Source organism: Vibrio xiamenensis, from assembly GCF_900100015.1.
GTDB classification, from domain to species: domain Bacteria; phylum Pseudomonadota; class Gammaproteobacteria; order Enterobacterales; family Vibrionaceae; genus Vibrio; species Vibrio xiamenensis.
This window is the reverse complement of the sequence record NZ_FNDD01000038.1, coordinates 1-45215: the sequence shown is the minus strand read 5'-3', so window position 1 is coordinate 45215 and position 45215 is coordinate 1. Positions and strand designations below refer to the sequence as shown.

Sequence of the window (45215 nt, the reverse complement as noted above, 5' to 3'; positions counted from 1 at the left end):
AGAGCCAGAGCCAGAGCCAGAGCCAGAGCCAGAGCCAGACAAGTCTGCGCCCCATACCGCTTCATCGCAAGCGCCAAGCGTTAAATTGGAGCCGGTGACATCGACTGCGGCAAAGTTAAGCGCCGCCAGCGCAGCACCCGCAACGTTAGCACCCAAAGCGCCGCGTATCGTCAACGGCTCAAGCTGCAATCTGTGCGGCGACCCACTCTGTACGCGAAAAAAAGGCGAGCCTAAACAGCGTTGTTTGCATTTTAAAAAGGTGAAGTAGAGTGAATATCGGACAAGTAAAACAAGCGGTGAACAAAGTCATCAGCGAAATGCGTGAGCGCCCTATTCCGGTGGGAATTTCTAACCATCATGTGCATTTGTGTGAGGGCGATTATCAGACTCTGTTTCCCAATCAGCCAATTAGCGTGCGCAAAATGTTAAAGCAGCCCGGGCAATATGCGGCCGAGCAAACGGTGACTTTAGTCGGCCCAAAAGGCGCACTAAAAAAAGTACGCATTTTAGGTCCACTGCGCAGCCAAACTCAGGTCGAAATTTCGCAAACCGATGCCAGAGCATTAGGCATCAGCGCGCCGCTGCGCCTTTCAGGACATTTGAGCCAAACGCCGGGATTGAAACTGGTCAGTGAACACGGCGAACTCGAACTGCCGCACGGCGTGATTGTCGCGCTGCGTCATATTCATATGTCACCACTGGATGCGCTGATTTATGGCGTCAGTCAGGGCGATTACATAAAAGTTGCGATTGAAGGCTCGGCGCGGCGCACCGTGTTTGACCAAGTTGCGGTGCGCGTTGCGCCCAATATGGCGCTTGAGATGCACCTTGATACCGACGAAGCCAACGCCGCCGATCTGACTAATCCCGACGCTTATGCGCGGTTACTGCCGACCGGCCCATGCCGATTCGCGAGTAAACGTTAACGGGTTATTGCTATGAATCAAGCCACAGCCCCCATCGAACCCATCGTCGACCGCATTGTTGCACTGCTTATCGAACGTCAACAGGCGGTGTATCACCTGCCCGCTTGCGCGCTTGATAAACCGCTGCCACTGAGTATCGCAGCGCGCCATCAACATATTGTCATTGACGATGTTGGTTTGGACTTGGTGTGCGAGCTTGCTCGCTGTGATGGGCAAAGTGCGCGGGCGCTGCATCTTTTCGCTCTGATTCAACTTGGCCTTGATGTGCACCTGAGTGTGGCGACTACCCTGTGCTTAGCGCTGCCCGTGAAAGCGCTACAACACTTACCTTTTCACTGGCAAAGCGAGTGCGGTGAGGCACTGCATCTTTACGCGCAATCGGTGCTCGCTTATCGCGACATCAGTCAAGTTGAACATGGCATTGCGGTGGTGGCACGCGGCACCATTATCACCCTAATGGCCAAAGAAACCTTCATCGCGCGGCATATTCCCTGGGTATATGCGGAGAACAGATTATGCAATTAGTCAAAGTCATGGGCTCGATTGTTTCGACCCAAAAATCTCATTCATTGACTGGCAAAAAACTGTTGCTAGTTCAAGCCGCTCACCCGAGCGGCGAGGTCAACGCCAATTGCCGTTTGGAAGTGGCCATCGATTCGGTGGGCGCTGGAGATGGCGAATTGGTGCTGGTCACGCGCGGCTCTTCGGCGCGCATGGTGTTGGATGATTCCCACTCGGCGGCAGATTTATGCATTGTCGCCATTGTCGATTCGATTTCTTGCAGCGAAATGCCTGCAAACCAGTAACTCGGAGGCGTTATGGGGATTTACACCAAAACTGGCGACAAAGGCACCACCGCTTTAGTCGGAGGGTCGCGAGTCGAGAAAATCGCGCCGCAGGTGGAAACCTACGGCACCGTCGATGAACTCAACGCCGCGATCAGTTTGGCGCAAAAAGCGCTGCAAGTGACTCGCCACCAAGAGCTGCTCGATCGAATTCAATTTCAGCTGTTTTACTTGGGCGCTGAACTGGCGGCGCCCAATGCACACATTCGTGATGAGATGCAAAAACGCATCACCGATACCGACATCAGCGCTTTAGAGCGTGCGATTGATAACGCGATGGCGCAAGTGCCGCCAGTACACAGTTTTGTGCTGCCTGGACGATGCGAAGCCGCCAGTCGTTTGCATCTGGCGCGCGCCATTGCTCGCCGCGCCGAACGGCGCGTGATTGCGTTAAGCCACGAGCTAAACTTGCGCCCCGAGCTGATTCGCTATCTCAATCGCCTGTCTGATGCGCTATACGCACTGGCAAGACGCGAAGATATCGAAGCCCAGTTGCAAGGTTTGGTCACCACCATCAGCGCGCGTTATCAAGCCGCGATGAGTCAGGCGAATCAGGCCACTACAAGCGTGCAAACCGACACAACACCGGCCACCTGCGCACAACAAAGCACAGCAAGCAATGCATTACCCAGCGCCACACAGCAAACATTAAAGCTGCTTAATTTGGCCGTAGCGAAAGCGCAGCAAATTGGCATACCGATTGTGTTCGCGCTGGTAGACCGCCACGGCAACACCATTATTCACTATCGCATGCCCGGCGCACTGCTGGTCAGCACTCACTTAGCGCTGCAAAAAGCCTACAGTGCGGCAGCGCTGAAAATGCCGACCCATGAACTGCATCAGGCCGTACAGCCAGGGCAGGATTTGTATCAATTGGAAGCCAGCTGCAGCGGCAAGATCGTCTCTTTTGGCGGCGGCTATCCGATTTTCAACCAGCAACAATTAATCGGCGCAATTGGCATCAGCGGCGGCAGCGTTGAACAGGACATGCAAATTGCCCAAGCGGCATTACAAGGAATTTAGGGGAATACCATTATGAGTGATCAATCATCAACCATCAGCAGCGAACAACTCGAAGGTTTAATTCGTTCAATCCTAAGTGAGAAACTCACCGCACCCGCGCAAAGCCAAACAGCGGCAAGCGGCGATGTGGCGATTTTTGCCGATGTCGACAGCGCAATCCGCGCCGCGCGCCAAGCTTATTTGCAATACCACCAGCTACCACTGAAATGTCGCAGCGCGATCATCACCGCGATTCGTGAGCAACTGGCCGACGATGTGACGCAACTGGCCGAACAGGCGGTCGAAGAAACGGGCATGGGCAATGTCGGCGATAAAATCTTAAAAAATCGTCTCGCGCTGGAAAAAACACCGGGCGTGGAAGATCTCAAAACCACCGCGCTCACTGGCGATGATGGCATGGTGCTGTTTGAGTATTCGCCATTTGGCGTCATTGGCTCAATCACTCCTAGCACTAACCCCACTGAGACCATTATTAACAATAGCATCAGCATGTTGGCGGCCGGTAACGCGATTTATTTCAGCCCTCACCCTGGCGCGAAAAACCTTTCAATCTGGTTGATTGAAAAAATCGAAGCACTGATTTACAAAACCTGCGGCGTGCGTAATTTGGTGGTCACCGTTGCCGAACCGAGCTTTGACAACACCCAGAAAATGATGGCTCACCCAGACATTGCGGTGCTCGCAGTCACTGGCGGCCCAGCCATTGTCACCATGGCGCTGAAAAGCGGCAAAAAAACCATTGGCGCTGGCGCTGGCAATCCACCGTGTTTAGTCGATGAAACCGCAGAAATCGTCAAAGCGGCGCAAGATATCGTTTCTGGTGCCTCACTGGACAATAACCTGCCCTGCATCGCCGAAAAAGCCGTGGTGGTGGTCGATGCCGTCGCCGATCAACTGATTGCGCAAATGCGAGAATATGGCGCACTGTTGATTAGCGAGCCGCAACAAGTGAGCGCGCTTAAAGCCGCGTGCGTGGTGGATGGCAAAATCAACCGCAAGCTCATTGGTAAAGACCCACAAGTTATATTGCAAACCGCGGGGCTGCACTGTCCGGCTAAAGCGCCAAAACTGTTGATTGTCGAAACCCCAGCCGATGACCCGTTGATGATGCTCGAACAACTGATGCCAGTGTTGCCAATTGCGCGCGTCGCCGATTTCGAACAAGGATTGGCGCTGGCACTTAAGGTCGAAGGCGGTCTGCACCACACCGCAACCATGCATTCGCAAAACGTATCACGGCTTAACAAAGTTGCCCAGTTGATGCAGACCTCGATTTTCGTCAAAAACGGGCCATCTTATGCCGGTATCGGCTATGGCGCAGAGGGCTTTAATACCTTCACCATTGCCACACCAACCGGGGAAGGCACCACGTCAGCGAAAACCTTCTGCCGCCTAAGACGCTGCACTCTGACCAACGGTTTTTCGATTCGCTAAGGAGTGAAGCATGAAACGTTTTGCTCTGCCAACCGCCATCTACAGTGGGGCGGACAGCCTGGAATATTTGCGCCGTTTTCAAGGCAAAACGGTGTGGATTGTGTGCGACCCATTTTTGGCAAACGGCGCGGCGATCGAACGGCTTAAAGCGCCGTTAGTCGGTAACCATGTCAGCGTCTACAGTGACATTCAGCCCGATCCCAACATCAAAACTGTCGTGGCGGGCATTGAAGTGCTGCTGCGCATCAAACCCGATGTGGTGATTGGCTTTGGCGGCGGTTCTGCCATTGATGCCGCTAAGGCGATGGTGTTTTTCGCCAGCCATTTGGGAGTCAACATTGACGCTTGCATTGCAATTCCAACCACCAGTGGCACGGGTTCCGAGGTGACCAGCGCGTCGGTTATCACCGACTCAGAAAGAGGCATCAAATATCCGCTGTTTGAGCGCAGTATCTACCCGGATATCGCCCTGCTCGACCCTGAGTTTGTGGTCACCGTACCGCCGAAGGTCACCGCCAACACCGGCATGGATGTACTCACCCACGCCCTTGAAGCCTATGTGGCGACCAACAGCACCGACTTTAGCGACGCCTTAGCCGAAAAAGCCATTCATATTGTGTTTCGCTATCTTCCGGTGGCGTATGAAAATGGCGCCTGCTTGGCAATTCGGGAGAAACTGCATAACGCTTCTTGCTTGGCGGGAACGGCGTTTGGTCAATCCGGGCTTGGGCTGAATCACGCTATCGCTCATCAACTTGGCGGTCAGTTCCATATTGCCCACGGGCTGGCGAACGCGATTTTGCTCACTCATGTGGTGCGCTTTAACGCGCGATTTTCACCGCGCGCCGCCAAACGCTATGCGCGGCTGGCGAAACATTTGCGCTTTTGTCAGCCTCAGGCGACGCCAGAAACCGGTGTCAATCAGCTCATATTTCATATTCAAAAACTGCAAAAACAGCTGCAAATCACCGCTTCGCTGCGCGCGCTGGACGTCAACCGCGCACAAGCTATGGAACATATGTCGGCGATGATCAACGCCGCATTAAACGATTCAACGTTGGCAACCTCGCCCTACCAGCCAAGCGCCGCCCAAGTTCGAACCATCATTGAGGCACTGCTATGAATACTGCAAGCTTAGACAGCCCGCTGAAACCGCTCAGCTCAGAACACATCGTCGATATCGCTCAGCAAAGCGGCATCGTTGGTGCAGGCGGCGCTGGGTTTCCCACCTATGTGAAATTGCAATCTAAGGCGGAGATCGTGCTGGTCAACGCCGCTGAATGCGAGCCGATGCTAAAAGTCGATCAGCAATTGATGGTCAGCGAAAGTGATGCACTGCTGCGCGGGTTAGGCTATTCGATGCAAGCAACCGGCGCCAAACAAGGCATCATTGCGTTAAAAGCCAAATATCAAGCGGCAATCGATACCCTTACTCCCAAATTACCCGCCAATGTAAAACTGCATATTTTGCCCGATGTCTATCCGGCGGGCGATGAAGTGATCACCATCTGGTTGGCCACCGGGCGTCGTGTGCCTCCGGCGCAGATTCCAATCAGTATTGGCGTGGTGGTCAATAATGTTCAGACCCTGATTAACCTTGCTCATGCCATCGACGATCAAACTCCCGTCACGCATCGCGTGCTGACCTTAAACGGCGCCATCGCCAAACCGATGACCGTGAATGTGCCGATTGGCACCAAAATCTCGCAGTTGATTGAACTGGCAGGCGGCGCGACCGTTAGCAATCCGGCCTACATTAACGGCGGACCGATGATGGGCAAATACTTGGCCGATATTGATTCCCCCGTCACCAAAACCACCGGCGGCATACTGGCGTTTCCAGACGATCATCTGCTGATCAATCGGCGGCTGCGCAGCGATGAGCAAATCATGGCGATGGCCAAAACCGTCTGTGAGCAGTGTCGGCTGTGTACTGACTTATGCCCGCGCCATTTGATTGGCCATGAACTCTCGCCTCATGAGCTGGTAAAGTCGATGAGTTATAAGCAATTTGCCAAACCGTCTACCCTGCTTTCAGCGCTCACTTGCTCAGAATGCAGCGTGTGTGAAAGTTACGCCTGCCCGGTCGAAATTTCGCCGATGCGCATCAATCAAATACTCAAAAAAGAGCTGCGTGCAAGCGGCGCCAAATACAGCGAACCGATTGAGCAGCAAGACCCAATGGCCGAGCATCGCTTAGTACCGATCAATCGCTTGATCGCGCGTTTAAAACTTGAGCCTTTCTATCATCAAGCGCCGCTGACCACGCTCGATTGGCAACCGCAACAAGTCACCATTTTACTCAGTCAGCACATCGGCGCGACCGCCACGCCATGCGTGGAAGTCGGAGAACGCGTGCAAGTGGGTGACTGCATCGCCACGGCTGCGCCAAACGCACTGAGCGTTGCCCAGCACGCCAGTATTAATGGCATCGTCAGCGCGATAAGCGACAGCGCCATCATTTTAAGTCGAGGATAAGCTTATGCATCATGCAATTGGATTAGTCGAACTCAACAGCATTGCCAAAGGCATTGAAGTGTGTGACGTGATGCTAAAAAGCGCCAATGTCACTTTGCTATCGGCCAAAACCATCTGTCCGGGTAAATACATCGTGATGGTCGGCGGCGAAATCGCTGCGGTCAAACAGTCGGTGCAAAACGGTGAGCAACAAGGCGGTCATATGGCGATCGACAGCTTCGTGCTCGCCAATGTCCACGCCAGCGTATTGCCTGCGCTGAGCGGTGTAACCCAACCCGATACCAAACAATCAATTGGTGTTGTGGAAACCTACAGCGTCGCAACCTGCGTTGACGCTGCCGATGCCGCAGTGAAAGCCGCCAACGTCACCTTGCTGCGTATTCATATGGCGTTTGGCATTGGCGGAAAATGCTATTTGGTGGTCAATGGCGATGTTTCCGATGTGAGCTCGGCGGTGCAAGTTGCCAGCCTTAAAGCTGGCGAAAAAGGTCTGCTGGTGCATGCCAGCGTGATTGCCAAACCTCACGCCGATCTTTGGCAACAACTGCTGTAGCAAGAGTTAGGAGGCCGATATGTTTGACCCACAAAGCCAAATCGATGACCGCGAGGCAAGCAAAACGCGCATTATTCAAGAATATGTGCCAGGTAAGCAGGTGACTCTCGCCCATCTTATCGCCAACCCCAATCAAGCTATCTACAAAAAATTGGGGTTGAACGAGCAAGCCAGCGCGATTGGAATTTTGACCATCACTCCCAGTGAAGGCGCGATCATCGCCAGCGACATCACCACCAAATCTGGCAATGTCGAAATCGGCTTTATCGACCGTTTTACGGGCGCTGTGGTGATAACCGGCGATGTGTCGGCAGTGGAGTATGCCTTAAAACAGGTGATTCATATTCTCAGCCAGCAGCTCAAATTCACCCCTTGCGACATTACTAGGACTTAAGCCATGCAACGTTTGATGCTTATCGGCCAAACCCAATGCGGCAAAACCACCCTGCTACAAAAATTGCGCGGTGCGCCGCTCAAATATCATAAAACTCAAGCGCTCGAGTGCGAAGCCAACTCAATCGATACGCCGGGTGAGTATTTAGAAAACCGCCGCCTGAATAGCGCGCTAATCACCACCTCCTACGATGCCGATGTGATTGGTCTGGTGCACAGCGCCACCACCGAACAAGACGTGTTCGCGCCACTGTTTGCCAGTGTGTTCAATAAACCGGTGATCGGCATTGTCACTAAAGCGGATGACAGCAGTGCCAATTTAGCGTTCGCCACTGAGCATCTGAGCGGCGCAGGTGCTGCGCCCATTTTTGTTACCTCATCGTACAGCGGCCAAGGTATTGAGCCACTCATCGATTATCTGTCTGGTCTCGGCCCACCGCAGACCACAATTTAACGTTGATTCACGACCACAAGGAGAGGCCAATGCAAACTAAAATTCTCGCCATCAATGCGGGTAGCTCATCGCTTAAGTTTCAGCTGTTTGCGATGCCGCAAGAAACCACACTATGCCAAGGCATTGTTGAGCGAATTGGTCTAAGTGACGCACGCTTTACCCTCAAATATTCCAACCAATACATCGAACATATCCTGTCGGTCGACAATCACCAACAAGCCGTCGAACTGATTGTTCATCACCTGCTTGAAGTTGGCGTCGTCAGCCAACTGGACGAAATCAGCGGTGTCGGCCATCGCGTGGCCCATGGCGGCGAAGTTTTTCACGACTCAGCGCTTATCGACGAGCGCGCATTAACCCAAATAGAGCAACTGTGCGAACTTGCGCCGCTGCACAACCCAGTCAACTTGGTTGGCATTCGCGCGTTTATGAATACGCTTCCGCTCGCCAAGGCCGTTGCGGTATTTGATACCTCATTTCACCACACCTTAGCGGCGAAAGATTATCTCTATCCGATTCCTTATGAGTATTATCAGCGCTACCACATCCGGCGTTATGGCTTTCACGGCACCAGCCATAAATACGTTAGCCAGGCTTACGCCAACGCCTGCAATACCCCCCTTGAGCAGCTGAATTTGATTACTTGCCACTTAGGAAACGGTTCGAGTCTGTGCGCGATAGAGCATGGACGCTCAATACAGACATCGATGGGATTCACGCCGCTCGCTGGCGTAATGATGGGGACTCGCTGCGGCGATATTGATCCATCGATTTTGCCATTTCTCGCCGAAAAAGAGTCCTTAAGCGCAAGCGATCTCAACACGATGATCAATCAGCAAAGTGGTTTGTTTGGCGTATCCGGTCTCTCTCATGACTGCCGCGACTTACAACAAGCCGCCGAGCAAGGCAATCAACGTGCGGCATTGGCGCTAGAGATGTTTATTGAGCGAGTGCGCGCGTTTATCGGTCAGTATTTGGTCAAACTCGGCCATGTGGATGCGATCATTTTTACCGGTGGCATTGGTGAACATGCTGCGGCGATTCGCGTGAAAATCTGCACATCGCTACAACCATTAAATATTCTGATAGATGTGGAGAAAAACCGCGCTACATCAATGATTATTTCTCGTGATGAGAGTCCAATAACCCTTGCGGTCATCGCCACCAATGAAGAATTAATGATCGCCAAAGACGTAATGAGGATTGGATTATGAACGGAAAAGTCTGGCTAGTGGGCGCCGGCCCTGGCGACCCGACACTGTTAACCGTTAAGGCGTTGCATTTGATTCGCAGCGCGGATGTCTTGGTGTTTGATCGTCTGGTCAGCGCGGAAATTTTGCGTGAAGCGCCAAGTGGCTGCGAAAAAATTAACGTCGGCAAATTGCCAAACTTCCACCCGATTCCACAGCACGAAATCAACCAAACTCTGGTTCACTACGCACAGCAAGGTAAACGGGTGATTCGCCTTAAAGGCGGCGATCCGTATGTGTTTGGTCGCGGCGGTGAAGAGGCGGAAGCCTTGGTCGAAAATGGTGTGGAATTTGAAGTGGTGCCGGGAATCAGCTCGGCGATTGGCGGTCTGGCTTATGCCGGTATTCCGGTCACTCATCGTGACTGCGCCTCCGCGTTTCATGTCGTTACCGGGCATTTAAAACAAGGCAAAGAACCACAAGATTGGTCGCTGTACGCCAAACTCGATGGCACCTTAGTGATTTTGATGGGCATGAGCCAACTTGACTCGATCTGCGAGCAATTGATCGCCGGCGGAAAAAGTGCCAACACGCCCGCGGCCGTGGTGCACTGCGCCAGTCGCGATAATCAGCAAGTGGTGTGTGCAAACCTTAGCGAACTGCCAAGCAAAGTTGCACAGGCGAAAGTCGGCGCTCCAGCACTGATTGTGATTGGCGATGTTGCCGCCAAACATTCGCTGCTGTCGTTTAACGCCAGTTTGCGCCATATTGAAGAGCTCTACAATCTGGAACGTCTGTTTGCTTAATACCGAAACAACTCTGTGCCCAAACAACTCTGATTCCAAACAAACCTGTGCCGCAGCAGCTTTGTGACGAAACTACTCTGGCCCGTAAGCCTTAGCCTCACGCACATTGCCAAAGTCGATATCGGTTAGGGATAAAAAAACAGCGCCTAAGCGCTGTTTTTGTTTGTCGAATCCAATCAACCAGAAACCCAATCGGCAAATTAACTTAAACGAAAACGCAGGGTTTCGTTGCCATGGGCCGGTTGGCGCGGAATGTTCAATGCCAGCAGCAATGAAACCGCCGCCATCGCCGCGCCGATATAAAACACCCACGCCGGAGAGACCAACCAGATCAAACCAAACGTCACCGGAATCACCACCGCCGCAATGTGGTTGATGGTAAACGACACGCCAGCGGTCGATGCCATATCCGCAGGATCCGCAATTTTCTGGAAATAGGTTTTGATCGCCAAAGCCAAAGCAAAGAACAGATGGTCAACCACATACAGCGCCGCCGCCCACTCTGAGGTGGTGACAATGGCATAACCCACAAACACCAAAATCAAACCGACGTATTCAAACGCCAAGGCGCTGCGCTCGCCAATCACGCCAATAAAGCGGCCAATACGTTTAGCAAACAAGAAGTTAAATACATAGTTAATCATAAACAGCATGGTGATGTCGCCCGCCGAATAACCAAACTTTTCCACCATCAAAAAGCCCGCAAACACGGTAAAAATCTGACGTCTTGCGCCGCTCATGAACGTCAACGCGTAATAGAGCCAATAACGTTTGCGCAGCACTAACTTCTTGTTTTGTGGTGTGTGGGATTGAAACTCTGGAAAAATCAGCGCAGCGACAATCACCAGTACCAAACCTAAACCGCCAGTGCTGAGATACACTGTGGTGTAATCAAGTTTGAGCACTTCCAGCATCACCCACAGCACGCCATAAGTCAGCAGTGAGGCTAATGCGCCAATGGATATCATCTTACCCAGCATCTCAGGCGCTTCATCTTTATTTAGCCACTGCAGAGACAGTGACTGCTTAAGCGTTTCGAAATAATGAAATCCGGTCGACATCACCAGCGTTGTAAACAGCAATCCAAACAGGGAAGGAAAAAAGCCAGTGATTGCAGTTCCAAGCGTCAGCAGTGCCAGAGAGATCAACATAAAGCGTTGTTCGCGAATAAACAGCAGCACAAACACCGCAGTAAAGGCGAGAAAGCCTGGAATTTCACGCACGCTCTGCAGTAAACCGATATCTGCGCCATCGAAATGGGCTTTTTCCACCACAAAGTTATTGAGTAGCGCCATCCAGCTTGAAAAAGCGATCGGCACGATGATAGAAACAAAAATTAAAAAGTGCTGGGGAGTTTGCCAGCGTTTAAGAGCGGTCATGACTCACGTCCTTACAAAAGAAAGCATAGTAACTGGCGGCGGTTATTTTACCAACACTTGATTAACATGCTTAATGCTTTTCTTTACTAAATTTTCGTTATAAGGTGCTGTTTCTCATATCAAATAAAGGAAAATTGCATGGAGATTTTGATTCGCCCGACGCAAGTCAGCGATGCTGCCGCTGTCGCCAACATCTATTCGCAGCCCAAAGCACAAGCGGGTACGCTGCAACTGCCAAAACCTTCGATTGATATGTGGACCAAACGACTCGAATCCATGCCCGTTGGCGTGTACTCATTTGTTGCTGAAGTGGATGGCAAAGTGGTCGGTAATATCGGCTTTGAGCATTCACAACGCCCAAGAACCGCCCATTGCGCGAGTTTTGGTATTGGCGTACACGATGATTATCACAACCGCGGCATTGGCTCGAAGATGATCGAAACCGTACTTGAGCTTGCCGATAACTGGCTGCAAATCAAACGCGTTCAAATTGAAGTCAACTGCGATAACGAAGGCGCCATCGCTTGCTACAAAAAGTTTGGCTTTGAAATTGAAGGCCAAGCCAAAGGTTCAGTGTTTCGCCAAGGTGAATACATAGACACTTACTACATGGCGCGAGTCAAACTGTAATCACGCTTCTCTGCTCAGTACTTGACGGGTTATTTTGTCGCTCAAGTACTGCCCCCCCCCCCAGCACACTTACCTTTCATTGCTTACACCAACAATCCAAACTTTCAATATCGCAACAAAAACCATTCTCAAAAACTATCAACAATCAACGAATTCTCATTTTTGAGTACACATAAGTTCAGTTTTGATAACTAGATCAAATAAATTACCGAACCTCGTATTTGAACTAAAGTCACGCCACACATAATATGTGGTTGTATTAGGGGATGGACATATAAAGGCACAGCTCGCAACGCAACGCTTTTATAACAGCTTCACAAACAAAATAATAAGTAATCAACAGTGATAAAAAAAACACATTCAACGCTAAATAGTACGGACGCTTTAGCGATGATCGAACACGGTGGTGAAATGACGATTGGCATTACCACCCCGGTTGGAACTTCCTTTCGCGCGACAACCACTTTTATTGGTAAACATTCTGAAAATGTCGCGCTGATTGAGCTTCCCAAGATCAATGACGACGACCTTGAGTACTTCTTCCAAGAAGGATTTTGGTTAGTGGTACGCGCAATTTCCCAGCGCGGCGAAGGCGCTTTGGTGCATTTTCGCAGCCAAATCGTTCATCTCTACCAGCACCCGATTCCTATGGTGGCGATTTCAGTACCGCGCACCATGGAAGTGGCACAACTGCGTAAAGAGCCACGTTACGAGCTAAATTTGGGCGCGCGGATCTGCGCTGATGACCGCAAAGTCGAGTGTGAAATTCGCGATTTGTCCAAAGGGGGTTGCCGTTTTGTCACCACCCCACTGGCGCGCAGCTTTCAAGTAGGGGATTTGATTCGCCTTGAAGTGGTGGTACGCAATAAAAACGATGCCAGCCTCGCACCACTGAATGGCAAAGTGTGTAATTTGCAACGTTCGCTACACTACGCCAGATACGGGGTCGAATTTGATGAACTCGGCCAAGAAGCGGCGAAAAAACTGCTCAGCCACCTCAAATTTGATGGCACTCGCCTGACCTTAAGGGCATAAAAAAACGCGCTCAACTTCGAGCGCGTTTTTTGTCTATCTACAGCGTTTCTTTATTCTACAACCCTTGTGATCCATCCATATTTGTTCAAACCAATATGCTTAACCCATAAAGGTAATAAAGCCTTGCAAAATGATCAGGTTAACGATGTCGATAAAGAAAGCCCCCACAATAGGCACCACCATAAAAGCTTGTGGAGATGGGCCAAATTTGGTCACTAGCGATCCCATGTTCATCACCGCGGTCGGTGTGGCGCCAAGGCCAAACCCACAGTGACCACCAGAGATAACCGCGGCGTCATAGTTTGAGCCCATCACTTTGAACGTCACAAAGTAGGCAAATAAGCCCAGCACTACCGACTGGACGCCAAGAATCACCAAAAACGGCAGCGCCAAGTCAAAGATGTTCCATAAACGCAGACTCATCAGTGCCATGGCCAAAAACAGCGCCAATGACACCGTACCGAGCACATCCACCGTATCAGTATCGAGCTTTCGCATCTTAGTAACTTCAAGTACGTTGGTGATAAACACCCCGATAAATAGCGCATAGACGAAATCAGGAATCATCAACCAACTGATTTCAAAGGTGCTTACCCACTGCTCTAAATATTTGGCGCCGGTGACACAAATCAACAAAATGAACAGCACTTCGATGACCTTTTTCGGCGTAATTTTCTCTTCTTCGTACTCGTTATAGGTCACGACTTCCGGGTGAGTATCATGAACATGACCTTTTTCGCCATAGTCGGACTTCAAATCGTTCTTAGTGACTAGCTTATCCGCCACTGGGCTGCCAATGATACCGCCGATGATCAAACCAAATGTGGCCGATGCCATCGCAATTTCAAGGGTATTGGTCAAACCGTAATTATCTTGAAAGGTTTGCGCCCAAGCCGCGCCCGTACCATGACCGCCAGATAGCGTAATCGAACCGGCAATCAGCCCCATCAGTGGGTCTAGCCCCAGCAGACTGGCAAGGCCTACCCCAACGGTGTTTTGCAGCACAATGTAAAACGATGCCACCGCGAGAAACACAAACACTTTCATGCCGCCTTTCATTAACTGGGTGTAGTTGGCCGCCAAGCCGACCGTGCTAAAAAACATCAACATAAAAGTGTTTTGCAGCGGCAGTGAAAATTCCATATCAACGCCACGAAAATGAAGAATAGTGATGATACACGCGACGATCAAACCGCCCACAATGGGCTCTGGAATATTAAACCGTTTCAACAGCGGAAGTTTAGAGTTAACAAAATGACCAACGAAAAGCACGCCAATCGCGATAAGGAAAGATTCTAGCGTACCGATAGAAATGACTTGATTCATACAACCTCTTTACTGTTTGGTCTCATCTTCCTTAACGAGCTACGAGCAATTCATTTGCTCCGAGCGCAATCCACGCTCTGGAATACTGACTTACATGACTGGAATTTTTCATAGCCACCTGCCAAGCAGGCACTGTCAACAAGCCGTAAGCAGCACAGCAAAATATTGTCAGCGCAAACCGCGTAGCAAGTCTGGGACAGGCAAAGGGGTACTTGTAGGAAACAGAGTAAAGAGAATGGTGTTCTTATTCGTAAGACGACCAAATCAGTAAATTGAGGATAAAAAAAAGCCAACCGAAATATTCTTCGATTGGCTACATAAGTTGTGAACAAATGATATTCACTAACAACGTCAGTTGGCTAGGTGACCCTCGGCTTAATAAGGGTCATATCTATATAAGCACAAGACGTGCCAACTTTATTTAGTCCTATTTTGTGCCTTTATGAGCGTAAATGCCTAATAAATGACCAGTTCATTTGCATTATGCGAATGCAATTTGCAATTAAACGCAAAACGATATGCACCAACACCCTTATCAATAAGTTTATCAATTCAATAATTTCGTACTTTTTTTACAATCTTGGAAATAGAAATCGGTATACTTCCACAATCCTAATCACAATCATTAATTAATAAATGAACTACATAACGACCTTCTTAAAAGGAATGGCCATGGGCGCAGCGGATGTCGTCCCCGGCGTCTCTGGCGGTACCATTGCATTTATCACCGGTATTTACGATACCCTGCTTGAAAGCATTCGACGTGTGAATCCATCCCTACTTGGAATTTGGAAACGCGACGGTTTTAAAGCAGCCTTCGCTCATATCAACGGCTTTTTTCTGATCGCACTGTTTGGTGGTATTTTGGCCAGCATCGCGACATTGGCGAAACTCATTTCTTGGCTACTCGCCACCCACCCGGTACCTTTGTGGTCATTCTTTTTTGGCCTGATTTTGGTGTCGGTTTACCACATGCTCAAACAGGTGGAGAAAAAGACCGCGCTGAGTTTTGTGTTCCTGCTTGTTGGGATTGGCGTCGCCTACAGCATTACCGTGCTCAAACCGCTGCATCTTGAGCCCACTTCTATCAACATTTTGATTGCCGGTGCGATTGCTATCTGCGCCATGATTCTACCGGGTGTATCTGGCAGTTTTATTTTGCTGATGATTGGCATGTACGCGCCCATTCTTGCGGCGGTAAAAAATGCTGAGTTCTCAATCTTAGTGATGTTTTTGTGTGGCTGCGTGATTGGCTTACTGAGCTTCTCACACTTATTGTCGTGGCTGCTTAAACGTTACCGCGACCAAACATTCCTATTCTTGATCGGCTTAATGCTCGGCACACTGCCAAAGATCTGGCCTTGGAAAGAGACCATTTCATGGCGTACTAACTCTAAAGGTGAGATGGTACCGCTGCTACAAAACAACTTATCGCCGTTTAATTTTGAATCGGTGACATCACAACCAGCTCAGCTCGGTTTAGCGGTATTTCTGATGCTGTGCGCGATCGGCATCGTGTTAGCGCTAGAAAAATTTGGTAACAATGAATAATCGCACTGAGTTACCATAACGCAGTTATGACCGACTACTTTCTTAGCGTGCTTCGCAAAATCTACTGACGTAGAGATAAACCGATAGACTACTGCAATAGCTATCGGTTTTTTACTTTTTACAAACTTAGAAATAATTTTGCAGCTCATACGATTAAGTAAAAGCACTATTTTTGATTACTATTTTGCATACACAGCATTGCCGTTATATGTCTGTGATTTTCTGCCAATAAGACGTCCTTTGCTGTGTGTTACTCTCACCCGTTCAGGTTAATCAAATACAGGATTTATATGTTACGGGTTACTTTCCTTGCTGCAACTGCTTTAACTGCAGGTTTGTTGGTGCCGCCTCAAACATCGGCTGCAGGCTTTGACTGCGGTAAAGCCACCACCGCCACTGAAAAAACAATTTGTGCTGATAAAACACTCGACCAAATGGATACACTACTCAGCGTAATGTACCGCCGAGCTTATCAGTCTACTGATGATAAGGCTGAGCTAAAAAAAACTCAGTTGAAATGGCTGAAATCACGTAACAGTGCTTGCTCTTCATCCAGCAACAATGGACTGTGTGAACAGAGCTATCTCAATGCGTATAAACGCCTTAAAGAGGATTATTATAAGACTACTGAAGCACAAAATTCTTCCCACAGCGGTAAGAATACGCCCGCAGTCGCAGCACTGTTATCGGGAATGTCGATGCCTAATGGCGATGATCTCAGTATACTGTCTGCAAATGCCGTGAACTCTGACCCTGCATCCTACAAACCGTGGCCACGTAAAGAACTAGCACATTTTGAGGAAGGTTACCCCCAGATCATGGGAGTTGCAGCGGGAGTACATGATAACGTCATCTATCTGTATGTTGCGCTGAAAAAAAGCGAGCAATACGAAGTTTATGAAATCAACAGTAGCACCGGAGTGCAAAGACGGCTGAATGTCAGTCAAGACTGGAATTATCAAACTTCTCTGCTGGATGTAAAACAAGGGTATTTATTTATCACCCGCGATGGTGGTGAAGCTCGCCCATCAGGTCCGACCCAAAACTTACTGATCTATCCTGTCGGCAGTGGCGAGACTCCTCGCCTAATTACCGAAAAAGAGTACGCTACTTACCGTTCATTGCTTGGCCCTAAACATACATATGCAGTGTCGGACAGCGGGCGTTGGATGGCTGCATATGGTTGGTACATACATAAAGAAAACTATAAAGGAAACGATGCGTTTGGTAATTTAAACACTATGCGGGATTACTCCCAGAGCAATCTGGAGATCTTCGCCGAAGCGTCCACATTCTATATTTATGATCGTGAAAACAAACAAGGTTATAACCCTGAAATTGGCATACGCCCAGAAGATTGGGGCATTGAATCTTTTACGCTGCACCCAACCAAACCAATCATTTATTTTGACAACTCAGGTGCTAGGGCCTGTATCTGGGAATATCATATAAAAACCCACGAATTGTATAAGATTGTCCCTGAGCATAAGGCTCATTATCCCTACATAGTGACTCTAGACGGCCAGGATTTTATGGCGTTCGCGATGGAAAACAAGGATTACTCGCAGATATCTATTTACCTTGCGGCGAAACCCTAACATCACGCGATCCCATAACCAAAATCATTTGTAGACATACAAAATAACACCGTTCATATCAAATGAACGGTGTTATTTTTTACTGACTGCGCTTTTTCCGATAAAGCTAGCAATGCTCGGCTAATTGACAATTAAGCGCTGCGTACCAATTGACGGACTTCACTTGGCGTGAGAACCACTGCAATCGACTTCGAGGTTGGCGTATCACTGAAATCACCTTTGCTTTCCAGTGGAATCAGCGGGTTCGCCTCTGGGAAGTAGGCAGCAATATTACCTTGTGGAATCTGGTAAGGAATCACTTTGAAACCGTGAATTTTACGTACTTTGTCGTCGGTCCACAGCGTTTCGATATCCACCAAGTCTTCCGCTTTTAGGCCAAGCGCTTCAATGTCTTGTGGGTTAACAAACACGACGTTGCGCTCACCAAACACGCCACGATAACGGTCATCATAGCCATACACTGTGGTGTTGTATTGGTCATGCGAGCGCATGGTTTGCAAGACAAACACTGGGCGTTTGGGGGTGCTTTTTACATCGTGGATGAGCAAGCTCTCTGGCAACACATTATTGCTGATCTGCGCTTTCGACTGCGGCGTATTCCACACCAAACTGCGCGCACTGTTGCCAAGGTAAAAACCGCCAGGGTTATCCAAGCGTTGATTAAACTGGGTAAAGCCCGGAATGGTCTTTTCAATGTAATCACGAATATTGTTGTAATTGTCCGCCAACGACTGCCAGTCGACCGGATTCATCGCGCCAAGGGTGGCTTTTGCCATGCCGACAATGATCGCCACTTCAGAGCGCATCAGCTCGCCGCTAACATCTACACGACCGGATGATGAGTGCACCATAGAAAATGAATCTTCGACGGTGACTTTCTGTTCGCCACTGGCTTGAATATCGATATCAGTACGGCCATAACAAGGCAGAATGATCGAATCTTTACCTGGGTTAACGTGGCTGCGGTTAAGTTTGGTTGCTATGTTCACCGTTAGGTTACATTGCGCCATTGCCGCCATCACACGCTCGGTATCCGGCGCGGCCGCCACCAAATTACCACCCAAGCCAATAAACACTTTACTCTCGCCACGGCTCATTGCTTGCAGCGCATTAACCACGTTGTGGCCGTGCTCTTTTGGCGGCTCAAAGCCAAATACCGACTCGATATTTTGCAATAAAGTGGCTGGCGGTTTTTCGTTGATCCCCACAGTGCGGTCGCCCTGCACATTGGAGTGACCACGCACTGGGCAAAGCCCTGCACCCGGTTTACCAACTTGACCAAACAGCAGTTGCAAGTTAACCAATTCTTGAATGGTTGCGACCGAATGTTTGTGCTGCGTAACACCCATTGCCCATGTGACAATGCGAGTTTTCGCGTTGGCGTAAATATCCGCGGCTTGAACGATCTCATCTTGTGACAGACCAGACTGGGCGAAAATTTGCTCCCAAGGTGTTGCCGAAACCGTTGCCAGATATTCATCCATACCTTCGGTATGCTCTGCGATGAACTCAAGATCAAACACGCTTTCACCCTGCTGCTGAGCTTGAATATGACGCTCAAGTAATACTTTTACGATGCCGCGCACCACGGCCATATCCCCGCCGAGCTTTGGCATAAAGTAATGACTGGTGGTTGGCGTTGAGCCGTTGCTCAACATCTCTAGAGGATGCTGCGGGTTAGTAAAACGCTCAAGCCCACGCTCTTTAAGGTTATTGAACGCCACCACTTGCGCGCCACGTTTATTGGCAGAGGCAAGTGTTTCTAGCATGCGCGGATGGTTTGTACCTGGATTTTGACCGAAAAGGAAAATCGCATCGGCGATTTCAAAGTCTTCGATGGTCACCGTACCTTTACCGATGCCGATAGTTTTAGACAGCGCGACACTGGTCGCTTCGTGGCACATGTTAGAGCAGTCTGGAAAATTGTTGGTGCCAAAGCGGCGCGCAAACAACTGATAAACGAATGCCGCTTCGTTGCTAGCACGGCCTGAAGTATAAAATTCGGCTTGATTTGGTGACTCAAGCGCGTTGAGATGCTCCGCAATCACCGCAAACGCCTCATCCCATGAGATTGGCTCATAGTGGTCGGTGTCTGGGTTGTAGCGCATCGGCTCGTTAAGACGACCTTGATATTCAAGGTAGTAGTCGGTTTGTTTGTTGAGCCAGCTCACCGAGTATTTAGCAAAGAAATCGCGGTCAACGCGGCGCGTGGTTGCTTCCCAGTTTACTGCTTTGGCGCCGTTCTCACAGAAACGGAATCGACCGGGTACGCCTTTTTCGCCCCAAGCACAACCCGGACAGTCGAAGCCGTGGTCTTGGTTAGTGCGCAGTAAGTTGGAAATGTTTTTCGCGACATTCTCACTCTTAAACAGATGCTGAGTGGTGGCTTTTAACGCGCCCCAACCACCAGCAGATCCAGAATATTGTTTATAACTCATGAGCTTCTCTTCTTATTCTTGCTCTGGCATCAACCGCCAGTGTCCGTTGTAAAGGTTAAAGTGCTCGGCCTTGGTAAACCCGATTAAGGTCATATCAAACTGGCGAGCGATATCCACCGCGACTTGCGATGGCGCGCCGACCGACACGATGACGGCCACCCCTGCAATGACCGCTTTTTGCATTAATTCAAAACTGACGCGGCTGCTAAGTACCAGCACACCTTGTGGGTGCCAAGCTTCGCTGCGCGCTAAATAACCAAACAGCTTATCAACCGCGTTATGGCGACCAATATCTTCCGCCACAGCGATCACATCGCCATTCACAATGTAAGCCGCGCCATGCACAGAACCAGTTTGGTGAAAAATTTGCTGATTCTGATTGAGTAAATGCGGCATAGTCAGCACTTGCTCTGGCGCCAGCCAATGATGAGATTCATCCATCACTTGGCGCTGTGACAACTGCAGCGCTTTGACCGAGGTTGCACCGCAAACACCGCAGCTTGACGTGCTGACAAAGCGCCGACTCGAAGGCGCCAAACGTGGTTCTACCCCTTGCTTTAACGTGACCAAAACATGGTTCATCGCATGGCTCACGTGTTCGTCAAAGCAGCGTACCGATTGAATATCCAACCACGAGTCCACGACGTTTTGACTGAGCAGCAAGCCGTACACCAAATTGACGTCATCGCCGGGGGTACGCATCGTCATACTCCACATCTCACACTGCGACGCTCCACTCGTTTGCCATTCAATGCTAATTTGCAACGGCTCTTCAACAGCGAGGAGGTCGCTGGCAAAACTGTAGCCTTGCTGGCGGCTGTAGCGCTTGCGGTTAACACGTTTTAAACACACGGGTTGGCCTTCGCGCGATGAGCTGACTTTATCTAATTGCATGAAACCATCTTGAATATATTTGAGCTGGGACGACACGAAATCGCTGTTGATGCTGGCAACCGACTAGGCAATTCAAAACAAGTAGACCTAAGCTGTCGGTCACGTGAGAATCTGAGTACTCAAGCAAATTTTATGAGCAAGTTTCGTGCGGAATCTAGACCAGATTCCCATTGTGAAATTAAGGTTAAATTACTCCTTGCTATGACGAGCGTCAATAAATCAATAAGCCATCAAAATAGCTGCTTTTCACTTAATTAATCTTACATATCACTGCAATTAGCAGGATTAAGCAGACGTTTAACGTAGATAGATGCAAAAAATGCTAATGTAAAACCAGCGCAATCATAGTTTTCATAAATGATACACAATTAATTATTCACATTTGCGCAACTATGCCGCCTTAGCATCGAACTAACGATACGATACCACGCACACGCAAGGCTTCTGACGGCCACTTCATTAGAATGAGCTTTGCATCATGCCCATTACTACCAATGCGTGAGCCAGATCATAGTGATTTGGATTGAGCGATAGAATTCCGTTTACCAAGTCCGTCAATGTAATATTAGTTTCATATCTTTGACGTAATTTGTCCGCCAAAAGGAATTGGATGCGGTAGAAATATAATGGATGTTCTGGTTGCCAAGCTATGGTCACAGCAGCAAATTCGCTTGGCATGTCATGTGTTTATCAGCCTATTGTTTGGCGCAGGGCTTGTTTGGCTCAGCGCGCCTACGGCTCAGACTCCAAAGCCTAAACACGTGGCGTTTAACCAGCTTAGCTGTGCCGACACCGAGCGGTTTACCAGCCTTTCCTCCAAACCCACGCTGACAATTTTGATTCCAGCCCATACCATGGCGAAAAAGGCGCTGAGTGTGCTTTGTGTCGACTCGACCATTTTAGCCCACTACGCCAATGTCAAAGTGGTGTGGCAAACTCGTCAGGCGCTATCACCGAAAATGCTTTTTCAGCACCGTTTCGATGTGATGTGGGAACGTGACTATCGTCTTTCCGGTTTGATTCCCAATTATCAAGACCACTATCGCAACCTGATTCAGTTACCAACTTATAGCGCATATTGGTACTCAAACCAGCACGATTTCACGCCGACAACAGATTATTTCCAGCACCACAAAATAGGCCTTCTTGCAGACCGTTACAGCCTTTCTGGTTATCAAATACCACTTAAGCAACTGGCGAAATTTGGTCTTGATGAACAGGCGCAGCAAGTCAGGTTGTATCCATCACGCAGCGCACTGATTACAGCGCTTAAAAACGGCGATGTCGACGTGATAGCCGACAGCAACTTCAGCCCAATCAACCAAACCGGCGGCGCGATGACTCACGCAATCATTGCCGACAACCTGCCTCTGGGCGCTTGGTTTATCAGCAGACAAATTACTGGTGATGCTCTCACTCGCGCAATTCACGATCGCTTGGTGCGCTTAACCGCTTCTTAGCTTCTTGGCTTCTTGGCTTCTGAAGACAAGCGTCACTGCAGCCAATCCGTTTACGCCATTCATCTTGTAATCACGAGACATTTAAATGCTAACCAACTTAATCAAACCGAAATTGCTGATCTGCACTGGTGTATTTGCCTGCATCGCTTACCTGCTGAGTGCGCAGCAAATTGCCCGCACCTACCAAGATTACTTTAACCACCAGCTTACGCCTAAGCTCAACCAAGCCTGGCACGATGCTGCAGATATGGGTCAATCCCCACAGACCAGCCAACTGATTGAGCTGCAAACGGTTAAACAGCTCAACCAAATTGAATGGCAAAATCCGCTGCAGATTTTTGACTATTGCCTCGCCTCGCCAAGCTCAAATACTCGACGTCTAAGCTGGTTACCTACCTCAACTCTCGACCTACAAATTCCATTGCATTCACCGCAACTCCTTGACCAATTTTTTCGCGTCGATTGCCAACTTAAACCGCTGCCTTGGCTTAGCTTAACGGCATTGTTTTTTGTCTTTGTTACCTTGCTAAAACGCACTTCGTCATTTGCTTTCAGCCATCAAGACCAAACGCTTGTGCAACACTTACAATCGCTCGCCAAAGACCAAGTTTTGGCGAAAAGGCAGCTAAAATTGTGGCTCAAGCAGCTTAAAGCCTTTCGCATTCAACACCCAGCAGCCAAGTTGAATCTACTCTATTTGCAGCGCTACTTTGATCCACGGTCAGATGACCAACGGCTTGAGTTAACCAAAGTCGATTTTACCCAGTTACTTGAGCGCGCCAGTCAACCGCTCACACTGGAATTCCTTTGCTGTGATGGCAACCTGCAAGCACGGATTTCTGATATTGATATTCCGCTTTCTATCACGCCGACCCTCTATTGGTACTGGTACGCACAATTTCGCAAGCAAGAAGAGCACGGCTGGGTGGTCAATCCGCCCACTAATCGCCCCAGCCATGAGATGGCAAAACCACTGCTTAAACTGATGGAACAATTTGGCGGCCATGGCCGAGCCAAAAAAGAGCTTGAAGATAACGGCATACGCGCCAAAACCCTCGATCAAAACCGCAATAAGATTAAAGAGGCGCTGATAAAAGCGCTTGGCGAGCCACTTGCAGATGAGTGCGGCTTTGAAAGTCATAAACAAGAGGGGCAACCGCAAGCCAAGTACCGTTTAAAGATGTCTCCAAAGCAGATTTCATCGTTGAAACAAGCCAATTAAGCAACTGTTTTTAAAAGGTTATTTTTTTGGGATATCTTTGACCCAACCACTTTAGATGTGTGTAACCAAAGCGTCATATTTTTTGGCAAAAGTAGAGCCATTCGAAAGCGCAGCCTTGCCATTTCGAACTTCTTTTCGCCCAAAATGGACACTCAAATGAAAACTCTAAAATCAGTTTGCTTAGGTATGAGCGTTGCCAGCGCTTTTGTTTTGTCACCAGCAGCCATGGCGCTCAATATCGTATTGACTAACGATGATGGCTGGGAAACCACCAACATTCAAACGCTTAAAGATACGCTCGAAGCCGCAGGCCACGATGTGATTATGGCTGCTCCGTGTACAGGGCAAAGTGGTAAAGGCGGCGCAATGAACTTCATCAAGCCAGTGAATGTCGATGAAAGCCAAGCTGGCACTCAGGAATACTGCGTCGGCGACACAGACACCAGCGTGGCGTTTAGCAAATTTACCGAAGGCACACCGGTGATGGCCGCGATGTATGGTTTGGATGTCGCCGCGCAAGAGGTCTGGGGCCAAGACCCGGATCTTCTGATTTCAGGCCCAAATGAAGGCAATAACCTCGGCTATATGAATAACAACTCAGGCACACTTGGCGCAGCCATGATTGCACTGAGTCGCGGCGTTCCATCTATCGCCGTAAGTGCAGGCTCAAGTTCCGCCTCTGATCCTGAGCAATCTCAATTAGTTGCAAATACTGTGGTTGATATCGTGGCTCAGCTTGAAGCGCAGCGCCCACAGGGACAACCTCTGCTACCGGCTTACACCGGGCTCAACGTCAACACACCAGAAGATATGAATAACAACCTCGGTTACAAATTTACCGATGTCGGCTGGAACAGCGGCGGTATTGAACTTGCGTTCTCAGGCGATCTGTCGAGCAACGAAACCGCGGTCTACTACACCACTCAAGCGTTAATTGCAGCCGGTATGAGCGAAGATGAAGCGAATGCGCTTGCACTAAGCTCTCTAACAGGCAAAAAAGGGTTGCTGTTTAAAGAAGGTGATGCTGGCGACAGCAACGAAAACTCCGAAGGGGTAGCGGTTGCCAACGGTTATATCGCGATCAGTACCATTGATGGCAACGTTCAAGCGGCGCGTGCGAAGGTGGCCTTAATTGAGCAACGTCTTATCGGCCTTGAGTAGGAGTGAGTATGTCTAACTTAGCCAAATCTCTGCTGGTGGTTGTTGGCGCGGTGACCATTGCCGGCTGTAACGAAGCCGAGGCGCACAAAAGCATCTCCGGCGTTTACCAAGGCATCGCGTGGAGTGAAGAGCAGATTCCTCAGCAGATCGACGTCACGGTCAGCGATGATGCGAAACCCCTACTGACAATCTGGGATGAGCGCGAACATCAAAGCTCGTATTTGGGCACCCATCACGGCTCGAAAATTGAATTTTCTGCCATCAACATTGAGTGTAAGTACAAATCCAGCGATTTAAACTGTGAAACGCCTATGGGCAGCGTCGCCATGACGACAGTGAATGAGCTTGCTACGCCAGTCGCCGAGTTTGCCGGCACTTACCAAGCGCGAGTCGACAACGCCTTGTATCAGATGCAGGTACTAAGCTCCGGAGAATTCACCATCTTTGGTGAGAGCTGCCAAACCCAAGGCCAGTTACTTGAACTTGCTAGCGGCGCGGCAATACAGCTCAAACTCAATGATTCACAGTGTTTTGAGGCGAGCAGCGTTAACTACGCCACCTTGCAAATCGACAACGACAGCTTGTTTAGTATTGACGTACGAACCAGTAGCGACAACTTTGCCGAGGTTTGGGTTCGAGCACAATAATCCTTAATCAATGAATGTGGTGATGATAAAAAGCCCTGCTTACGTAGGGCTTTAAATTTTGCTTGGCAACGCCATTTACTAACGCGAAAAGCGGTTAATAATAAATGCCAGTAACGTACAGGCTAAAATCATCCCGCACATCGGAAGTGACGTGCCGTTATGTAACGCGCCAACTAATGCGCTCACCGCTCCCGCCATCGCAAACTGAGTGACGCCGATAAGTGAAGAGGCCGTCCCGGCACCGCTGCCACTTTGCGACATCGCGATTGCCATTGAGTTGGCGCACACCATAGGCACCATCGACACGCAGATCGCCAATGGAATCATAAACAGCCACAGTGATTCGGTGTTGCGCAGCAACACTAACGCCACACTCGCGACCAGAGAAATCACAATCGATGCTTGGAACAAAGAGCCTGCGGTAAAGCGTTTTAGTAACATGCGATTGGCTTGACTGGTGACAACCATCCCTAGCGCTGTGGCGCTAAACATCCAACCATACGCTTGTTGGCTGAGACCAAAGAGTTGCATCAGCACAAACGGTGAACCGCTGATAAAACAAAACATCACCGCATTGGACATCGCTCCGGCAAGGGTTGGCGCAATAAAGCGGCGATTGAGGATAAACCCTTTGAACACGCCAAGCTGCTCACCTATTCCTTGTTTTTGGCGAGCCTCAACGGGCAGTGACTCCGGTACTTTGTGAGTTGTCAGCAGTGCGCACACCAAACCAAATCCGATCAGAAAATAGAATACCGCTTGCCAGCCGCCCAACACTAACAAATATGCCCCAACTACAGGAGCGGTAATTGGCCCGACAGTTTGGACTACCATCATAAGCGACAGCGCTTTGGCCGCTTCGCGCTCGTGATACAAGTCTTGAATGATCGCTCGGCTGATGATCATGCCCGAGCAACCACCGATCGCTTGCAGTAAACGCAAACCAATAAATACTTCTATATTTGGCGCCCAGACAATCAGTATCGAACTGACAACAAACAAAGCGATACCAAAGAGTAATGGTTTTTTACGCCCGTATCGGTCAATGATTGGACCATAAAATAGCTGCCCTACCGCAAGACCAAAAAAGAAGGTTGATAAGGTCAGCTGCACGCTAGCGATATCGGTATCAAAATCATGAGCGATATCGACAAATCCCGACAAGTACATATCGGTTGAAAATGGAGCGAACACCGACAGTGCACCAAGCACCCAAGTTAAAATGGCACTCGGGCTCGATTGGCGCAGTGTCGATGTAACGATAGATGGTTGAGACATAAACCCTCGACTGTATTGCGTTCGATGCGAAAAGATCGCCAGTTTGGTCAAGCCAACAACAAACCAGCGCTAAGTCACAGTTTATGAATTTGAAATGATTTATACCAATATATATATAAACGGTTATTGATATAAAAAAGAATATCGATATATCGACTTAGTCAATATATCGAAGTAAGCACGTAATAGAAGAAAACACTTTATAGATGCAAAAAATGGATCTACGCCACTTTCGTTATTTTGTCGCTGTCGCCGAAGAACTGCATTTTGGCCGCGCCGCCGAAAATCTGCATATCGCTCAGCCAGCTCTGAGTATTCAAATCAAAAAGATGGAGCAACAGCTCGGTACCGCGCTGTTTGAGCGCACCAGTCGCAGCGTTGCACTCACCGAAGCAGGACAACTGTTTCGCGACCAAGTTGAAAAAGCACTGTATTATGCAGAACAGGCCGAGCGTGTGGTGAAAGAAGCCCAGCAAGGCAACGTCGGCAAACTTATGATTGCTTATACCGGCAGTGTGACCTATTCGGGGCTGCTTGCGACTTACCTGCAAAGCTTTCGCCACCAAAAGCCGAATATAGAATTGCAGTTACAAGAGATGGATCCGTTTAGCCAATTGGAAAGCCTGCAAAGTGGCGATTTGGATCTTGGCTTTCTGACCACCTTTTCGCTCAATGTTCCAAGCTCCATCAACACAATCAAGCTCAAAGCTTGGCCGCCATGTGTGGCGCTGCCGGAGCAACATCCACTCAGCCAACAACAGAGTGTCGATATCGAAGAGCTTAGACATCAACCGTTTATCACCTATTCCGGTTCACCGCACAACGATGGCGCGGAAGCGATTCGCTTGCTGGCCAGTTTCGAACCGCAAATTCTCAGTAAACAAAGCAACATTATGTCGGTGCTCGCTCTGGTCAGTAGTGGATTAGGTGTCTCCATTATGCCTGCCGCACTTAAACACACCTTGCATCAGCCCGGCCTAGTGTTTAAGCCGCTAACGCCAAGGCGTCACTCTATCGATATCTCAATCGCGTATGCCAACAGACCGCTCAAGCCGGCGCTAAATAAATTGATTGAACACATCAAAGCGCTGTCTGCTGCCCAAGCCGAAAATTGATCAACTGGCATAAAAAAACGCCCAATCAAAGGGCGTTTTTTCACAAGTTTTATCTTAAAGAGCCATGCTTATAAGCCGCGTTTGGGCAAAAAGACTTCGCCTAGCATGCAACGTACACTGCCGCCACCAATGTTTTCAATGGTTGAAACATCAAACGCCAGTAACTTACCGTGGCTTGCCAATTGCGCGCGTTGAGCGCTTGAAAACGCATCGTAAGCCGATTGTGACATAGCAATCACGCGTTCACCACTGGCGGTTTCAAGTTGTAAAATATTGCCGCAGAACTGGTTCATCTGTTCAATCGAAATGGAGATGATTTGTTTGTCTTTCGCCAAAGATTTGAGTACAAAACGGCGCTCAAACTCAGGAATCACTTCATCACAAATCACGCAAAAACGCTCACCAATCGCCATCATCACGTTGGTGTGGTAAATCGGATTCCCCGATGGCAGCGCAGTTTGAAACGACACCACTTTTTGATAGCCAATTCGCTCGGCATAATCTTCCAACACTTCACGGTCACAACGCTGTGACAGCGCCGCATAAATGGTTTGATTGATATGATCAATCACCATTACGCCGGTGCTTTCTAAGTGCGCGTTAACATCAAGGTAAGACTCCAAAGAGTCTTGTTTCGCCACTGTTCGACCTGCTGCGGTTAACGCTTCCACCAGCGCTGCCGGGCGCACTTCTTGGCGGCGGTTTTCACATGCCATAGGAAACGTGAAAAACTCTCCGTTTGCGGTGGTGCTAAACCAGTTGTTGGGGAACACAGCGTCTGGGGTTTCACACTTAGATTCTGGATAATCAAACACCACTACTTGCACACCTTCCGCGCGCAGCGTCGCAACCATGGCATCGAATTCCGTCATCGCCTGCAGGCGTACTATGCTGTCCGTCAAGCTGACCTGATTTTGGAACTCATTATCCGCCGCAGTTTCGGCATTAAACTTAAATTCTTTCGGCGGTACCATGACCACACAATTGGCGTTTTGCACCGATGCGACCTCTTTGTTCGCCAAGTAAGAAGGTTCTCGTAACATCTGCAACACACTCATTTCCGATCCATCAATATCCGCAATTGTAAGCATAATGTTGCGAGTATTTTTGCTGAATTACACAGCGAATTGCAGGGCAAAAAGGAAAATTTCGGGCTTAATTTAAATTTAGCAGAAATTATCACTGGTGAAAGTCGATGTTTGGCGGCAAATAACGATAAAGGCTAAGTGATTGGGCAAGGCTCACACCAAGAGTTACTGGCTCAAAATGGTGTCTATGCTCAGCTATGGGCGCATCAGACAGGCGGTTTTATCGGTGATGATAAGGTAGCAGAAGACCTCGCCAGCGAAGGTATTGCATCGGTTTAAAAACACAAAAACGGCGGTGTATTCCGCCGTTTTTCTATTTAACCATTAAAACTGAAAGACTAAGTTTAAATTCACTGTGGACATGTCAAGTGCATAGGAATTACCAGAAACCGTCGTTTCATCATCATAGAGTTGCAGCCACTCCACATTTAAACTCACCGGGCTACCTTTGCGCACCGCCATACCGACACCATACACAAAATCCTCATCGGTATAACTATCTTGCAGTGCTTTAACTTCCACGGTGCCGTATCCAATCACCGCATAGAGGTCAAAAAATCGATGGACTGGTACGATAAAGCGTCCTAGCCCCATCACTTGTCGTTCAATGGCTTCGCGCACGCCGCCATATGTTCCATTACGTGCATTAGCGTAACCACGCACTTCCATACTGATGTTCTCAGAGAAGGAGTAACCTAACAAAATGCCAATCATCGCGTTATCACTCATGTGAAAATCGTAATCGGTTCCTGCGACATTGGCACTCATTTGAGCGTCGATATAGCTATAGCTCAGCCCCAAATAGCCATCACCTAGTTCCTGAGCAAAAAGGTTCATTGAGCACAACATGCCACACACTGCCAACAAGTACTTTTTCATTATTATTCACCCGTTCGAAAGACTTAAATTAGGTATAGCCAATATGCATCAGGTTGCAAATTGGCTATAGAAATCTTTCTGAATGACATACCATGACAAAATGGAAGAGTTTCAGCTTCGACAAATTACTTCGTTGTTTGTGGTGTATTGTCCTTACTCACTTGAGGTGCATCTGGAAAGTTCTTAGCTCGCTGAGCTAACTGACTGTGCAACGATGAGCCATCAAAATTATAGCCAAAGAGTTCGATATCCTTTTGATAAACAGAGCGAACGATCTCTTTCGTCTCATCAGTATAATAATCTCGATAATCTTTCTTTTTACTCGTTGTTTTGTTCTCAAAAACTAAATCCTGACCAATATTAAGTTTATTGCGTATATATTTGTAATCATCTTCTATGTTTTCAAAATAGCAAATGAAGTCAACTTCCAGTTTATCACCTTGGCTACAAATAAATTTGTACTGAGGCTTAAAATGTAATCCTAGATTAATATTATCTTCATTAATCCAGTCAGTAACAAACTCTTCAAAACTATTATATTGAGACAAATATTTTTTTGACCATTCTAGATCTTGGTTGTTTCTGCCACCTTTTTTCAAGTAAGAATAAGCTGAAAAAACCCTATCCCAAGGATTACGGACAAACGAAAATTTGAAGAAAGATTCGAATTCCTTTTTTGGACAACATAATTGGTAGTCTAAAATAGTTCGATGATCACCTGTTTTTCGGCCATACAAACTAAATCCAACCGATATCCCGGCAGCTTTCGGAATATGGACAAAGATAGATTTGGTATCGCAAAAAGGTCTTAGACTCTGCGCATTAGAATTTTCTGGCTTTTGAGTTCTAAACCGACGCAAACGTTCTATACGAATCGGAGAAAACAAAAAATAAATGCATCGTCTAACATCATGAGGTAACTGCCAATACAATGTGGAATCGACTAATTTCTTAGGAAGTTGACCGACTTCATAATGTAGTCCTTTATATCTTTTATCAACACTAATTCCATTCATAAATTTTTCTCACCAAAAAGAAATTTAATCTAACCATAATTTACAAATGTCATTGCAATTAAATACTTCCCCAACAAGATTATGAGGTAGATACTCATTAAAAACCTAAGAGTTAAAATAATCACATGTCAGTGTGTAAATAGGTCACCAATGCTTATACATTTGTCTTGATTACATAAAGTCACGTTCCTTCGGAACCTGAATTTCCATCTAGGAAATGTATAACCTCGACATAGATTCAACACAATAGACAACCTTTTATAAAAGAAATTTATTATTATTCTCAAACCCATAATAAATATTTATTAGCTGTAAATCTCTTATTCTAAGGACTTAAATTACTCATACTTCATAAGCATCAGATAGAATAATGATTATTGCATCAATATCCGTGAACCAAAGCTATTTGTCATCGCAAGCTAAAGTACTGAGGGCTTGTTTCGCTTTGGGGGCAACTCTATACTCTAGCGATATTTTTCAATCGAATCGTTACTAACATCATCATGAATAAGAGTTTTATTACCAACTTTGCCGCTTTAGCCTTGCTTGCCCTTGGTTATCTCACCAATAACACCCTCGCCCTTTATGCTGGCCTATTTGCTTTCTCAGGCGCGATCACCAACTGGCTAGCGATTCATATGTTGTTTGAAAAAGTGCCGGGCTTATATGGTTCGGGCGTGATTCCAGCACGTTTTGAAGAATTTAAGTTAGCGATTAAAACCTTGATGATGGAGCAATTTTTCACTGCGCAGAACATCGACCGTTTTCTAAATAAAGAGATGGCTGGCGAAAAGAACTTAAATTTAGAACCTGTAATTGAAAAAATCGACTTCAACCCAGCATTCGATTCACTGGTTGAAGTGATCACTAACTCTTCGTTTGGTGGCATGCTGGCGATGTTAGGTGGCGCCGAAGCACTGCAACCGATGAAGCAGCCATTCGTGGAGAAAATGCAGCAGTCTGTGATTGACATTAGCCGCAGTGATACCGTCAAAAATGCCCTCAAAGAGCAGTTGGAATCTCCAGCGATGATCGAAGAAATTCAAGCCAATGTCGAAAACATCATCGACCAGCGCCTAAATGAACTAACACCGAAAATGGTCAAAGAGATGGTGCAGGCAATGATCAAACAGCACTTAGGTTGGCTCGTGGTTTGGGGCGGGGTATTTGGTGGTGTGATTGGCTTGATTTCAGCCGCTTTTGTGTAATCGAGCCAGGATTAGCAGTACCCACGCTAATCACCTAATGATAGACTGCCCAGCGATATCATTAACCAGCCCAAAGGTATGCGAATGAACCCAATTATTGCGCTGCTGAAAGACAACAATATCAGCGACCAACAAATTAACGACATTTTTCAGGCTCTGACTCAAAACCCACTCGCAGCTATGGCGACCATCAGCCAGCTTGGTCTGCCTCAAGAAGATCTGCAAGCCTTAATGGGACAAGTCATGCAAAACCCGGCTTTGATTAAAGAAGCCGTAGAAGAGCTTGGCTTAGACTTCTCAAAAGTCGAAGAAGCAAAGCAAAAAATGCAGAATAATCCGCAGTAAAAAAGCGCCATTCTGCATTCAAAAATATCGTGATAAATAGATACCCGTTTCTATTATTTGAGGCTGCTGAGCGGCCTTTTTACTGAGCGAAATTCACGATACCAATTACAAGCTAGCCCTCAAATCGCATAAGTTGCTGACAAACCGTTTCGAGCGCCTCTCTTAACCAGCGATGGGCGGCATCACCTTGTTGGCGAGGATGCCACATTTGTGACACCGTCAGCGCCGACGTTTCGACAGGCAGTTCAAACGCCACAAAACGAGCGTTCGACTCACCAAGCGATTCGTGAATCAAAAACGATCGCGGCACTAATGCCATTAGGTCAGATGCATGCGCGATTGCAAGCGCCGCAGGAAAGCTAGGCACAGTCGCAGCAATATGGCGCTGCAGCCCAAGCGCTTTGAGTGCAATATCGACTGGACCACTAAATTCACCGCGCCGAGAGGCAACAATATGACTGGCACTGAGATACTGCTCTAAGCTCAAAGCCGACAGCTTGGCGAGCGAATGTTGTTTGCTGACCACCGCCACAAACCGATCTCGAAACAACGCTTTGGTGCGTATTTCTGGCCCCATGTTGGCCACCACCCCGATTTCCAAATCCACTTGTCCTTCACGCAATGCTGCCGAGCTTTTCTCGGGTTTAGGCAAAAAGCACAGCCTCACGTGTGGTGCATGCTGACCCACATAAGCAATCAACGGCGCGGCAAACGCGTCGATAAAACCGTCGTTGGCACGGAGCGTAAATGTGCGTTCAAGATGAGTTAAGTTCAAACTGTGCAAATCCGGCTGCAAAATCGCCAAGGCATCAAATACGGTTTGCTTGGTTTGAGCGCGAATCGATTCTGCATACGGTGTGAGCACCATGTTGCGCCCCGCTCGAACTAGCAGCGCATCGCCAGTGACATCGCGCAGCCGACTTAAAGTACGACTCATCGCCGAATGACTCAAGTTGAGGCGCCTTGCAGCACCTGTAACACTTTGCTCTGAAAGCAGCACATCGAGCGCAGTCAAAAGGTTCATATCTGGAGTGGTCATGCTTACACCTTGGCAACGTTGTTGGTGTTTATTGTGATTTAGATACGGCGTTTTACGCAATGATATAGTTACATCCGTGCGCCTTCCGCCATATATATAACCCACTTATACTGCCACAGTGACTTCATTTATCGACCAAATTTGGAGAAAACCTATGACGTTATTTAGTGACCACCCTGATGATGAAGGGCTACCAGGTCCGCAGCGACTGCCTGCCATGCTGGCGCTGATGGTCACCACAGCGATAGGCGTTTTTGATGGTTCGATGATCAACATTGCTCTGCCCCAAATGGCTCAAGCGCTCAACTCCACGGCAGCAAACGCGGTATGGATCGCCAACAGTTATTTACTCGCCGTAGCAATGTCACTGGCGATCTTCTCTGCTTTGGCAGTACGCTACGGCTTTCGCAACCAATTTATCGCTGGATTAATGGTATTTAGCCTGTCATCGCTTGGCTGCGCTATGTCAACATCGCTAGAGATGTTAGTCACCATGCGATTTATTCAAGGGATTGGCGGCGCCGCGACACTGAGTATCGTACCGGCCATGTTACGCAGCATTTTTCCTAATCGCTTACTCGGCCAAATACTGGGTATGAACGCCCTTCTGATAGCCAGTTGCACCGCCGCCGCGCCATTATTCAGTGGGATGCTGTTGGTCTCCGTCAGCTGGCCATGGCTGTTTGCGATAAACCTTCCACTGGGCTTACTTGCAACGGTTTTGGCGCTACGTTATTTGCCTGCCTCAGCTCCCACTGATAAAAGCCCATTTGACTATTTAGGCGCACTACTCTCCGCGCTGACGCTGGGTTGCATTGTGTTGTTCGCTAACAGTTTTTCCTCGCATGTATCCAATACTCTAGGTTTATACCGCTGGGGCTACGCCTTGATTGCACTGTTCTGCGGCATTGGATTTATTGTGCGTCAGCGCCGTTTTGCTCACCCTTTAATGCCACTTAATATGTTTTCCAACCGACGCTTTTCTCTAGCGGCAGGAACATCGTGTACCGCATTTGTGGCTCAGGGCATGACATTTATCGCGCTGCCATTTTTGTATGAAGGTGTCTACGGATACAGCTCACTGATGTCGGCGCTGCTATTTGTACCTTGGCCGCTGGGCATTATCTTGGCTGCGCCGCAAGCTGGAAAACTTGCCGATAAACAAAATCCTGCGCTCATTTCTAGCTGTGGTTTATTGGTGTTTGGCGCAGGACTCGCGCTACTCGCCATGCTACCGAGTTCTCCGTCGGTATGGGATATTTGTCTGCGCAGTTTTGTGTGCGGAGTGGGCTTTGGCTTATTTCAGAGTCCAAATAACCGTGAAATGCTGGGTAACGCTCCGCGCGAATACAGCAGTTACGCTTCTGGAGTGCTTGCGGTTATGCGCACCTTCGGCCAAAGCCTTGGCAGCGCATTTATCGGCGTAATTTTGTCGCTTGGGCTTCTTAAACATCATGGCAACGAATCAATGTCTGGAAGCTTAGTGTCACTGGCGTTGTGGAGTGCCAGTATTGCAGTTGCCTTTGCTTTAGTGCTGAGCCTAACACGCTTAAAACACATTCAAGTGGAGCAGCAAAGCGCGTAATCATCAGCTGAGGAACTAAAATTTTATTGCTTACTATCGATCATTTAATCGTTTCGAATTTAACGTCGCTTAAGATATACATATTGATACTAAACGAATAAACATATCTAAATGAAATCTTCATTCAGAGCGACGTTCAAACCATTTCAGAATTCTAAACCACTTCAGTATTCAAAACTACTCATTCATATACTGTGGAATATCATTTTACTTATATCCTCAGCGATAACACTTATTATCTTACCCATCACCGATTATTTAAATAACTTAGACCAAGGATTATCTTCAATATATTCATCCTGGAACTGGTCGTTAATAAAAACAGTCTCTATTATTTCGCTTTTCATTTATTACTACTTAACATTAAAAAAACTATCGGTTACAAACAAAAGCATTTTGAGGTGTATATTTATTCCATTGTTTTATATAGGTTATTTTGGTCTAACATGGATGACAATGCACTTGATATTGGTTGTGTACTACGCTAGTGCAGACTTCTACTTTCTCATTAACTCACACATTAAAGATATTATTTGGAACGTCAGTTTTATTATAAACTTATTCATTGGATATAAAATCATATCTTTAACTCCAACTTACCCCGATGCAGGTAACACATGAGAATATTCATTTTACCTTTTATAATTTTATTTAGCCTCAATACCTATGCCATTTCTTTTGATGTTAACCAAAGGGCATTTTATTTAGTCGATTCTTGCCAGCAATATACCGAACTTTATAACGAAAATGGGCAAAAAAAATGGTGGTCAGTTTTTACTACATCTCGTGAAGATGCTCTGCGCATTGGATATTGTCTTGGCGTCATTGAGCAAGTACAACGGGGCGAATTATGCCCAAATGGAATCGAGCAATACAAGATCGACCCAACTTATGCGATGGCCAGCGCAATCGCCAGAATGGAAAATAGTGAAGTCCTGCGAACAGATACAAATGGAACGATTAGGAAAGCACTTTGCCCTTCAACTTATTGAATAAACGATAAATTTAATATGCCGACTGGTCTGTCGCAATAAAAATGGAAATTGAATCAAATAAGAGTGTTTTATGAAAAAGCGACTTTTTAACCCATTGCATTATGTCAGTCTGCTCAGCCTGTTTGGCGCATTATCAGCAACCGTTCAGGCAACTGAAATCACCGTTTTAAGTGCAGTAGTAAAAGACAAAACCATACCAAATGCAACCGTCACTTGGCAGAGAAATGGTGAAGGATCGCAGCGCACTCAGACCCAAAGCAATGGTATAGCGAATCAAAATGGCATTCGTGACGACAACGAAACGACAATGCTGATTAGTAAACCTGGCTATTCCACTTTAGTCGTCAACTGTCCTTGTGATGGTTTTACGTACGCATTGTCTCCGGTAATGAATAATCTTGATGGCATGCGTGTTGTATTGACTTGGGGTAGAACCCCTTCCGATCTCGATTCACATCTTGTCTATAGCGACAACCACGTATTTTTTAAGCATAAAATAGGTGATGGTTCTAATTTGGATGTCGATGACACCTCGAGTTTTGGCCCAGAAACAGTCACTCTTCAAAAACGTCAAATCGGCAAGCGCTATGTATATGCAGTTCAAGACTTCAGTAATGGAGGTAGACTTGACTCAAAAGGCCTGGCTAAGAGCCATGCCCGCGTCGATGTTTATGTAGGGCAAACTCGAATTCGTAGTTACCAGGTGAATAACACGACCAAAGGAACAACTTGGGTAGTATTTGGTATCGATGGTGAAGGTGCATTTCACGATATAAATAAATATCTGACGTTGACCAGTGGCAAGGTTGCTGGTTATCTCAACGAATTAATTGCTCAGCCAAGTTTTGAAAACAGCACTACGATTAGCCCGCAGACCATCAGTCAAGCCCGCAAATACAATGCACTCGGCGAAAAACTATACCATCAAGATAAGCGCGAAGACGCGATGTATGCATTCCAAAATGCTATCGATCTCTACCCTGAGTTTGGCCAAGCGTACAGTAATCTTGGTCTGACATATCAAAAATTGAATCGTAATGCCGAAGCGTTGTGGGCAAACCGTAAAGCGATAGAAATTGCTGCACAATCAGGAAACCATGTCGTTCAAGCCAGCAGCTACTACAACATCGCCCGTATTTACGAAAAAAATGAAGATTGGCAAAATGCTCTTGATAATTACCTTTCAGCTAAAGCACTGCGCCAGCATTCTGCATACGACAAAGGAATTGCTCGTATGACAGCGAAACTCGGTCAGTAAGGGTAAATCATGAAAAGTACAAGCGGCCTATATGGCCGCTTATTGATCTTGGGTTTGCTAAGTAGCTTAGCACTGCCAACCAAGGCTGCTGGCCCTGCCAAAATTGCAACAATAGACCGCAGTACTTGGCCTAAGGCGATTAACTCATCTTCTGCATTTGACCAAGCATCCGCAGCTGAAATTCGCAGATTCGCATCAGTTATTGCCAATCAATCCCTCGACAATATTGAACAGATCCAAACCCTCACCGGCATAACTAAGGTCGATACTCACTCGGTTCATCGCTGGATAGCGAAGACCAAAATACACTTGTTGGAAAACTATCGTAAAGCTTGCCCACAGTGCCAGGTACAAGGATGGCAGGACTTAGTTCGTGACAGTCAGACATTTGAACAAACAAGCAAATTTTCCGATTGGCGGCTTGCTAGTTTAGCGTTTTACCAACGTTATTTTTATGAACAAGTTAGGCTCGCGGCTCTCTTTCCCCGCATTAGCAGTGAAATAGAACGTTTTGATTCACAAAGTGAGCAGGATGGTTTTGATTTTTCAGACAAGCAGTTTCTTCTTACCTATGACGACGGACCTTCAACCGATAAGGTGGTCGCTCATCAAACTCATAACTTAACTCGCGACCTCATCACTAAACTCAACGACAACAACATCCATGCGCTTTTTTTTGTGCTTGGAGAATCTTTGGATCATAGCTCAGTGAAGCTCGACGAGTATTCTCAACAATGTATTGGATCTCACGGTCAACAACATAAAAGCCATCAAAATTGGCAGTTTTGGCAACAGTCTTTGGACCAAATGCGCTCTAAGTTAGCGAGTCAAAACATGCGCTGGTTTAGGCCGCCCTATGGGCAGCGTACGCCTGAGCTAATCGCTAATTTGAAACAACATAATGAACGGGTAATGTTGTGGAATATTGATAGTCAAGATTGGAATAAAAAACTGAGTAATCAACAAGTTCACGATCGTGTTACCACATTAATGTTACTCTGGCGCAAAGGGATAATTCTCTACCATGATATTCATCCGCGAGCGGTCGACAACTTGCCACTGTTTATCGAACTTAGAAATACTCACCAGATAGAACTCCTTGACTGCCACTCTTTATAATGTGTATTGAGCCATCTTTCTATGGCTCAATACTTTATAGTCACTGAGGTTTGAATATTCGCCTTACAAAGACACTGCGCCGAGGTTGCGCATTTGTCGCAATACCCATGACACGCGATGGCGCACGTAATACGTCATCGGCACTGGTTGAATACGATATGGATTGGGCAACACGACTGCTAGTTGCGCGGCCTGATAACGATTGATGTGTTTGGCGGAGACGCCAAAATAGTGTTGGCTAGCCGCCTCGACCCCATAAATACCTGGGCCAAATTCCACCACGTTCAAGTACACTTCCATAATCCGCTGTTTACCCCAAATCGCTTCCAGAAGCAGCGCGATATATAGCTCATAAGCTTTGCGTACATAGCTGTGGCTGGGAAACAAAAATACGTTCTTAGCGGTTTGTTGAGTGATGGTACTGGCACCGCGATTCGGCCCATCTTCACCACTATTTTTAAGCACCGAAATCAGCGCGTGAACATCAATCCCCCAGTGCTTAGAGAAACGTTGATCTTCTGAGGCAATCACCGCTAACGGCATCGTTTTTGCGATCGCCGACATATCCACCCACTGATGCTGTGAATGTTCCGGGTAGCCCTTAGGCGGCGAAAACGTACGCGCTATTTCCCAGCCCCAAAACGGCGGGTTAATAAACTTAAACACCAATACCAAAACGACTGGTATACCAAGCAAACAGGCAATCAAGGTTAACAACCAGCGCTTAACGCGTCGTTTAATCACTGCAAAAACGCCTGCTACTGCGATATTTTTTCTACGTTTAACTTTACGCTTCACCACGAGTTTGAAAACCGCCTTATTGGAAATGGATAAAATTCAAACGATCACTAGACTATAAATCGTCGCACCCGTTGTCCACCGTTTGTCAAAAATGCCCACTGTTATTGTTCAAGCCTGAGCGAAATTAAACAGATTTACTCCTCCTGCTGCTTTTCATTCGCGCCTTACCCCTTTGGGGGTAGAGCTGCTGCACTATTTGCTATCCACATGCGCCAACATATACGCGTCAGAGTTATGCAAAGAATAAAAAAGTTAGATAAGAAATTGAAAATTAATGCCTTTACCTTCTGGCACATATACTGCTTTAGCTTGAATGCAATCGCCAATGAAGGCGAACACTGTGACTCAATATTGGACAAAGGCGTCTGTCTCCAACTGGTTTTCCAGTGAGGAGCGGGCGCCTTTTTAGGTTTGATAGCGAGTTATTCGATTTTCAAGAGGATTGAATCATGGCTTATTTAGCTCCTTCAGAATTTGTCAGCAAAATGGTTGATGCTGGCGAAGCAAAAATTTATATGTCGACTCGTGATACGTTAATTCGCGCTTATATGGCGGGCGCGATTTTGGCGCTCGCGGCTGTATTCGCGGTAACTGTGGCGGTACAAACCGGCGTGCCACTACTTGGCGCGGTGCTGTTCCCTGTCGGTTTTGTTATGCTGTACTTGATGGGCTTTGACTTGCTCACTGGCGTGTTTATGCTGACACCGCTTGCTTGGTTAGACAAACGTCCAGGCGTAACTGTGGCCAATATTTTGCGTAATTGGGGTCTAGTATTTGCAGGTAACTTCGCCGGCGCATTAACTGTGGCAGTGATGATGGCGTTCATTTTCACCATGGGCTTTAATACCGCCCCCAATGCGGTTGGCGTTAAACTGGCAGGCGTTGGAGAAGCGCGTACACTGGGCTATGCGCAATACGGCACCGCAGGTTGGCTGTCGATCTTCATTCGCGGCATGTTGTGTAACTGGATGGTCTCGATGGGCGTGGTCGGCGCGATGATTTCAACTCACGTCGGCGGCAAAGTAATCGCGATGTGGATGCCAATCATGCTGTTCTTTTTCATGGGGTTTGAACATTCAGTGGTCAACATGTTCCTGTTCCCGTTTGCGATGATCATGGGTGGAAACTTCTCGATCATGGATTACTTAATGTGGAATGAAATTCCAACCGCACTCGGTAACTTAGTCGGCGGCCTCGCCTTTACCGGCTTGACCTTATACACCACTCACATTCGCACGGCGAAGAAGCGCCAGCTCAACACACAAGGTAAAACCTACCCGCGCGCGGCTTAGTCATTTAGGGATCTCGCTTAAGTAAAAGGGCGAGATCCACTTTGCTCACGATTTGGATATGCTAGGATGACAATCCAATCAGCCAACAATGCACGCTTTAATGAGCAATATCATCCAGCAATTTCCAATGCTTTTGCAGCTTGGTCATATCCAGCATGTAAAAAAGCACACCACGCTACTTGGTGAAGGAGAGACTTGTCATAAAGTATTCATCGTCGAAACAGGTTGTGTGCGGTCTTGGTTTAATAATCACGGCGACGATGTGACCTTCCAGTTTTTTTTCGCTGGCGACATCGCCACCTCATTTGAAAGCCTGACCAACGAACTGCCTGCGCTCTACAATATCGAAACCTTAAGTGACGTTCGGCTGCGCGTCATTACCAAACTAGAGCTCACTCGCTTACTTGCGAGCAACGCCTTGTTCAAACAAGCAGTCGATAACTATATTTCCAAGCGTTTATATCACTACCAAGCGCTGTTTATCTCGCGCATCAAAAACACTCCCAAGCAGCGCTATCAAGAACTGTTAGAGACTCAGCCGGAGATTTTTGACCTCGTTCCGCACCACTATATCGCGACTTACCTTGGCATAACTCCGGTTTCACTCAGCCGCATTCGTAATAAAAAATCCTGATCCATTAACAATTGTTAAGGCGCCGAAAACTGCTAGGTTTACTGTATTCACATCAACATCAACATCAATAAGGTGAACGATATGAATAAGCAAACACTGAAAATTGGTTTTATTGGTCTTGGCAAAATGGGCTCAGGCATTTGCAGTAACCTGCAACGCGCGGGTTACTCACTCACGGTTTACAACCGCTCAATAGAGAAAACCACGCCATTTGCAGACCAAGGTGCACAAGTTGCCACCTCAATCAAACAACTGGCCGAGCAATCAGACATTATTTTTAGCAGCGTACTTGATGACAATGCGCTGGATGAAATTTGCCAAGGCCAGAACGGTCTATTTAGTGCCAACTTAAACGGTAAAATTCACGTTGGCTTAACCACCATTCAGCCGACGAGCGCAGACCGACTGCAAGCCGAACATCAGCAACTTGGCTGCGACTACATTGCAGCGCCTGTAGTCGGCCGCCCTGACGCCGCAAACGCTGGAAAACTCATCAGTTTTCTCGCCGGTGATGCAAGCGCGATTCGCGTGATTGAAGCTATGGTCGAAACTTACACGGTGAAACATATCATTGTCGGTGAGGCAGGCAATTTGGCCAACTCTATGAAGATCTGCGTGAACTACATGGCGATGGCGCAACTGGCAATGTTGGGAGAAATATTTACTTATGGCGAAAAAAGTCAGCTCGACCAAGCGTTACTGCTCAAGGTGACGCAGATGTTTTTCGCCGGTAATACCGCGATGGTCGAATACGCGCACAAGATTGCTACACGCGATTTTGACACAGTAGGATTTAATTTAAGTGCCGGGCTTAAAGATGCTTTCATCTTTGACAAAGCCTTTACTGACTGCGGCGTCAAGCCATCGGCCATCCAAGGCGCCAAAGACAATTTGATCGCCGCGAACGCTAATGGGCTTGGTGATAAAGATTGGAGCGCGTTAACCGATATTACGCGCCAGTTGGCCGGATTGAATCGCTAATATTACTTCGTAACAGCATTAGCGTGCCACTTGGCGCGCTAATCACTTTAACCATTGACGTCCGGTAGCTGTTTCGCCATCCACACGCCCAATAGCACGATAAAGGCGAACACCAGCACTAACGCACTAAGGCTTATCCACTGAGTCAACAAGCCAAACAGACTCATCACCAGTAGCATCACACCAATCACCGTGTTACTCACCGCAACATAGCTGGTACGTTTGTCCCCTTCAGCGATATCGACCAAATAGGTTTTGCGCCCAACGCGCACACCATCGTGAGCAATACACACCAGAAAATATAATCCGGCGATCAACAATGAGTAATATTGCCAATCAGCGAGCCACAAATCGCACAGAAACAACACGATGCCTACCAGCGCGCACATACTGGCACCAAGCATCATCACGCTGCGGCTAGAACGGTCAGCCATTTTGCCCCAAAACGGCCCAGCGACAAATGACGCTAAGCCACTGGCAAACATAAATAGCGCTAGCACCCACAGCGAACTGCCAGCATTTTTCTGTGCTAGCAAGAGGTAATAAGGCGCGCTCAGTGCGGTCGAAAGAAACAGAGTTCGGGTGAGTAAAAAGCGGCGAAATGCCTTATCAGTTTTGATCAGCGCCAATTGCTTAAGTGCTTGTGACATGCCGTTGCGACCGCCATCGACTTCACCGCGATACTCATCAATCTGACCATAAATCAGCGCCGCCGCCAGCCAAACTAGCCCCGCCAAAAGTAGGCTTGTGGCGTAGAAACTCTGCCCTTTGTGCCAGTGCCAAAACTCCGATGCCGCTAGCAAAAGTGCCAAACCTATGGTGACCAGCCCCGCCGCGCTTGAAGACCAACCATTGACTCGTCCACGCTGATTTTTCGGCACAGTTTTACCCAGTACATCTTTGGCCGCCACCGAGTTTAGACCGCGTGACAAGCTAAAAATGGTCAACACACCAATCACCAACCAGCCTGCGGAGGCGCCTTCAATATTCATCGCAATCAAACCGATGGCCATCACACAAACCGCTTGCAGCACACTGCCCGTCACCCACACCCATTTGCGCCTTGGCAAGCGCCGAATAAAATGGGCGATTGCCAGCTGCGGAACTAACGACCCAGCCTCACGGATCGGTACCAACCATCCAATCAGAAACAGCGGCGCGCCAATGCTGTGCATGATCCAAGGCAGCGTGACTTTAGGGTTAATCAGCGCATCACCAAGCTTAGTGAGAAACTGCGCACAGATGATTTTGATAAAATTGCCCGGCACCACTTTGCAAGCAGAATCAGGTATCGCTTTGCAAGCGCGCGCATCTTCTTCGTTGACCAATTTTTCGTAGATTGAATACTGGAGTTGTGACTTCATGTCTTGGTTGATGCCCTCATGTTCGTGCTCAGCGCACGGTGATTAAATTATCCCACCCATCAATATCTCGCCATCTATTGATATTGATGATAATTAATTTAACATGATTTTTTTGAGGATGTAGAGATAGTTAGTTTAAGGGTGCGTTTAAATTGCTGTTTGCAATTAATTGTTTCATTGGGTGAGGCAGTTTTACCCCCTACGTTAGCGCACCAGCCACTCTTTGTTGGAACAAAAAGTGACCAGAAATGCCTTTTGCCTACACCTGCTATCTGGCACGGTTTTACGCGTTCCCAATCTAGAAAACCTAAAAATTCGTCGTGAATTTTTACCTAATGATTTTATTGAACATTTAATTTAATTAAAAAAAACATATCTATTCTGTTTACATAGTGTATAGTGTCGTCAGCTCTAGTAGAGAGCTATTGATAACATATTTAGTTCAAGATCTTCTCAGTCTTTCGATTAACTTCGTCATATTTATTCTGCGATACCTTTTTCTTCATTCCTTATTTAGTAGCTTTCTTCTTACTTTAATCAATGTATCGAGATATATATGTCAAATAAAACAACTGGTTCAGTAAAATGGTTTAACGAAACAAAAGGTTTTGGATTTATCACTCCAGACAATGGTGGTGAAGACCTATTTGTTCACTTCCGTTCAATTGCTAGCGACGGTTTTAAAACATTAACTGAAGGCCAAAAAGTTTCCTTTAATGTAGAACAAGGTAACAAAGGTCCACAAGCTGGTAACGTTACTGTAGTATAAGTATCTCTAGCAAGATCTCTCCAATTTGGAGGGATCTTCTTGTTTTATAACTTAATAAGGAGTCTAATGACTCGAAAAACCACTCGTAAGAAATATTGGTATTATGTCCTGCGTGAAGAAAAAACAAGCAAAGGACAAAAACTTAATTGTTCATAATAAAATATTACCTTCATCATAGTAAGACTTCTTGGTCTACTACTATACATCAGTTAAATAGTGATGTATTGAAACGTCATATTCTACCTAGAATAACCACTCCCCTATTTGATCTAAACTTTTCATTTTGCGAATTGAGCAATTCTGGTGAAATTCAAGATTCACAGGGAAAGGTCTTGGGAGATTTTTATATTCAAAATTAGACAAGGAGATTGAGCTATGAAAAAACCATCCACGAATTCTAAGTCCAAAACTGCCAAAGTAAAGGAATCTAGCACAGATGAGAAATCGAATAATATTCATGATGTCAGAAAAAAAATAGAAAACATTTTGCTAGAACGCGAACAAAAAAAACTTTGGGATCTATAAGGTAGAAAGCTGTATGAGAAAACCGGTACGAAAGTCGAACAAAAAAGCGCAAAAAAACCACTTTGAAGAGCGATTTGCAGTTATGGTCGCAGAATATCAAGAGGCCAAAGCCATTCTTGATTCAATGGAAGCAGACTCTTCAGAGTATATCGCTCAGAAAAAAGTATGCGATAAGCTGTTTTCTAATGCTGAACGCTACATTAATAAAAGTTAACCCACGCCTCTCATTCCCTTATTTTAGCTGATCATTCTTACCAATAATTACTCTCCCTATTCGTCACTTCGTGTAAATATTGCTACTCACATAAAATGTTGACCATTCCGTATGGAGGTCAACATAGAAATTTGCCCTGAATTTTATCAAGTGATTGATTCTTTGAAGATTGGGGGTTAGTGACGTGAAATTAAGCTGATCTGTATGATGCGCCAACACTTCTTCGATTTCTTTGCCATCTGCGATAGCGCACCAGTTCCTTTTGCT

At 47.3% G+C, this 45215-nt stretch carries 46 protein-coding genes and 1 pseudogene; 34 read left to right on the top strand and 13 right to left on the bottom strand.

The features are described 5' to 3' along the window. On the bottom strand, positions 1–189 hold a 189-nt coding region (locus tag BLS03_RS25510), incomplete at its 3' end, for a hypothetical protein (protein WP_218122039.1). Positions 190–269: 80 nt separating this feature from the next. Between BLS03_RS25510 and BLS03_RS22465 the strand changes: the two genes are divergently transcribed. The 12 genes from BLS03_RS22465 to cobA are packed head-to-tail and all read left to right on the top strand — an operon-like array spanning position 270 to position 10102. After that, positions 270–926, top strand: a complete 657-nt coding sequence (locus BLS03_RS22465; RefSeq protein WP_245696777.1) for a phosphate propanoyltransferase — start codon at positions 270–272, stop codon at positions 924–926. Between the two features lie 12 nt (positions 927–938). Then, positions 939–1451, top strand: a complete 513-nt coding sequence (gene pduM / locus BLS03_RS22460; RefSeq protein WP_093279115.1) for a PduM family microcompartment protein — start codon at positions 939–941, stop codon at positions 1449–1451. Next, positions 1442–1732 (top strand): EutN/CcmL family microcompartment protein, encoded by a 291-nt coding sequence (locus BLS03_RS22455; protein WP_093279114.1) that lies wholly within the window; start codon positions 1442–1444, stop codon positions 1730–1732. The genes pduM and BLS03_RS22455 overlap by 10 nt, the downstream gene beginning before the upstream one ends. A gap of 12 nt (positions 1733–1744) precedes the next feature. Further along, a complete protein-coding gene (locus tag BLS03_RS22450) occupies positions 1745–2794 on the top strand; it encodes a cob(I)yrinic acid a,c-diamide adenosyltransferase (RefSeq protein ID WP_093279113.1) in 1050 nt (349 codons plus the stop codon). 12 nt (positions 2795–2806) lie between these two features. Beyond that, positions 2807–4228 carry an aldehyde dehydrogenase family protein gene (locus BLS03_RS22445; protein ID WP_281241247.1) on the top strand — a complete coding sequence of 474 codons (1422 nt, stop codon included), beginning with the start codon at positions 2807–2809 and terminating at the stop codon, positions 4226–4228. A 10-nt stretch (positions 4229–4238) separates the two neighbouring features. Then, positions 4239–5351 (top strand): 1-propanol dehydrogenase PduQ, encoded by a 1113-nt coding sequence (locus BLS03_RS22440; protein WP_093279112.1) that lies wholly within the window; start codon positions 4239–4241, stop codon positions 5349–5351. Next, the gene (locus tag BLS03_RS22435; protein ID WP_093279111.1) at positions 5348–6706 is read left to right on the top strand and encodes a 4Fe-4S dicluster domain-containing protein; all 1359 of its coding nucleotides are present in this window, start codon (positions 5348–5350) and stop codon (positions 6704–6706) included. The genes BLS03_RS22440 and BLS03_RS22435 overlap by 4 nt, the downstream gene beginning before the upstream one ends. Before the next feature lie 4 nt (positions 6707–6710). After that, positions 6711–7259, top strand: a complete 549-nt coding sequence (locus tag BLS03_RS22430) for a BMC domain-containing protein (protein WP_093279110.1) — start codon at positions 6711–6713, stop codon at positions 7257–7259. A 19-nt stretch (positions 7260–7278) separates the two neighbouring features. Further along, entirely contained in the window at positions 7279–7653 is a 375-nt protein-coding gene (gene eutS / locus BLS03_RS22425) for an ethanolamine utilization microcompartment protein EutS (protein WP_093279109.1), read from the top strand. Between the two features lie 3 nt (positions 7654–7656). Next, positions 7657–8106: a EutP/PduV family microcompartment system protein gene (locus tag BLS03_RS22420; RefSeq protein WP_093279108.1), complete on the top strand. Its 450-nt coding sequence runs from the start codon at positions 7657–7659 to the stop codon at positions 8104–8106. A 29-nt stretch (positions 8107–8135) separates the two neighbouring features. After that, positions 8136–9320, top strand: a complete 1185-nt coding sequence (locus tag BLS03_RS22415; RefSeq protein WP_093279107.1) for an acetate/propionate family kinase — start codon at positions 8136–8138, stop codon at positions 9318–9320. Beyond that, the gene (cobA, locus tag BLS03_RS22410; protein WP_218122038.1) at positions 9317–10102 is read left to right on the top strand and encodes a uroporphyrinogen-III C-methyltransferase; all 786 of its coding nucleotides are present in this window, start codon (positions 9317–9319) and stop codon (positions 10100–10102) included. The genes BLS03_RS22415 and cobA overlap by 4 nt, the downstream gene beginning before the upstream one ends. Positions 10103–10302: 200 nt before the next feature. Here the strand turns inward: cobA and BLS03_RS22405 are convergent, their stop codons facing one another. Beyond that, entirely contained in the window at positions 10303–11481 is a 1179-nt protein-coding gene (locus tag BLS03_RS22405; RefSeq protein ID WP_093279105.1) for an MFS transporter, read from the bottom strand. Positions 11482–11619: 138 nt separating this feature from the next. Between BLS03_RS22405 and BLS03_RS22400 the strand changes: the two genes are divergently transcribed. Further along, on the top strand, positions 11620–12111 hold the full coding sequence (locus tag BLS03_RS22400; RefSeq protein ID WP_093279104.1) for a GNAT family N-acetyltransferase: 492 nt from the start codon (positions 11620–11622) through the stop codon (positions 12109–12111). A gap of 390 nt (positions 12112–12501) precedes the next feature. After that, positions 12502–13146, top strand: coding sequence for a flagellar brake protein (locus BLS03_RS22395; RefSeq protein WP_093279103.1), 645 nt, complete (start codon positions 12502–12504; stop codon positions 13144–13146). Between the two features lie 99 nt (positions 13147–13245). On the opposite strand, the gene gltS is transcribed toward BLS03_RS22395, so the two are convergent. After that, positions 13246–14472 carry a sodium/glutamate symporter gene (gene gltS / locus BLS03_RS22390; RefSeq protein WP_093279102.1) on the bottom strand — a complete coding sequence of 409 codons (1227 nt, stop codon included), beginning with the start codon at positions 14470–14472 and terminating at the stop codon, positions 13246–13248. Between the two features lie 636 nt (positions 14473–15108). On the opposite strand from gltS, the gene BLS03_RS22385 reads away from it, so the two are divergent. After that, positions 15109–16023 (top strand): polyprenyl-phosphate transporter, encoded by a 915-nt coding sequence (locus BLS03_RS22385; protein WP_093279101.1) that lies wholly within the window; start codon positions 15109–15111, stop codon positions 16021–16023. 290 nt (positions 16024–16313) lie between these two features. Beyond that, the gene (locus BLS03_RS22380) at positions 16314–17621 is read left to right on the top strand and encodes a lysozyme inhibitor LprI family protein (protein WP_093279100.1); all 1308 of its coding nucleotides are present in this window, start codon (positions 16314–16316) and stop codon (positions 17619–17621) included. 131 nt (positions 17622–17752) lie between these two features. Here BLS03_RS22380 and BLS03_RS22375 read toward each other — a convergent pair whose 3' ends face one another. Further along, positions 17753–20059 carry an FdhF/YdeP family oxidoreductase gene (locus tag BLS03_RS22375; RefSeq protein WP_093279099.1) on the bottom strand — a complete coding sequence of 769 codons (2307 nt, stop codon included), beginning with the start codon at positions 20057–20059 and terminating at the stop codon, positions 17753–17755. 12 nt (positions 20060–20071) lie between these two features. Then, positions 20072–20953 (bottom strand): formate dehydrogenase accessory sulfurtransferase FdhD, encoded by an 882-nt coding sequence (locus BLS03_RS22370; RefSeq protein WP_093279098.1) that lies wholly within the window; start codon positions 20951–20953, stop codon positions 20072–20074. Positions 20954–21579: 626 nt separating this feature from the next. Between BLS03_RS22370 and BLS03_RS22365 the strand changes: the two genes are divergently transcribed. The 4 genes from BLS03_RS22365 to BLS03_RS22350 all read left to right on the top strand — a co-directional run bounded on the left by BLS03_RS22365 (position 21580) and on the right by BLS03_RS22350 (position 25443). After that, complete coding sequence (locus BLS03_RS22365) at positions 21580–22413, top strand: type 2 periplasmic-binding domain-containing protein (protein ID WP_093279097.1); 834 nt, start codon at positions 21580–21582, stop codon at positions 22411–22413. Positions 22414–22498: 85 nt separating this feature from the next. Beyond that, on the top strand, positions 22499–23635 hold the full coding sequence (locus BLS03_RS22360) for a hypothetical protein (RefSeq protein WP_093279096.1): 1137 nt from the start codon (positions 22499–22501) through the stop codon (positions 23633–23635). Between the two features lie 156 nt (positions 23636–23791). Further along, positions 23792–24796 carry a 5'/3'-nucleotidase SurE gene (locus tag BLS03_RS22355; RefSeq protein ID WP_093279095.1) on the top strand — a complete coding sequence of 335 codons (1005 nt, stop codon included), beginning with the start codon at positions 23792–23794 and terminating at the stop codon, positions 24794–24796. Between the two features lie 8 nt (positions 24797–24804). After that, entirely contained in the window at positions 24805–25443 is a 639-nt protein-coding gene (locus tag BLS03_RS22350; RefSeq protein ID WP_093279094.1) for a hypothetical protein, read from the top strand. Between the two features lie 78 nt (positions 25444–25521). Here BLS03_RS22350 and BLS03_RS22345 read toward each other — a convergent pair whose 3' ends face one another. Then, positions 25522–26721 carry a multidrug effflux MFS transporter gene (locus BLS03_RS22345; RefSeq protein WP_093279093.1) on the bottom strand — a complete coding sequence of 400 codons (1200 nt, stop codon included), beginning with the start codon at positions 26719–26721 and terminating at the stop codon, positions 25522–25524. A 215-nt stretch (positions 26722–26936) separates the two neighbouring features. On the opposite strand from BLS03_RS22345, the gene BLS03_RS22340 reads away from it, so the two are divergent. Next, the gene (locus tag BLS03_RS22340) at positions 26937–27836 is read left to right on the top strand and encodes a LysR substrate-binding domain-containing protein (protein ID WP_218122037.1); all 900 of its coding nucleotides are present in this window, start codon (positions 26937–26939) and stop codon (positions 27834–27836) included. A 68-nt stretch (positions 27837–27904) separates the two neighbouring features. Here BLS03_RS22340 and BLS03_RS22335 read toward each other — a convergent pair whose 3' ends face one another. Then, entirely contained in the window at positions 27905–28879 is a 975-nt protein-coding gene (locus BLS03_RS22335; RefSeq protein ID WP_093279117.1) for an arginine deiminase-related protein, read from the bottom strand. A gap of 183 nt (positions 28880–29062) precedes the next feature. Between BLS03_RS22335 and BLS03_RS25505 the strand changes: the two are divergent. Next, positions 29063–29203, top strand: a pseudogene (locus tag BLS03_RS25505) (hypothetical protein); the annotation flags it as partial. Between the two features lie 45 nt (positions 29204–29248). Here BLS03_RS25505 and BLS03_RS22325 read toward each other — a convergent pair. Then, positions 29249–29803, bottom strand: a complete 555-nt coding sequence (locus tag BLS03_RS22325; protein ID WP_093279091.1) for an outer membrane beta-barrel protein — start codon at positions 29801–29803, stop codon at positions 29249–29251. A gap of 125 nt (positions 29804–29928) precedes the next feature. Then, complete coding sequence (locus BLS03_RS22320; protein WP_093279090.1) at positions 29929–30819, bottom strand: sulfotransferase family 2 domain-containing protein; 891 nt, start codon at positions 30817–30819, stop codon at positions 29929–29931. 503 nt (positions 30820–31322) lie between these two features. On the opposite strand from BLS03_RS22320, the gene BLS03_RS22315 reads away from it, so the two are divergent. Then, positions 31323–32027, top strand: coding sequence for a DUF445 domain-containing protein (locus tag BLS03_RS22315; RefSeq protein ID WP_093279089.1), 705 nt, complete (start codon positions 31323–31325; stop codon positions 32025–32027). Between the two features lie 84 nt (positions 32028–32111). Continuing rightward, complete coding sequence (locus BLS03_RS22310; RefSeq protein WP_093279088.1) at positions 32112–32372, top strand: DUF2999 family protein; 261 nt, start codon at positions 32112–32114, stop codon at positions 32370–32372. Between the two features lie 112 nt (positions 32373–32484). Here the strand turns inward: BLS03_RS22310 and BLS03_RS22305 are convergent, their stop codons facing one another. After that, positions 32485–33411, bottom strand: a complete 927-nt coding sequence (locus BLS03_RS22305) for a LysR family transcriptional regulator (protein ID WP_093279087.1) — start codon at positions 33409–33411, stop codon at positions 32485–32487. Positions 33412–33565: 154 nt separating this feature from the next. Here BLS03_RS22305 and BLS03_RS22300 point away from each other — a divergent pair, with 154 nt between their 5' ends. The 4 genes from BLS03_RS22300 to BLS03_RS22280 all read left to right on the top strand — a co-directional run bounded on the left by BLS03_RS22300 (position 33566) and on the right by BLS03_RS22280 (position 38368). Then, positions 33566–34996: an MFS transporter gene (locus BLS03_RS22300; RefSeq protein ID WP_093279086.1), complete on the top strand. Its 1431-nt coding sequence runs from the start codon at positions 33566–33568 to the stop codon at positions 34994–34996. A gap of 617 nt (positions 34997–35613) precedes the next feature. After that, entirely contained in the window at positions 35614–35988 is a 375-nt protein-coding gene (locus BLS03_RS22290) for a hypothetical protein (RefSeq protein ID WP_093279084.1), read from the top strand. Positions 35989–36061: 73 nt separating this feature from the next. Continuing rightward, positions 36062–37249: a tetratricopeptide repeat protein gene (locus BLS03_RS22285; protein ID WP_093279083.1), complete on the top strand. Its 1188-nt coding sequence runs from the start codon at positions 36062–36064 to the stop codon at positions 37247–37249. A gap of 9 nt (positions 37250–37258) precedes the next feature. After that, entirely contained in the window at positions 37259–38368 is a 1110-nt protein-coding gene (locus BLS03_RS22280; RefSeq protein WP_093279082.1) for a polysaccharide deacetylase family protein, read from the top strand. A 63-nt stretch (positions 38369–38431) separates the two neighbouring features. On the opposite strand, the gene mtgA is transcribed toward BLS03_RS22280, so the two are convergent. Continuing rightward, positions 38432–39109 carry a monofunctional biosynthetic peptidoglycan transglycosylase gene (gene mtgA, locus BLS03_RS22275; protein WP_093279116.1) on the bottom strand — a complete coding sequence of 226 codons (678 nt, stop codon included), beginning with the start codon at positions 39107–39109 and terminating at the stop codon, positions 38432–38434. A 509-nt stretch (positions 39110–39618) separates the two neighbouring features. Here mtgA and BLS03_RS22270 point away from each other — a divergent pair. The 3 genes from BLS03_RS22270 to BLS03_RS22260 all read left to right on the top strand — a co-directional run bounded on the left by BLS03_RS22270 (position 39619) and on the right by BLS03_RS22260 (position 42076). Further along, positions 39619–40461, top strand: coding sequence for a formate/nitrite transporter family protein (locus BLS03_RS22270; protein WP_093279081.1), 843 nt, complete (start codon positions 39619–39621; stop codon positions 40459–40461). Positions 40462–40561: 100 nt separating this feature from the next. Beyond that, entirely contained in the window at positions 40562–41095 is a 534-nt protein-coding gene (locus tag BLS03_RS22265) for a Crp/Fnr family transcriptional regulator (protein WP_245696775.1), read from the top strand. An 81-nt stretch (positions 41096–41176) separates the two neighbouring features. After that, a complete protein-coding gene (locus BLS03_RS22260) occupies positions 41177–42076 on the top strand; it encodes an NAD(P)-dependent oxidoreductase (protein ID WP_093279079.1) in 900 nt (299 codons plus the stop codon). 47 nt (positions 42077–42123) lie between these two features. On the opposite strand, the gene BLS03_RS22255 is transcribed toward BLS03_RS22260, so the two are convergent. Then, a complete protein-coding gene (locus BLS03_RS22255) occupies positions 42124–43440 on the bottom strand; it encodes an MFS transporter (RefSeq protein ID WP_093279078.1) in 1317 nt (438 codons plus the stop codon). Positions 43441–43996: 556 nt separating this feature from the next. Between BLS03_RS22255 and cspE the strand changes: the two genes are divergently transcribed. The 3 genes from cspE (at position 43997) to BLS03_RS22240 (ending at position 44948) form a co-directional block, all read left to right on the top strand. After that, entirely contained in the window at positions 43997–44209 is a 213-nt protein-coding gene (gene cspE, locus BLS03_RS22250) for a transcription antiterminator/RNA stability regulator CspE (RefSeq protein WP_093279077.1), read from the top strand. Positions 44210–44584: 375 nt separating this feature from the next. Further along, on the top strand, positions 44585–44734 hold the full coding sequence (locus BLS03_RS25740; protein WP_176765670.1) for a hypothetical protein: 150 nt from the start codon (positions 44585–44587) through the stop codon (positions 44732–44734). A 13-nt stretch (positions 44735–44747) separates the two neighbouring features. Further along, a complete protein-coding gene (locus tag BLS03_RS22240; protein WP_093279075.1) occupies positions 44748–44948 on the top strand; it encodes a hypothetical protein in 201 nt (66 codons plus the stop codon). Between the two features lie 63 nt (positions 44949–45011). On the opposite strand, the gene BLS03_RS25845 is transcribed toward BLS03_RS22240, so the two are convergent. Next, a partial coding sequence (locus tag BLS03_RS25845) for a hypothetical protein (protein ID WP_218122036.1) occupies positions 45012–45215 on the bottom strand: 204 nt, incomplete at its 5' end.

What these genes read in the sequence shown, in the direction of transcription:
- pduM (WP_093279115.1), top strand. Translation starts at nt 939, where the DNA reads ATGAATCAAGCCACAGCCCCCATCGAACCCATCGTCGACCGCATTGTT.
- BLS03_RS22450 (WP_093279113.1), top strand. Translation starts at nt 1,745, where the DNA reads ATGGGGATTTACACCAAAACTGGCGACAAAGGCACCACCGCTTTAGTC.
- BLS03_RS22285 (WP_093279083.1), top strand. Translation starts at nt 36,062, where the DNA reads ATGAAAAAGCGACTTTTTAACCCATTGCATTATGTCAGTCTGCTCAGC.
- BLS03_RS22325 (WP_093279091.1), bottom strand. Translation starts at nt 29,803, where the DNA reads ATGAAAAAGTACTTGTTGGCAGTGTGTGGCATGTTGTGCTCAATGAAC.
- gltS (WP_093279102.1), bottom strand. Translation starts at nt 14,472, where the DNA reads ATGAATCAAGTCATTTCTATCGGTACGCTAGAATCTTTCCTTATCGCG.
- BLS03_RS22445 (WP_281241247.1), top strand. Translation starts at nt 2,807, where the DNA reads ATGAGTGATCAATCATCAACCATCAGCAGCGAACAACTCGAAGGTTTA.
- BLS03_RS25740 (WP_176765670.1), top strand. Translation starts at nt 44,585, where the DNA reads ATGAAAAAACCATCCACGAATTCTAAGTCCAAAACTGCCAAAGTAAAG.
- BLS03_RS22430 (WP_093279110.1), top strand. Translation starts at nt 6,711, where the DNA reads ATGCATCATGCAATTGGATTAGTCGAACTCAACAGCATTGCCAAAGGC.
- BLS03_RS22255 (WP_093279078.1), bottom strand. Translation starts at nt 43,440, where the DNA reads ATGAAGTCACAACTCCAGTATTCAATCTACGAAAAATTGGTCAACGAA.
- BLS03_RS22380 (WP_093279100.1), top strand. Translation starts at nt 16,314, where the DNA reads ATGTTACGGGTTACTTTCCTTGCTGCAACTGCTTTAACTGCAGGTTTG.
- BLS03_RS22370 (WP_093279098.1), bottom strand. Translation starts at nt 20,953, where the DNA reads ATGCAATTAGATAAAGTCAGCTCATCGCGCGAAGGCCAACCCGTGTGT.
- BLS03_RS22440 (WP_093279112.1), top strand. Translation starts at nt 4,239, where the DNA reads ATGAAACGTTTTGCTCTGCCAACCGCCATCTACAGTGGGGCGGACAGC.
- BLS03_RS22435 (WP_093279111.1), top strand. Translation starts at nt 5,348, where the DNA reads ATGAATACTGCAAGCTTAGACAGCCCGCTGAAACCGCTCAGCTCAGAA.
- BLS03_RS22335 (WP_093279117.1), bottom strand. Translation starts at nt 28,879, where the DNA reads ATGTTACGAGAACCTTCTTACTTGGCGAACAAAGAGGTCGCATCGGTG.
- BLS03_RS22365 (WP_093279097.1), top strand. Translation starts at nt 21,580, where the DNA reads ATGGATGTTCTGGTTGCCAAGCTATGGTCACAGCAGCAAATTCGCTTG.
- BLS03_RS22260 (WP_093279079.1), top strand. Translation starts at nt 41,177, where the DNA reads ATGAATAAGCAAACACTGAAAATTGGTTTTATTGGTCTTGGCAAAATG.
- BLS03_RS22290 (WP_093279084.1), top strand. Translation starts at nt 35,614, where the DNA reads ATGAGAATATTCATTTTACCTTTTATAATTTTATTTAGCCTCAATACC.
- BLS03_RS22360 (WP_093279096.1), top strand. Translation starts at nt 22,499, where the DNA reads ATGCTAACCAACTTAATCAAACCGAAATTGCTGATCTGCACTGGTGTA.
- BLS03_RS22355 (WP_093279095.1), top strand. Translation starts at nt 23,792, where the DNA reads ATGAAAACTCTAAAATCAGTTTGCTTAGGTATGAGCGTTGCCAGCGCT.
- eutS (WP_093279109.1), top strand. Translation starts at nt 7,279, where the DNA reads ATGTTTGACCCACAAAGCCAAATCGATGACCGCGAGGCAAGCAAAACG.
- BLS03_RS22375 (WP_093279099.1), bottom strand. Translation starts at nt 20,059, where the DNA reads ATGAGTTATAAACAATATTCTGGATCTGCTGGTGGTTGGGGCGCGTTA.
- BLS03_RS22310 (WP_093279088.1), top strand. Translation starts at nt 32,112, where the DNA reads ATGAACCCAATTATTGCGCTGCTGAAAGACAACAATATCAGCGACCAA.
- BLS03_RS22350 (WP_093279094.1), top strand. Translation starts at nt 24,805, where the DNA reads ATGTCTAACTTAGCCAAATCTCTGCTGGTGGTTGTTGGCGCGGTGACC.
- BLS03_RS22345 (WP_093279093.1), bottom strand. Translation starts at nt 26,721, where the DNA reads ATGTCTCAACCATCTATCGTTACATCGACACTGCGCCAATCGAGCCCG.
- cobA (WP_218122038.1), top strand. Translation starts at nt 9,317, where the DNA reads ATGAACGGAAAAGTCTGGCTAGTGGGCGCCGGCCCTGGCGACCCGACA.
- BLS03_RS22420 (WP_093279108.1), top strand. Translation starts at nt 7,657, where the DNA reads ATGCAACGTTTGATGCTTATCGGCCAAACCCAATGCGGCAAAACCACC.
- BLS03_RS22340 (WP_218122037.1), top strand. Translation starts at nt 26,937, where the DNA reads ATGGATCTACGCCACTTTCGTTATTTTGTCGCTGTCGCCGAAGAACTG.
- BLS03_RS22455 (WP_093279114.1), top strand. Translation starts at nt 1,442, where the DNA reads ATGCAATTAGTCAAAGTCATGGGCTCGATTGTTTCGACCCAAAAATCT.
- BLS03_RS22395 (WP_093279103.1), top strand. Translation starts at nt 12,502, where the DNA reads ATGATCGAACACGGTGGTGAAATGACGATTGGCATTACCACCCCGGTT.
- BLS03_RS22320 (WP_093279090.1), bottom strand. Translation starts at nt 30,819, where the DNA reads ATGAATGGAATTAGTGTTGATAAAAGATATAAAGGACTACATTATGAA.
- BLS03_RS22240 (WP_093279075.1), top strand. Translation starts at nt 44,748, where the DNA reads ATGAGAAAACCGGTACGAAAGTCGAACAAAAAAGCGCAAAAAAACCAC.
- cspE (WP_093279077.1), top strand. Translation starts at nt 43,997, where the DNA reads ATGTCAAATAAAACAACTGGTTCAGTAAAATGGTTTAACGAAACAAAA.
- BLS03_RS22280 (WP_093279082.1), top strand. Translation starts at nt 37,259, where the DNA reads ATGAAAAGTACAAGCGGCCTATATGGCCGCTTATTGATCTTGGGTTTG.
- BLS03_RS22385 (WP_093279101.1), top strand. Translation starts at nt 15,109, where the DNA reads ATGAACTACATAACGACCTTCTTAAAAGGAATGGCCATGGGCGCAGCG.
- BLS03_RS22270 (WP_093279081.1), top strand. Translation starts at nt 39,619, where the DNA reads ATGGCTTATTTAGCTCCTTCAGAATTTGTCAGCAAAATGGTTGATGCT.
- BLS03_RS22305 (WP_093279087.1), bottom strand. Translation starts at nt 33,411, where the DNA reads ATGACCACTCCAGATATGAACCTTTTGACTGCGCTCGATGTGCTGCTT.
- BLS03_RS22300 (WP_093279086.1), top strand. Translation starts at nt 33,566, where the DNA reads ATGACGTTATTTAGTGACCACCCTGATGATGAAGGGCTACCAGGTCCG.
- BLS03_RS22265 (WP_245696775.1), top strand. Translation starts at nt 40,562, where the DNA reads ATGAGCAATATCATCCAGCAATTTCCAATGCTTTTGCAGCTTGGTCAT.
- BLS03_RS22415 (WP_093279107.1), top strand. Translation starts at nt 8,136, where the DNA reads ATGCAAACTAAAATTCTCGCCATCAATGCGGGTAGCTCATCGCTTAAG.
- BLS03_RS22400 (WP_093279104.1), top strand. Translation starts at nt 11,620, where the DNA reads ATGGAGATTTTGATTCGCCCGACGCAAGTCAGCGATGCTGCCGCTGTC.
- BLS03_RS22315 (WP_093279089.1), top strand. Translation starts at nt 31,323, where the DNA reads ATGAATAAGAGTTTTATTACCAACTTTGCCGCTTTAGCCTTGCTTGCC.
- BLS03_RS22405 (WP_093279105.1), bottom strand. Translation starts at nt 11,481, where the DNA reads ATGACCGCTCTTAAACGCTGGCAAACTCCCCAGCACTTTTTAATTTTT.